Source organism: Pseudomonas sp. YNh (assembly GCF_037993085.1).
Lineage (GTDB): Bacteria > Pseudomonadota > Gammaproteobacteria > Pseudomonadales > Pseudomonadaceae > Aquipseudomonas > Aquipseudomonas putida.
The window spans coordinates 1-55839 of record NZ_JBBMRJ010000018.1 but is presented as its reverse complement, the minus strand read 5'-3'; the positions used below and the strand labels follow the sequence as shown (position 1 = coordinate 55839).

57 protein-coding genes (1 of these 57 only partly in view) are annotated in these 55839 nt (G+C 62.2%); 27 read left to right on the top strand and 30 right to left on the bottom strand.

Translation table 11 applies throughout. The features are described 5' to 3' along the window. The 3 genes in view from WF331_RS18720 to coxB are tightly spaced (at most 43 nt apart) and all read right to left on the bottom strand, a layout consistent with a single transcriptional unit that may run on beyond the window. On the bottom strand, window positions 1-48 hold the 5' end (the start) of the coding sequence (locus tag WF331_RS18720) for a cytochrome c oxidase assembly protein (RefSeq protein ID WP_016484257.1). 519 nt of this gene lie to the left of the window's left edge; only the first 48 of its 567 coding nucleotides appear in the window; it begins with the start codon at window positions 46-48; the stop codon falls past the left edge of the window. 10 nt (window positions 49-58) lie between these two features. Then, complete coding sequence (ctaD, locus tag WF331_RS18715; protein ID WP_016497403.1) at window positions 59-1648, bottom strand: cytochrome c oxidase subunit I; 1590 nt, start codon at window positions 1646-1648, stop codon at window positions 59-61. A 43-nt stretch (window positions 1649-1691) separates the two neighbouring features. Next, window positions 1692-2819 (bottom strand): cytochrome c oxidase subunit II, encoded by a 1128-nt coding sequence (gene coxB, locus WF331_RS18710; protein ID WP_284363591.1) that lies wholly within the window; start codon window positions 2817-2819, stop codon window positions 1692-1694. A 368-nt stretch (window positions 2820-3187) separates the two neighbouring features. On the opposite strand from coxB, the gene WF331_RS18705 reads away from it, so the two are divergent. Then, on the top strand, window positions 3188-3829 hold the full coding sequence (locus tag WF331_RS18705) for a hypothetical protein (RefSeq protein ID WP_174370303.1): 642 nt from the start codon (window positions 3188-3190) through the stop codon (window positions 3827-3829). A gap of 126 nt (window positions 3830-3955) precedes the next feature. Here WF331_RS18705 and WF331_RS18700 read toward each other — a convergent pair whose 3' ends face one another. The 5 genes from WF331_RS18700 to prlC all read right to left on the bottom strand — a co-directional run bounded on the left by WF331_RS18700 (window position 3956) and on the right by prlC (window position 10324). After that, window positions 3956-5488 carry a SulP family inorganic anion transporter gene (locus WF331_RS18700; protein WP_016497400.1) on the bottom strand — a complete coding sequence of 511 codons (1533 nt, stop codon included), beginning with the start codon at window positions 5486-5488 and terminating at the stop codon, window positions 3956-3958. Window positions 5489-5678: 190 nt separating this feature from the next. Further along, complete coding sequence (locus WF331_RS18695; protein ID WP_016497399.1) at window positions 5679-6398, bottom strand: carbonic anhydrase; 720 nt, start codon at window positions 6396-6398, stop codon at window positions 5679-5681. Between the two features lie 421 nt (window positions 6399-6819). Further along, a complete protein-coding gene (locus WF331_RS18690; RefSeq protein ID WP_284363598.1) occupies window positions 6820-7878 on the bottom strand; it encodes a PA0069 family radical SAM protein in 1059 nt (352 codons plus the stop codon). Window positions 7879-7958: 80 nt separating this feature from the next. Then, on the bottom strand, window positions 7959-8240 hold the full coding sequence (locus WF331_RS18685) for a YheV family putative zinc ribbon protein (protein WP_016497397.1): 282 nt from the start codon (window positions 8238-8240) through the stop codon (window positions 7959-7961). After that, on the bottom strand, window positions 8237-10324 hold the full coding sequence (gene prlC / locus WF331_RS18680) for an oligopeptidase A (protein ID WP_340623198.1): 2088 nt from the start codon (window positions 10322-10324) through the stop codon (window positions 8237-8239). Before prlC ends, WF331_RS18685 begins: the two co-directional genes overlap by 4 nt. A gap of 66 nt (window positions 10325-10390) precedes the next feature. On the opposite strand from prlC, the gene WF331_RS18675 reads away from it, so the two are divergent. After that, window positions 10391-10939, top strand: a complete 549-nt coding sequence (locus WF331_RS18675) for a gamma carbonic anhydrase family protein (RefSeq protein ID WP_016497395.1) — start codon at window positions 10391-10393, stop codon at window positions 10937-10939. 59 nt (window positions 10940-10998) lie between these two features. Further along, the gene (locus WF331_RS18670) at window positions 10999-11649 is read left to right on the top strand and encodes an HAD family hydrolase (RefSeq protein ID WP_016497394.1); all 651 of its coding nucleotides are present in this window, start codon (window positions 10999-11001) and stop codon (window positions 11647-11649) included. Window positions 11650-11781: 132 nt separating this feature from the next. Here the strand turns inward: WF331_RS18670 and WF331_RS18665 are convergent, their stop codons facing one another. Then, window positions 11782-12855: an aminopeptidase gene (locus WF331_RS18665; RefSeq protein WP_114941833.1), complete on the bottom strand. Its 1074-nt coding sequence runs from the start codon at window positions 12853-12855 to the stop codon at window positions 11782-11784. An 85-nt stretch (window positions 12856-12940) separates the two neighbouring features. Here WF331_RS18665 and WF331_RS18660 point away from each other — a divergent pair, with 85 nt between their 5' ends. Together WF331_RS18660 and WF331_RS18655 are read left to right on the top strand one after the other, a co-directional pair. Continuing rightward, window positions 12941-13354, top strand: coding sequence for a PA0061/PA0062 family lipoprotein (locus WF331_RS18660; protein ID WP_016497392.1), 414 nt, complete (start codon window positions 12941-12943; stop codon window positions 13352-13354). Window positions 13355-13409: 55 nt separating this feature from the next. After that, window positions 13410-13823 (top strand): PA0061/PA0062 family lipoprotein, encoded by a 414-nt coding sequence (locus WF331_RS18655; RefSeq protein WP_016484244.1) that lies wholly within the window; start codon window positions 13410-13412, stop codon window positions 13821-13823. A gap of 109 nt (window positions 13824-13932) precedes the next feature. On the opposite strand, the gene WF331_RS18650 is transcribed toward WF331_RS18655, so the two are convergent. Together WF331_RS18650 and WF331_RS18645 are read right to left on the bottom strand one after the other, a co-directional pair. Next, window positions 13933-14166, bottom strand: coding sequence for a DUF1161 domain-containing protein (locus WF331_RS18650; RefSeq protein ID WP_016497391.1), 234 nt, complete (start codon window positions 14164-14166; stop codon window positions 13933-13935). Between the two features lie 73 nt (window positions 14167-14239). Next, window positions 14240-14665, bottom strand: a complete 426-nt coding sequence (locus tag WF331_RS18645; RefSeq protein ID WP_019470354.1) for an OsmC family protein — start codon at window positions 14663-14665, stop codon at window positions 14240-14242. Window positions 14666-14819: 154 nt separating this feature from the next. Between WF331_RS18645 and WF331_RS18640 the strand changes: the two genes are divergently transcribed. After that, window positions 14820-15824: an LLM class flavin-dependent oxidoreductase gene (locus WF331_RS18640; RefSeq protein ID WP_340623197.1), complete on the top strand. Its 1005-nt coding sequence runs from the start codon at window positions 14820-14822 to the stop codon at window positions 15822-15824. A 98-nt stretch (window positions 15825-15922) separates the two neighbouring features. Here the strand turns inward: WF331_RS18640 and WF331_RS18635 are convergent, their stop codons facing one another. Continuing rightward, window positions 15923-16144, bottom strand: coding sequence for a DUF1161 domain-containing protein (locus WF331_RS18635; RefSeq protein WP_016497388.1), 222 nt, complete (start codon window positions 16142-16144; stop codon window positions 15923-15925). A gap of 101 nt (window positions 16145-16245) precedes the next feature. Next, window positions 16246-16461 carry a dodecin gene (locus tag WF331_RS18630; protein ID WP_016497387.1) on the bottom strand — a complete coding sequence of 72 codons (216 nt, stop codon included), beginning with the start codon at window positions 16459-16461 and terminating at the stop codon, window positions 16246-16248. 149 nt (window positions 16462-16610) lie between these two features. Here WF331_RS18630 and WF331_RS18625 point away from each other — a divergent pair, with 149 nt between their 5' ends. Further along, window positions 16611-16934 (top strand): DUF883 family protein, encoded by a 324-nt coding sequence (locus tag WF331_RS18625; protein WP_016497386.1) that lies wholly within the window; start codon window positions 16611-16613, stop codon window positions 16932-16934. Here WF331_RS18625 and WF331_RS18620 read toward each other — a convergent pair. Further along, window positions 16931-17827, bottom strand: coding sequence for a LysR family transcriptional regulator (locus tag WF331_RS18620; RefSeq protein WP_016497385.1), 897 nt, complete (start codon window positions 17825-17827; stop codon window positions 16931-16933). The genes WF331_RS18625 and WF331_RS18620 overlap by 4 nt on opposite strands. Window positions 17828-17937: 110 nt before the next feature. On the opposite strand from WF331_RS18620, the gene trpB reads away from it, so the two are divergent. Then, the gene (gene trpB, locus WF331_RS18615) at window positions 17938-19155 is read left to right on the top strand and encodes a tryptophan synthase subunit beta (RefSeq protein ID WP_016497384.1); all 1218 of its coding nucleotides are present in this window, start codon (window positions 17938-17940) and stop codon (window positions 19153-19155) included. After that, window positions 19152-19961 carry a tryptophan synthase subunit alpha gene (gene trpA, locus WF331_RS18610; protein WP_340623196.1) on the top strand — a complete coding sequence of 270 codons (810 nt, stop codon included), beginning with the start codon at window positions 19152-19154 and terminating at the stop codon, window positions 19959-19961. The genes trpB and trpA overlap by 4 nt, the downstream gene beginning before the upstream one ends. A 118-nt stretch (window positions 19962-20079) precedes the next feature. On the opposite strand, the gene WF331_RS18605 is transcribed toward trpA, so the two are convergent. Next, the gene (locus WF331_RS18605; protein ID WP_016497382.1) at window positions 20080-20412 is read right to left on the bottom strand and encodes a DOPA 4,5-dioxygenase family protein; all 333 of its coding nucleotides are present in this window, start codon (window positions 20410-20412) and stop codon (window positions 20080-20082) included. A gap of 52 nt (window positions 20413-20464) precedes the next feature. Here WF331_RS18605 and WF331_RS18600 point away from each other — a divergent pair, with 52 nt between their 5' ends. Beyond that, the gene (locus WF331_RS18600) at window positions 20465-21019 is read left to right on the top strand and encodes an NAD(P)-dependent oxidoreductase (RefSeq protein ID WP_016497381.1); all 555 of its coding nucleotides are present in this window, start codon (window positions 20465-20467) and stop codon (window positions 21017-21019) included. Between the two features lie 71 nt (window positions 21020-21090). Here WF331_RS18600 and WF331_RS18595 read toward each other — a convergent pair whose 3' ends face one another. Continuing rightward, a complete protein-coding gene (locus tag WF331_RS18595) occupies window positions 21091-21990 on the bottom strand; it encodes a choline sulfate utilization transcriptional regulator (RefSeq protein WP_340623195.1) in 900 nt (299 codons plus the stop codon). Between the two features lie 108 nt (window positions 21991-22098). On the opposite strand from WF331_RS18595, the gene betC reads away from it, so the two are divergent. From betC to WF331_RS18580, 3 genes are all read left to right on the top strand, one after another. Next, complete coding sequence (betC, locus tag WF331_RS18590; RefSeq protein ID WP_340623194.1) at window positions 22099-23616, top strand: choline-sulfatase; 1518 nt, start codon at window positions 22099-22101, stop codon at window positions 23614-23616. Between the two features lie 14 nt (window positions 23617-23630). Next, the gene (choX, locus tag WF331_RS18585) at window positions 23631-24554 is read left to right on the top strand and encodes a choline ABC transporter substrate-binding protein (protein WP_284363634.1); all 924 of its coding nucleotides are present in this window, start codon (window positions 23631-23633) and stop codon (window positions 24552-24554) included. Window positions 24555-24681: 127 nt separating this feature from the next. Next, entirely contained in the window at window positions 24682-26247 is a 1566-nt protein-coding gene (locus tag WF331_RS18580; RefSeq protein ID WP_016497377.1) for a SulP family inorganic anion transporter, read from the top strand. Between the two features lie 139 nt (window positions 26248-26386). Here WF331_RS18580 and aroE read toward each other — a convergent pair whose 3' ends face one another. Together aroE and hemF are read right to left on the bottom strand one after the other, a co-directional pair. Further along, a complete protein-coding gene (gene aroE, locus WF331_RS18575; RefSeq protein WP_016497376.1) occupies window positions 26387-27211 on the bottom strand; it encodes a shikimate dehydrogenase in 825 nt (274 codons plus the stop codon). Between the two features lie 25 nt (window positions 27212-27236). Then, window positions 27237-28148 carry an oxygen-dependent coproporphyrinogen oxidase gene (gene hemF / locus WF331_RS18570; protein ID WP_019473737.1) on the bottom strand — a complete coding sequence of 304 codons (912 nt, stop codon included), beginning with the start codon at window positions 28146-28148 and terminating at the stop codon, window positions 27237-27239. Between the two features lie 134 nt (window positions 28149-28282). Here hemF and WF331_RS18565 point away from each other — a divergent pair, with 134 nt between their 5' ends. Next, on the top strand, window positions 28283-29260 hold the full coding sequence (locus tag WF331_RS18565) for an NADPH:quinone reductase (RefSeq protein ID WP_197899518.1): 978 nt from the start codon (window positions 28283-28285) through the stop codon (window positions 29258-29260). A gap of 156 nt (window positions 29261-29416) precedes the next feature. Here WF331_RS18565 and WF331_RS18560 read toward each other — a convergent pair whose 3' ends face one another. The 5 genes from WF331_RS18560 to dprA all read right to left on the bottom strand — a co-directional run bounded on the left by WF331_RS18560 (window position 29417) and on the right by dprA (window position 32716). Further along, window positions 29417-29725 (bottom strand): Txe/YoeB family addiction module toxin, encoded by a 309-nt coding sequence (locus tag WF331_RS18560; RefSeq protein ID WP_197899519.1) that lies wholly within the window; start codon window positions 29723-29725, stop codon window positions 29417-29419. Then, window positions 29691-29975: a type II toxin-antitoxin system Phd/YefM family antitoxin gene (locus tag WF331_RS18555; RefSeq protein ID WP_019473739.1), complete on the bottom strand. Its 285-nt coding sequence runs from the start codon at window positions 29973-29975 to the stop codon at window positions 29691-29693. The genes WF331_RS18560 and WF331_RS18555 overlap by 35 nt, the downstream gene beginning before the upstream one ends. A 267-nt stretch (window positions 29976-30242) precedes the next feature. After that, complete coding sequence (locus WF331_RS18550) at window positions 30243-30572, bottom strand: hypothetical protein (RefSeq protein ID WP_284363646.1); 330 nt, start codon at window positions 30570-30572, stop codon at window positions 30243-30245. Between the two features lie 446 nt (window positions 30573-31018). After that, window positions 31019-31576, bottom strand: a complete 558-nt coding sequence (locus tag WF331_RS18545) for an L-threonylcarbamoyladenylate synthase (RefSeq protein ID WP_011953122.1) — start codon at window positions 31574-31576, stop codon at window positions 31019-31021. Window positions 31577-31618: 42 nt separating this feature from the next. Then, complete coding sequence (dprA, locus tag WF331_RS18540; protein WP_340623193.1) at window positions 31619-32716, bottom strand: DNA-processing protein DprA; 1098 nt, start codon at window positions 32714-32716, stop codon at window positions 31619-31621. Between the two features lie 206 nt (window positions 32717-32922). Here dprA and def point away from each other — a divergent pair, with 206 nt between their 5' ends. The 5 genes from def to WF331_RS18515 are packed head-to-tail and all read left to right on the top strand — an operon-like array spanning window position 32923 to window position 37446. Continuing rightward, on the top strand, window positions 32923-33429 hold the full coding sequence (gene def / locus WF331_RS18535; protein WP_016497369.1) for a peptide deformylase: 507 nt from the start codon (window positions 32923-32925) through the stop codon (window positions 33427-33429). A 60-nt stretch (window positions 33430-33489) separates the two neighbouring features. Further along, window positions 33490-34422, top strand: coding sequence for a methionyl-tRNA formyltransferase (gene fmt, locus WF331_RS18530; protein ID WP_132846301.1), 933 nt, complete (start codon window positions 33490-33492; stop codon window positions 34420-34422). Next, complete coding sequence (gene rsmB / locus WF331_RS18525; protein WP_016497367.1) at window positions 34419-35729, top strand: 16S rRNA (cytosine(967)-C(5))-methyltransferase RsmB; 1311 nt, start codon at window positions 34419-34421, stop codon at window positions 35727-35729. Before fmt ends, rsmB begins: the two co-directional genes overlap by 4 nt. 23 nt (window positions 35730-35752) lie before the next feature. After that, complete coding sequence (trkA, locus tag WF331_RS18520) at window positions 35753-37126, top strand: Trk system potassium transporter TrkA (RefSeq protein ID WP_340623192.1); 1374 nt, start codon at window positions 35753-35755, stop codon at window positions 37124-37126. Window positions 37127-37137: 11 nt separating this feature from the next. After that, entirely contained in the window at window positions 37138-37446 is a 309-nt protein-coding gene (locus tag WF331_RS18515) for a tetratricopeptide repeat protein (RefSeq protein WP_016497365.1), read from the top strand. A gap of 179 nt (window positions 37447-37625) precedes the next feature. On the opposite strand, the gene WF331_RS18510 is transcribed toward WF331_RS18515, so the two are convergent. Together WF331_RS18510 and WF331_RS18505 are read right to left on the bottom strand one after the other, a co-directional pair. Further along, a complete protein-coding gene (locus WF331_RS18510; RefSeq protein ID WP_016489937.1) occupies window positions 37626-38513 on the bottom strand; it encodes a lysophospholipid acyltransferase in 888 nt (295 codons plus the stop codon). A gap of 41 nt (window positions 38514-38554) precedes the next feature. After that, complete coding sequence (locus WF331_RS18505) at window positions 38555-39106, bottom strand: DNA-3-methyladenine glycosylase I (protein ID WP_049274562.1); 552 nt, start codon at window positions 39104-39106, stop codon at window positions 38555-38557. An 83-nt stretch (window positions 39107-39189) separates the two neighbouring features. Between WF331_RS18505 and glyQ the strand changes: the two genes are divergently transcribed. Genes glyQ through WF331_RS18485 form a run of 4 tightly spaced genes read left to right on the top strand, consistent with a single transcriptional unit; the run spans window position 39190 to window position 43548 of the window. Then, a complete protein-coding gene (gene glyQ, locus WF331_RS18500) occupies window positions 39190-40137 on the top strand; it encodes a glycine--tRNA ligase subunit alpha (protein ID WP_019471032.1) in 948 nt (315 codons plus the stop codon). Then, on the top strand, window positions 40134-42185 hold the full coding sequence (gene glyS / locus WF331_RS18495) for a glycine--tRNA ligase subunit beta (RefSeq protein WP_016497363.1): 2052 nt from the start codon (window positions 40134-40136) through the stop codon (window positions 42183-42185). Before glyQ ends, glyS begins: the two co-directional genes overlap by 4 nt. A 3-nt stretch (window positions 42186-42188) precedes the next feature. Continuing rightward, a complete protein-coding gene (gene gmhB, locus WF331_RS18490; protein WP_016497362.1) occupies window positions 42189-42716 on the top strand; it encodes a D-glycero-beta-D-manno-heptose 1,7-bisphosphate 7-phosphatase in 528 nt (175 codons plus the stop codon). A 46-nt stretch (window positions 42717-42762) separates the two neighbouring features. Next, the gene (locus WF331_RS18485) at window positions 42763-43548 is read left to right on the top strand and encodes a lysophospholipid acyltransferase family protein (RefSeq protein WP_019471029.1); all 786 of its coding nucleotides are present in this window, start codon (window positions 42763-42765) and stop codon (window positions 43546-43548) included. A gap of 177 nt (window positions 43549-43725) precedes the next feature. On the opposite strand, the gene WF331_RS18480 is transcribed toward WF331_RS18485, so the two are convergent. Beyond that, window positions 43726-45345, bottom strand: a complete 1620-nt coding sequence (locus WF331_RS18480) for an MFS transporter (protein ID WP_284363666.1) — start codon at window positions 45343-45345, stop codon at window positions 43726-43728. Window positions 45346-45442: 97 nt separating this feature from the next. Then, window positions 45443-47089, bottom strand: coding sequence for a GMC family oxidoreductase (locus WF331_RS18475; protein ID WP_197899352.1), 1647 nt, complete (start codon window positions 47087-47089; stop codon window positions 45443-45445). Between the two features lie 240 nt (window positions 47090-47329). Between WF331_RS18475 and WF331_RS18470 the strand changes: the two genes are divergently transcribed. Continuing rightward, window positions 47330-48217 (top strand): LysR family transcriptional regulator, encoded by an 888-nt coding sequence (locus tag WF331_RS18470; RefSeq protein WP_284359454.1) that lies wholly within the window; start codon window positions 47330-47332, stop codon window positions 48215-48217. Here WF331_RS18470 and WF331_RS18465 read toward each other — a convergent pair. The 3 genes from WF331_RS18465 to WF331_RS18455 are packed head-to-tail and all read right to left on the bottom strand — an operon-like array spanning window position 48206 to window position 51213. Next, window positions 48206-49024 (bottom strand): sulfite exporter TauE/SafE family protein, encoded by an 819-nt coding sequence (locus tag WF331_RS18465; protein ID WP_284359452.1) that lies wholly within the window; start codon window positions 49022-49024, stop codon window positions 48206-48208. The genes WF331_RS18470 and WF331_RS18465 overlap by 12 nt on opposite strands. Next, entirely contained in the window at window positions 49021-50289 is a 1269-nt protein-coding gene (locus tag WF331_RS18460; protein ID WP_284359448.1) for an NAD(P)/FAD-dependent oxidoreductase, read from the bottom strand. Before WF331_RS18460 ends, WF331_RS18465 begins: the two co-directional genes overlap by 4 nt. Before the next feature lie 39 nt (window positions 50290-50328). After that, window positions 50329-51213, bottom strand: a complete 885-nt coding sequence (locus WF331_RS18455; RefSeq protein WP_197899350.1) for an MBL fold metallo-hydrolase — start codon at window positions 51211-51213, stop codon at window positions 50329-50331. A 221-nt stretch (window positions 51214-51434) separates the two neighbouring features. Between WF331_RS18455 and WF331_RS18450 the strand changes: the two genes are divergently transcribed. The 3 genes from WF331_RS18450 to WF331_RS18440 all read left to right on the top strand — a co-directional run bounded on the left by WF331_RS18450 (window position 51435) and on the right by WF331_RS18440 (window position 54437). Next, the gene (locus WF331_RS18450; RefSeq protein ID WP_063422573.1) at window positions 51435-52727 is read left to right on the top strand and encodes a sigma-54 interaction domain-containing protein; all 1293 of its coding nucleotides are present in this window, start codon (window positions 51435-51437) and stop codon (window positions 52725-52727) included. A 163-nt stretch (window positions 52728-52890) separates the two neighbouring features. After that, on the top strand, window positions 52891-53298 hold the full coding sequence (locus WF331_RS18445; RefSeq protein ID WP_197899349.1) for an RcnB family protein: 408 nt from the start codon (window positions 52891-52893) through the stop codon (window positions 53296-53298). A 737-nt stretch (window positions 53299-54035) separates the two neighbouring features. Beyond that, window positions 54036-54437, top strand: a complete 402-nt coding sequence (locus WF331_RS18440) for a hypothetical protein (RefSeq protein WP_153428583.1) — start codon at window positions 54036-54038, stop codon at window positions 54435-54437. The last annotated feature ends 1402 nt before the right edge of the window (window positions 54438-55839 follow it).

The window sequence follows — 55839 nt, the reverse complement described above, 5'->3', positions numbered from 1 at the left end:
CAGCATCAGCAGGCGCGTTACCAGGCGTTTCAGCGACAGGCCGTTCATGGCGGGGTTCCTATTTCACTTCCGGGGGTGTCTGGAAGGTGTGGTAGGGCGCAGGTGAGGGGATCGACCACTCCAGGCCTTCGGCGCCATCCCAGGGCTTGGCCGGTGCCGGCGCCCCGCCGCGGATGCACTTGATGACGATGAACAGGAAGAAGATCTGCGTGGCGCCGAACATGAACGCGCCGATGGACGACACCATGTTGAAGTCGGCGAACTGCAGGTTGTAGTCCGGGATGCGCCGCGGCATGCCGGCCAGCCCTACGAAGTGCATGGGGAAGAAGGCCATGTTCATGCCGATGAACGACAGCCAGAAATGCAGCTTGCCAAGGGTTTCGTCGTACATGTGGCCGGTCCATTTCGGCAGCCAGTAGTACGCCGAGGCGAAGATGCCGAAGATTGCCCCGGGCACCAGCACGTAGTGGAAGTGCGCCACCACGAAGTAGGTGTCGTGGTACTGGAAGTCCGCCGGGGCGATGGCCAGCATCAGCCCGGAGAAGCCGCCGATGGTAAACAGGATGACGAAGGCGATGGCGAACAACATCGGCGTTTCGAAGGTGAGCGAGCCTTCCCACATGGTGCTGACCCAATTGAACACCTTCACGCCGGTGGGCACGGCAATCAGCATGGTGGCGTACATGAAGAACAGCTCACCGACTACCGGGATGCCGACCACGAACATGTGGTGGGCCCAGACGATGAACGACAGGAAGGCAATTGCGCCGGTGGCGTACACCATCGAGGTGTAGCCGAACAGCGGCTTGCGCGAGAACGCCGGAATGATCGAGCTGACCGCACCAAAGGCCGGCAGGATCATGATGTACACCTCGGGGTGGCCGAAGAACCAGAACACGTGCTGGAACAGCACCGGGTCACCGCCCCCGGCCGCGCTGAAGAAACTGGTGCCGAAGTGAATGTCCATCAGCATCATGGTCACCACACCGGCCAGCACCGGCATCACCGCAATCAGCAGAAATGCCGTGATCAGCCAGGTCCAGACAAACAGCGGCATCTTCATCAGGGTCATGCCAGGCGCACGCAGGTTGAGGATGGTGGCAATCACGTTGATCGCGCCCATGATCGAGCTGATACCCATCAGGTGGATGGCGAAGATGAAGAAGGTGACGCTGGCGGGGGCGTAGGTGGTGGACAGCGGGGCGTAGAAGGTCCAGCCGAAGTTCGGCCCGCCACCCGGGCTGAACAGGGTCGAGACCAACAGCAGGAAGGCTGCCGGCAGCAGCCAGAAGCTGAAGTTGTTCATGCGCGGCAGGGCCATGTCAGGCGCGCCGATCATCAACGGGATCATCCAGTTGGCCAGGCCGACGAAGGCCGGCATCACCGCGCCAAACACCATGATCAGGCCGTGCATGGTGGTCATCTGGTTGAAGAAGGCTGGCTCCACGATCTGCAGGCCAGGCTGGAACAGCTCGGCGCGGATCACCATGGCGAACGAGCCGCCAAGCAGGAACATGATGAAGCTGAACCACAGGTACATCGTGCCGATGTCTTTATGGTTGGTGGTCAGTACCCAGCGCATCAAGCCCTTGGCCGGGCCGTGGGCGTGCTCATGGCCGTGGGCGTGGTCGTCGATCACTGTGCTCATGTCCTGTCTCCTGCAACCCATTGATTGCCGCGAGTAACCCGTTTCACTTGGCTTCTGCCTGCTTCAGCGCCAGCACGTCCTTCGGCGTGACCATGTCGCCCTTGTTGTTGCCCCAGGCGTTGCGTTCGTAGGTGACAACGGCGGCAATGTCGACTTCCGAGAGCTGCTTGCCGAACGCCGCCATGGCGGTACCGGGCTTGCCGTGGAAGACAATGCTCAGGTGGCCTTCCTTCGGCCCGGTGGCGATCTTCGAGCCCTTGAGCGCCGGGAACATCGGCGGCAGGCCCTGGCCTTCGGCCTGGTGACAGGCCACGCAGGTGGTGTGGTAGACCTTGTCGCCACGTTCCACCAGCTCTTCCAGGGTCCACTCCTTGCTGGTCAGTTCCTTGAGCTTGGCGGCTTCAGCCTTGCGCTCGCCCAGCCAGGTGTCGTAGTCGGCCTTGGTCTTGACCTCCACCACTACCGGCATGAAGCCGTGGTCCTTGCCGCACAGCTCGGTGCATTGGCCGCGGTAGATGCCGGGCTTTTCGATACGGGTCCAGGCTTCGTTGACAAAGCCGGGGATGGCGTCGCGCTTGACCGCGAAGGCCGGCACCCACCAGGAGTGGATGACGTCGGCAGCAGTCACCAGGAAGCGCACCTTGGCGCCCACCGGCAGCACCAGCGGCTGGTCGACTTCGAGCAGGTAATGCTCGTCCTTGGGGGCCTTGTTGTGAATCTGATCGGTGGGGGTGGCCAGGTTGCTGAAGAACTCCACATCCTGGCCCAGGTATTTGTAGTGCCACTTCCACTGGTAGCCGGTGACCTGGATGTCGATGTCCGACTCGCTGGCGTCGTAGATGTCGATCAGGGTCTTGGTGGCCGGGATGGCCATCACCACCAGAATCAGGAAGGGCACTACGGTCCACATGATTTCCACCCAGGTATGCTCGTGGAAATGCGCGGCCTGCTGGCCAGTGGAGCGGCGGTGGACGACCATGGACCAGAACATCGCGCCGAATACAACTACGCCGATGATCACGCAGATCCAGAAGATGGTCATATGCAGGTCGAAGACGGCGTTGGAAACCTCCGTCGCCCCCGGGTGCATGTTCACGGTCCAGGCGGCGTTGGCCTGACCAAAAACCGACCACAACAGGAGGCCCATCCAGACATGTGGATGTCGCATCATTGCGGGTTCCCCTTCTAATTCTTGTTGTCCCGGAGGCGTGGCCTGCGGCAAGAGGGAACGGCGGTCAAGACTGCCTGGCTTCGACGACCGAGCCCCTGCAAAAGCAGTCGGGCCTCATCAACGAATCACGTTCAACGGGAGTATAGACAGCGACCAATGGCACGCAATGAAGCCTGTGAAATGAACTTCACGAAATGACTGAATGGTCTGAAAACCGCGCGCTTGATAGGGTGTGGCGCAATAATGGCACTCCCATATACCTGATAGCGCACACGTTTGCGCCGCTTATAACAAATGCGTCTTAGGTATTCTGTATACCGAGCTAATTTAGTGTCTTCCGTTTGAAACGTAATGTCCCTGGAGTTGTCATGAACATCGCTGCTGTACGCGAGCAGGTAAGCCAAGCCCATCAACATGAAGGCCAGACCGGCCAATTGAAACAGCGTCTCGAGCTGCAACTGCCCCATCTGCACCCCTCGATCCAACTGCCTGAGCAGGACGCCCAGGGTACTTTGGCGCGCTTCGTCAGCGCCTACATCGATCAGGTTCCGGAACTGCTGGAGGCCGCCCACGCGGTCGCCCGCGAAGCCGGGATCGAATCGCAGATCAAACCTGTACTGAAAATTGCCGAGGCCTACTTCCTGCAGCCGCCCAGCGTGATGCAAGGGCATGTAGGCCTGGACTGCCTACTGGATGAGGCCTACCTGGCGCACCGCCTGGTGGAAGAGGTGAATGACCTGTACATCCGCCACTTCCAGCAGCCGCTGATCCCGGTCGACACCACGGTCGCCAACCTGATTGCCCACCAGCTGATTGGCGAGAGCTTTGCCAACCAGCTAGATGAAGTGGTGCACCACTCGGTTGAGGAAATGCTCAATGACGAAAGCTTTGCGGTGGAATCGGTGGAGGCTTACCGCGAAAAGCTGAGCAGCCCGGCAACCGGCGAGGCGTGGAAGCGCTGGCCTTGCCTGTCGCGACAGCTGGGTGTGGAGCTGGGTCAGCCAGCCTGATATTCCTGTACCGGCCTCTTCGCGGGCTCCCCCGCTCCCACAGGTACTGCACAGCATTGAGTGTCTGTGCGGTCCCTGTGGGAGCGGGTTCACCCGCGAAGAGGCCAGTTCAGGCGATAGAAGTTTTCAGGCCCCAACCCCCGCCGTAGTCCGCAACCGCCCCTCGATCCGCCGCTTCAGGCGCCGCTGTTCGATCAACAACCGCGACCCATTGGCCGCATTACTGCGGTTCCAGTCCTCCAGCAGCTCAAGGCACGAGTGGTCGATGTAGCTCAGGTTGCCCAACGGCACATGCAACGTGGTGCCCGCGGGTACGGTATCCAGCACCTGGGTCAGCGCCGGCACCTTCAGGAACGTGGCCGCGCCACTGAGGCGCAGTTCCATGTGACCATCCTTGGCGAGGCTCACCAGGTTGATCTTCAGCCGCGCTGCCTTGAACGCCAGCTTCAGCAGGGTCAGGGCAAAGCCCAGCAGCACACCGGTCAGCAGGTCGGTGAAGATGATGGCCAGCGCCGTCGCCGCATAGGTGAACATCGGCATGCGACCATAACGGCCCAGGCCACGAAATGCCTTGAAGTCGACCAGCTTGACCCCGGTAAACACCAGCACACCCGCCAGGCTCGCCACCGGAATCTGCTGCAGCACGCTGCTCAACACCACCACGAAGGCCAACAGCCACAAGCCGTGGAAGATTGCCGATGCCCGCGTCTGCGCCCCCGCCTGCACATTGGCCGAGCTGCGCACAATCACACCCGTCATCGGCAGCGCGCCCAGCACGCCACAGAGCATGTTGCCGATACCTTGGGCCGACAGTTCACGGTCAAAGTCCGAACGCTGGCCGCTGTGCATGCGGTCTACCGCCGCGGCCGAGAGCAAGGTTTCGGCGCTGGCGATGAAGGCCAGGGCAAAGGCGGCGACCAGCAGGGTAGGGTCGGCCAGTTGCATCAGGTCAGCCGGGCGGAGCCAGTCGATGGCCTCGGACAGGTCTGCCGGCACCTGCACGCGGTTTACCGGCAAGGCCAGCCACATACTGATGGCAGTCATGGCGGCAACACCCAGCAGGGCGCCAGGGACGAAGCGCAGCCGCTGAGGCCGCAGGCGTTCCCAGCCCCACATGATGGCGATGGTGCCCAGGCCCAGCGCACCGGCCATCCAGCCGGAGCCTGCGTTTTCCTGTGGCAGGGCTGCGGCAACGGTGGACGGGAATTCCAGCAGGTTCTGCAACCCGGAAGGCTGCGGCGCCGTGTCGAACATCACATGCACCTGCGACAACACGATCAGCACGCCAATCCCCGCCAACATGCCGTACACCACCGCTGGCGCAGTGACACGAAACCAGCAACCCAGGCGCAGGCGCCCGGCCAGCAACTGCAGCAGCCCGGCCAGCAACAGGATCGGCCCAAGCATGGCCATGCCATGCTGGCGCACCAGCTCGAACACCAGTACCGCCAGGCCAGCGGCTGGGCCGCTGACCTGCAACGGCGAACCGGCGAGGAAACCCACCACAATGCCGCCGATAATGCCGGTAATCAGGCCCTTGGCCGGCGGCATGCCCGAGGCAATCGCGATACCCATGCACAACGGCAGGGCCACCAGAAAGACCACCACCGACGCCAGCAACTCACGCGGCAGGGCCGCTTTCAACTGTGTAATGTTCACCGTGTTTCTCCTTTCTCTGTCGCACGGCCATTCCTCTGGCCGTGGGCACGTTTGCCCCTGACGAGCGCGCAAGCGCGGGCCGCCAGCGGGCTTGCCGGCAAGGCAGTCAGGGAATTCAAGGCAGCCGAAGGCCGCGCCACACCCCATAGGGTGCAGCCGGCTATCAAGGTTCTAGCGGTGGATGGGTCGCTTAGTAGCGGCCTCTCGGAGTAGCGCAGGGGACCGGCTCGCCAGCAGCCAGGGGCAGGAAGCTGTCGCTGATGGCGTCATAAGCTTCGATCTTGCTGGTTTCGATGTCGTAAACCCAGCCATGAATGAACAGCTCACCGGCTGCAAGGCGCGAGGCAACCGAAGGGTGGGTGCGCAGGTGATGCAACTGGGCGATCACGTTTTCCTTGGTCAGCACCTGCATGGTTTCGTGTTCGGTACCGCACGAGCAGTTGTTCTCGACCACGGTACGCGCCACTTCGGCATGGCGCAGCCAGGCGGAAACAGTCGGCATCTTGGTCAGCGATTGCGGGTTGAGTACTGCACGCATGGCGCCACAGTCGGAATGCCCACAGACGATGATGTGGTGCACTTTCAGCGCAAGCACGGCGTATTCGATGGCGCTGGAAACGCCGCCGTTCATCTGACCGTAGGGCGGTACCACGTTACCCACGTTACGGGTTACGAACAGGTCGCCAGGCGAGCTCTGGGTGATCAGCTCGGGGACGATGCGCGAGTCGGCGCAGGTGATGAACATGGCACGCGGCGTTTGCGCAGTGGCGAGCTTCTTGAACAGCTCTTGCTGTTCGGGGAAGACGTCATGGTGAAAGCGCAGGAAGCCGTCGACGATGTGCTTCAGGGCGGCATCGGCGCCCTCAGCGGGTACCTCCGGAACGACCTTGGATGGGTCCTTGACGGGCATGATTCATCCTCTTGACGGTGTGTTGGTAAATCCATTTTACCGGTGAAAGATTCTGGCTATGCAGGGTTTTAGATGACACGCACGGGCCATAGATCACAGTCGGTGTGGACTGATTTCCTACGCTAGCGGGGAAAACTTAACTGAAACTTAATTCGAAGGCTCTAGAACGGGCGTTCCAGATATAAAAGGCGGGTTCTGGATAATAGCAAAAAAACATCAACTGCCAATATGTATTAGCGCAATTATTAACTCGGATTAGTTGTATTGAGGGCTGGCAATGGGCCCCATTTGGGGACCTGAGACCTGCAAGCTGCCTGTGGGAGCGGGCGTGCCCGCGAAAAGGGCAACTCGGTATATGGCACCGGCTGCGCCGGTGTTCGCGGGCACGCCCGCTCCCACAAAAACCGTGATCTTTTCAAAATCAAAACAAGGCCATCTGCCCATTGGGCGGGCAGAAGGCAGAGCAGTCCAGCGTCTGCGCCTCCCGCCCTTCAAAATCCAGCCGCTTCATGGCTTTGGCAAACCGTTGTGCCAACAGCTCGGCAAATACCCCTTCACCGCGCATGCGCGCACCAAACCGGCTGTCATACAGCTCGCCGCCCCGGCTCTGGCGGATCAGGCTCAACACATGGGCCGCCCGTTGCGGGTAATGGTCCTGCAGCCACTGCTCGAACAGCGGCGCCACCTCCAGTGGCAGGCGCAGCATCATGTAGGCCGCGCTCTGTGCGCCCGCTTCCCTGGCAGCCTCCAGCAAACGCTCCAGCTCACTGTCGTTGATCATCGGAATCATCGGCGAACACAACACACCCACCGGCACACCCGCCTCGCGCAACACGCGGATGGCCCTCAACCGGGCACTGGGTGACGCCGCCCGCGGTTCCAGAACCCGCTTGAGGTCGTCGTCCAGCGTGGTCAGGCTGATCATTACCCGCGCCAGGCGTTGCCGGGCCATTTCGGCCAGCAGTTCGAGGTCGCGCAACACCAGCGAACCTTTGGTCACGATGGTCACCGGGTGACGAAAACGCAGCAACACTTCCAGCAGCCGCCGGGTCAGCAACTGCTCCCGCTCGATCGGCTGGTACGGGTCGGTATTGGAGCCCAGGTTGATCGGCGCGCACACGTAACCCGGCTTGCTCAGCTGTTGCGCAAGCACTTCGGCGGCATTGGTCTTGGCGATCAGCTTGGTTTCAAAATCCAGGCCGGGGGAGAGGTCCCAATAGGCATGGGAAGGGCGGGCATAGCAGTAGATGCAGCCATGCTCGCAGCCACGATAGGGGTTGATGGAGCGGTCGAAGGGCAGGTCGGGCGAGGTATTGCGGGAGATGACCGACTTCGCCGCCTCGCTGCGCACTTCGGTGCCCTGGGTCTGCGGCACTTCCTGATACCAGCCGTCGTCCTCGACCACCGAATGGTTGGGGGCAAAACGGTTGTGCGGATTGTGCGCCGTGCCACGGCCCTTTAGTGGTGCTGGAGGATTCATGGCTAACCCCTATACTGTATTTACATACAGTATCGCAGCTACCATGAATCCACCAGCGCCTCTGATCCGACAGCCTGTGCTTACTCTGTCGGTTTCTTCAGCTTCGGATTAGGGAAGAACTGCACCGTCTGGACCTTGGCCGGCGCCGCCTTGGGCGCCAGGTGGTTGACCCGGGTGCCGAGCTCCTTGGGCACCGACAAGCCCTGCTCGTTGAGGGTGTCGGTGAACCCGCAGGCGACGCACTCGCGGTGCGGTACGTCGTCTTCGCTCCACATCATCAGCTTGTCGGGCTCGCTGCACGCGGGGCATACCGCCCCGGCAATGAAGCGTTTCTTGGTCTTGTTCACAACTACCTCGCTCACGCCGCAGCGCCTTCGGTAAGACCACTATGGCGCAGCAGCGCATCGATGGAAGGCTCACGGCCACGGAAGTCGACAAACAGCACCATCGGCTCGCGCGAACCGCCACGGGCCAGGATAGCCTCGCGGAAGGCACGCCCGGTCTCGGCATTCAGCACACCTTCTTCCTCGAAGCGCGAGAACGCGTCAGCCGACAGCACTTCAGCCCACTTGTAGCTGTAGTAGCCCGCCGCGTAACCGCCCGCAAAAATGTGCGCAAAGCTGTTGGGGAAGCGGTTGTACGCCGGTGGGCGCATGACCGACACCTCGTCACGCACGCCTTCGAGCACCTGCAGTACGCTGCGACCGTCGCCATGGCTGGCGTGCAGCTCGAAGTCGAACAGCGAGAACTCCAACTGGCGCACCATCATCATGCCCGACTGGAAGTTCTTCGCCGCCAGCATCTTGTCCAGCAGGTCCTGGGGCAGGGCCGCGCCGGTTTCGTAGTGGCCGGAGATCAGCGCCAGGCCTTCCGGCTCCCAGCACCAGTTTTCCATGAACTGGCTTGGCAACTCGACCGCGTCCCAGGCCACGCCGTTGATACCGGAAACACCGGCATGCTCGATGCGGGTCAGCAGGTGGTGCAGGCCGTGGCCGAATTCGTGGAACAGGGTGGTGACTTCATCGTGGGTCAGCAATGCAGGCTTGCCGGGTGCGGCCGGGGTGAAGTTGCACACCAGGTTGGCCACCGGGCTCTGCAGCTCGCCACCGGCAGTGCGACGACGGTCGCGGGCGCCGTCCATCCACGCACCGCCGCGCTTGTTGGCGCGGGCGTAAAGGTCGAAGAAGAAGCGGCCGACATGCTGGCCGTTTTCCTTGATCTCGAACAGGCGCACGTCCGGGTGCCAGCTGTCGAAGCCCTTGAGCTCGGCGATTTCGATGCCGTACAGGCGCTGCACGATGCTGAACAGACCGCCCAGCACCTTGTCGATCGGGAAGTAGGCGCGCAGGGCTTCCTGCGACACGCTGTAGCGCTGCTCGCGCAGCTTCTCGCCAAAGTAGCCGGCGTCCCAGCTGGCCAGTTCAGGGCAGCCCTGTTCGGCGGCATAGGCCTTCAGCTGCTCCAGGTCCCGGGCGGCAAACGGCTTGGAACGCTTGGCCAGGTCCCGCAGGAAGCTCAACACCTGGTCGCTGGACTCGGCCATCTTGGTGGCCAGGCTCAGCTCGGCGTAGTTCTTGTAACCCAGCAACGCAGCCAGTTCCTGGCGCAGGTCGAGAATTTCCTGCATGACCGGGCCGTTGTCGAACTGGCCGGCATTCGGGCCCTGGTCCGAGGCGCGGGTGCAGTAGGCGGCGTACACCTCTTCGCGCAGGGCGCGGTCGCTGGCGTAGGTCATCACGGCGTAGTAGCTGGGGAATTCCAGGGTGATCAGCCAGCCGTCGAGGCCCTTGGCCTGGGCAGCGGCAGCCATCTGCGCCTTGGCCGAATCGGTCAGGCCGGCCAGTGCGGCTTCGTCGGTAACGTGCTTGGTCCAGGCCTGGGTGGCGTCGAGCAGCTGGTTGGAGAAGCGGCTGCCCAGCTCGCTGAGCTTGCTTTGCACTTCGGCGTAGCGCTGCTGCTTGTCCGCCGGCAGGTCGATACCCGACAGGCGGAAGTCACGCAGGGCGTGTTCGAGAATAGTCTTTTGCGCCACATCGAAGCCCGCGGCTTCGGGGCTATCGATCAGCGCCTGGTAGGCTTCGAAAAGCGCGCGGTTCTGACCCAGTTCGGTCGAGTAGGCGCTCAATGCAGGCAGGCACGACTCGTAGGCTTCACGCAGCTCGGCGCTGTTGCACACCGCATTGAGGTGGCTGACCGGGCTCCAGGCAGCGCCCAGGCGGTCGTTCAGTTCGTCCATGGCCAGCACCAGGCCAGCCCAGGTAGGGGCCTTGCCCTGCTTTTCGAGGATCTCGGCAATGGCTTTACGGTTGTCGGCCAGGATAGCTTCGATCGCCGGCAACACGTGTTCGGCACGGATTTGCGAGAAGGGCGGCAGATCGTGGGATTGCAGAAGCGGGTTGTTCGCAGTCACGGTTTGGATACCTTGGCAGAAGAAACACTGCCCCATCTTAATTACAATCGACGCCGACCGCAGCAGGCAGCCTGCCTATCGGCACAGATGAGAGACGCTATCATGGCCATCCGAAGCTTCCAGCAACACACTCCGAAAGTTGGGCTACGTGCCTTCGTCGACCGCTCGGCAGTGGTGCTGGGCGACGTGGAGATCGGTGAAGACAGCTCGATCTGGCCGATGACCGTGGTACGCGGCGACATGCACCGCATCCGCATCGGCGCACGCACCAGCGTGCAGGACGCCAGTGTGCTGCACATCACCCACGCCGGCCCGTTCAACCCGGACGGTTTCCCGCTGATCATCGGTGACGAGGTGACCATCGGCCACAAGGTAATGCTGCATGGCTGCACCTTGGGCAACCGCATCCTGGTCGGCATGGGCAGCACCATCATGGATGGCGCCATCGTCGAGGACGAAGTGATCATCGGTGCCGGCAGCCTGGTACCGCCGGGCAAACGCCTGGTCAGTGGTTACCTGTACATGGGCAGCCCGGTGAAACAGGCCAGGCTGCTGAACGACAAAGAGCGCGCGTTCTTCTCCTACAGCGCCGGCAACTACGTAAAGCTCAAGGACCAGCACCTGGCCGAAGGCTACGACCAACCGGAATGACCGCATTCGCGGGCTTGCCCGCGAAGAAGGCAACGCAGCACTCAAGTGGAACCTTATACATGCAACAGCAAAACATCCTCTTCGACCTCGACGGCACCCTGACCGACCCCCGCCTGGGCATCACCCGCTCGATCCAGTATGCCTTGGCCAAACTGGGCATCGACGAGCCGGATCTGGCCCGCCTCGAACATTTCATCGGCCCGCCTTTGCTACAGGCCTTCATGCAGTTCTACAGCTTCGACGAAGCCAAGGCCTGGGAGGCGGTGAACTTCTACCGGGAGCGTTTCCGCGTCACCGGCCTGTACGAAAACCTGGTGTTCCAGGGCGTGCCGGAGTTGCTCGAAGCCCTGAACGGGCAGGGCCGCACGCTGTACATCGCCACTTCCAAACCGTGGGAATTCGCCCGCGAAATCGCCCGGCACTTCGCCTTCGACCAACACTTCAAGGTGATCTACGGCAGCGAACTGGACGGCACCCGCACCAACAAGGTCGAGCTGATTCGCCATCTGCTGGATGAAGAAGGGCTGGACCCGGCGCAAACCCTGATGATCGGGGACCGCAAGCATGACCTGATCGGCGCGCGCAGCAATGGCTTGCAGGCAGTGGCGGTGGGGTATGGGTTTGGTAGCCAGGAAGAACTGATGGCAGAAGAGCCGGCCTACCACTTTGCGACCTTGGCCGAGATGCATCAGGCATTCATCAAGGCTTGAGTGCCCTAGGGGCTGCTTTGCAGCCCATCGCCGGCAAGCCAGCGCCTACAGGTCCTGCATCAAATTCAAACCTTGCGCGGTCCCTGTGGGAGTTGGCTTGCCGACGATGGGTCGCGCAGCGGCCCCAAGATGTCACAGGCTAACCACCAGACGCTGCAGCGCCGCTTTCCTTTCTTCAATCGGCAACCGCCCCAGCTGCTCGACCCGCTGATAAAACCGAAGCCAATCCCCACCCACCTCACGAAACACCGCCGCAAACGCCGGCACCCACTGGTCATACAGCCCGAACGGCAACAACTTGGCATTACTCATCGGCCCATACATCCAGGCGTCATAACGCTTGTCACCGCCCCACTGGCCATCACGCACCTGCCGGTACTCACGCCTCAAACGCTCAAACTCGGCCTGCTTGGCCAGCCGCTTGTGCGCATCGTCCAGCGGCCCGCCATAAATCGCCTGCAACCGCTCACGGCTGGCCAGCACCAGCCTGATGAACTGGTCACGCTGCTGCCCCTGCTCCTCGCCAACAGCGGCAAGCCCACGCGCTGCACGCCATTGCCGGGTGCCTTCCTGCTCGACAAAGGAGGCAAACGATTCGTTGAACTCGGTATCGTCCTGCACATAGAAGCGCTGGTGAGCCAGTTCATGGAAGATGAGCGTGGCCAGGCGCTCGTCGCCCCAACCGACCATTGACGACAGGATCGGGTCGTCGAACCAGCCAAGGGTCGAATACGCCTCCACGCCCCCCAGATACACATCCAGGCCGTCCTGGCGCATCAATGCCGCCGCCCCGCGTGCCGCACCTTGCTGGTAGTAGCCGCGATAGGCCACGCACCCCGCAATCGGGAAACAGTGCGTCACCGGCTGCAACGACAGTTCGGGCGTGGCAAACACATTCCACACCACATAAGGCCGGCCAATGTCGGCATAAACCCGGTAGCTGCGGTTATCCGGCAGTTTCAACTGCTGGCTGGCGAACACCCGCGCCTGTTCAGCGTGCGCCAGGCGCGAGCGTAACTGCGGTGACGTGGTGGGGTCGGCAAGCACCTGCGCGACTGGCTGTCGCGCACGCAGCAGCTGCAATTGGCCCTCGGCCAGCTGCCCATAGTAGGCCACGCTGCTGCAACCGTTCAGCAGGAGCGCCCCCAGCAGGGGAACCAAACGGGTGAAAACGCGGTCGAGTGCCCCAGGGCCTGAGCGCTGCATAAAAAAAAGTCGAAGCATCCGGGCTGTATGACTCGCTCAAGGCCAAATTCGCTCCAAGACTATCTCGCCAAGGGGGAGTTTCGCCATGCGTGCATTGTTGGTCGCCGGTTCACTGTTGCTGATATCCGCCTGTTCCACGTTGCCAGCCCCGGACCCGAATCAGGCCTGGATCGACCTTACCCCCTACGACAACACCTCGCTGGACGCCGTGCAGGTCGATGAACGTGACTGGGCCGACAGCCGCTATTTCGAAGTACAGCCCGGCAGCCACGAGCTGACCGTGCGCTACCAGTTCCCGGTCACACCCAGCAATATCGGCCCGGTCGACGAGCCCTTGTGGCGCGACTGCCAGGTCAAACTGAGCTTCAAGGACTTTGCCGCCGGGCAGCGCTATCAGCTGCACGCTGGCAGTATCGGCTTCCGCCCCTGGATCAAGCTCTACGACGACCAGCAGAAAATGGTCGGCCAAGGCTTGCCTGCAGGCTGCCAACGCACCTGAAGCGCACAAACGGCGCTATGCTTGTTACTTGTAAATCGCGAGTGGGAGTTTTGCCATGCGCCAGCCCATGATGCTGATCGCCCTCAGTGCACTGGGGGCTTGCGCCAGCCCCTTGCCCCCCGTCGACCCCAAGCAGGCCTGGGTTGATCTGTACACCATGACCCCCGGCCGCGTGATCATGGCCGACCGCCTCGATGGCAAGCGCCTGGAGGACGGCCGTTACTTTCAGGTAACGCCCGGCAAGCACGAACTGGTGGTGCGCTTCGATTATGAAATCTACTCGGGCGGCATCATGTCCGAACCCAGGGACCGAACCTGCTACCTGACCGTGCGCTTTGACGACTTCAAGGCCGGCGAGCGTTATCGCCTGGAAGCGCGCGCGCCGGTGATGGAGCCGCAGGTGCTGCTGTACGACGCCAGCCGCAAGGTGCTGGTGAACGAGCCTAGTAACGTGTTCTGCATTCCGTGAGCTGGGGCTGCTTTGCAGCCCATTCGCAGCACAAGGCTGCTCCTACAGGGATCGCGTACGTTTGTAGGAGCAGCCTTGTGCTGCGATGGGCCGCAAAGCGGCCCCGAATCTACCGATCATTCTTCTGGTAAATGATCTTCTTCGTCCCGCCATCGCAAGTGCCGACGACCATATTCTGGTCCTTGACCTCACTGTTGGGCACGATCTCCAGGGTGTAGGACGGCACACCCTGAGCCTGGATCTTGGCCTCGATCTCGGCTTTCAGTTCCTCGCACGGCTTGACCGCCGCCAACGTGGATGTGGCGACCAGGGAAGCCAACACGGCGATTGCTACGCGAATCATGGAACGGCTCCTGAAAAGGCAGCGTGCTGCCGACGCTGTTTAGACTACAGCAAACCGCCTCCGTTGCGCCGCTTCAGCCCACCAGCGCTGCATCCAGGCTGATTTTTGCGTTCAGCACCTTGGACACCGGGCACCCTTCCTTGGCCTTGTTGGCAATCTCCAGGAACTGCGCCTCGCTCGCGCCCGGTACCTTGGCCCGGAGCACAAGATGCACGGCCGTAATGGCAAAACCATCCGGCAGCTTGTCGAGCGTCACCTCGGCAGCGGTGTCGATCCGGTCCGCAGTCAGCCCTGCTTCACCGAGCATCATCGACAACGCCATCGAGAAACAGCCGGCATGCGCGGCGCCAATCAGCTCCTCCGGGTTGGTTCCAGGCGTGCCCTCGAAACGGGTGTTGAAGCCATACGGGTTCTGCTTGAGCGCGCCGCTTTCGGTAGAAAGCAGGCCCTTGCCATCCTTCAAGCCACCTTGCCAGATCGCCGATGCTGTCTTTTTCATACTGCCTCCTGGTCATTCGGTTACGTGGTTATGGATTCAGAGGCCCGCCACTTACGGCAAGTTCAGACCAATCGCACAGCAAACATTGAATCCCCCGAATATGCCCATACAGAGTTACAAAGGCCTCTGGCCAACCACCTTTGCGGAGGCTCCCATGACGCAGCTGCGTGACCTGAAAATATCCACCCTCGACCTGGTGCCCGTGCGCGCCGATGCAGGCCCGGCGCAATCGCTGCGCAACTCGCTGGACCTGGCGCAACACGTCGAGCGTTTTGGCTACAACCGCTTCTGGGTGGCGGAGCACCACAACATGGACGGCATCGCCAGTTCGGCGACGTCGGTGCTGATCGGCTACCTGGCCGGTGGCACCTCGACCATTCGCGTAGGCTCTGGCGGGGTGATGCTGCCCAACCACGCGCCGCTGGTGATCGCCGAGCAGTTCGGCACCCTGGCCAGCCTCTACCCGGGGCGTATCGACCTGGGCCTGGGCCGTGCGCCGGGCTCGGACCAGATGACCGCCTACGCCCTGCGCCGTGACCGTGCCGGCGGCCCGGACGACTTCCCGGACGATGTCGAGGAACTGTCGCGCTACCTCGGCCCGCGTACCGATGATCAAAAAGTGATCGCCGTGCCGGGGCACGACACTGACGTGCCGATGTGGCTGCTCGGTTCCAGCCTGTTCAGCGCCCAGCTGGCGGGCATGCGCGGCATGCCCTATGCCTTTGCCTCACACTTTGCGCCGCGCTTCATGCACGAGGCAATCCGCGTTTACCGCAATCATTTCAAGCCCTCGACCACGCTGGACAAGCCGTATGTGATGCTGGGCATCCCCATGGTGGTGGCAGAAACCGACGAAAAGGCCGAATACCTGGCAACCTCGGTGTACCAGCGCATCCTGGCGCTGATTCGCGGCCAGAGCCTGATGCAGAAGCCGCCGGTAGAAAGCATGGATGGGCTGTGGTTGCCCCATGAGCGGGATACGGTAGGCAGTTTCCTCGGCCTGGCGATGATCGGCAGCCCGCAGAAGGTAAAGGCCAAGGTGGAGGTGCTGCTGGAGCAGACCGGGGCGGACGAGCTGATCTTTACCTGTGACCTGTATGAGCATGCGGACCGGATCCGGTCCTATGAGCTGTTGGCGCAGGCCCTCAAGACCGCCTGACCTTTTTCGCGGGCTCGCCCGCTCCCACAGGACTGCACGGGTGCCTGACCCTGTGTATTACCTGTGGGGGCGGGCGAGCCCGCGAAAAAGCAAACGCATCAACCGCGGCGGTACACAATCTCTTTGGTACCCGCCTCGCAGCTACCAATCACCTTGCCGGCCGGCTCGCCCTTGTTGACGACCTCCAGCTTGTAGCCAGTAACCCCTTTGGCATCCAGCTTGGCGGCAATTTCTGCCTTCAGCTCTTCGCACGGCTTGCCCGCCGCCAGCGCACCACCGGCCAGTGTCATCAGGCCCAGCGCCAGAATCAGTTTTTTCATCGATCGCTTTCCTTGTGCAGATGAAATCAGAAAGGGCGCCCGCCAAGGCGCCCCTCTCCTGAATACCCCATTAGGCCGGGATCATCCAGCCCGGCAGTGTTTCAGCTATTGGCGATACGAAAGCCCACCTTCAGCGTGACCTGAAAATGCGCGGCCTTGTTGCCTTCAATATGCCCACGGGTATCGACCACTTCAAACCATTCCAGGTGCTTGATGCTCTTGCCGGCTTCTGCCAAGGCATTGTTGATCGCGTCTTCGATGCTGGTTGGCGAGGATCCCACCAGTTCGATCTTCTTGTAGGTGTGATGGTCAGTCATGTTCACGCTCCTTGGATAACGGTGAAATTCAGCCTAGCAGGGTAGGCCTGGTTTACCTGCGAGCCGTCCGCCAAGGTGAAAGTTCGATCGCACTTTCGCGCGGGCCAAGGGTCGCAACCTTACAGCCCATACTGCAAAGGAGAGTCAACATGCACCGCAACTCGCTGCGTAAAACATCCCTGGAAAGCATGGAAGCGGAGATCGAAAGCCTTCTGAAAAGCCTGGAAAACCTCAAGCATGACGCCTCGGAAGAGTCCCAGAAGTCGGTGAAGGCAATCCGCAGCAACGCCGAAAGCGCGCTGAAACACTCGCGCAGCCTGCTCAGCGATGCTTATGAGGAAGTGAAGACCCGCACCCGCCAGACCGGTATTGCTACCCGTGATTACGCACAGGAGCACCCGGTTACGACAGCGGGCGTGGCGCTTGGCGCCCTCGGCCTGCTGGCGGCCTATCTGCTGACTCGTCGCAACTAACCCGCCTGGCGTTCCAATTCGCGGCGCAGCCACTGCGCCAACTGCTCGGCGCGCCCATCTGCGGCGCGCCGCGGCACCCACAAGGCCAGCGCTGCCCGGGTAGGTGAAAAGCCCCACGGCGCGCTGAGGCGCCCGGCCCTCAAGTCATCTGCCACCAGCGGCTGTGGCGCGATGGCCACACCAAGGCCTGCAACCGCAGCCTCCAGCAAATAGTACAAATGCTCGAACGCCTGGCCGTACTGCAACCCGGCCGGGTCCAATCCCTGTTGCCCAGCCCATGTCGGCCATGCTTGTGGCCGCGAGGTGGTATGCAACAGGGCCTCCTCCAGCAGGGCTTTGGCGGGCGCATCTCGCAAGCGATCGAAGCCGGCAAAATGCGGGCTAAGCACCGGCCCGATACGCTCCTCAGCCAGCACATGCACCTGCATGTCCGCCGGCCATGGGGGTTCAGCGTATACCAGCAATGCATCGAGCCCTGGACGACGGGGGTCGAGGTCACCTTCACCTGCGGACAAGTGCAGGCGCAACTCAGGCAAATCCGCCTTCAGGCGACCAAGCCTGGGGATAAACCAACGCGCTAGCAGGCTCCCCGAGCAGCCCAGCACAAACGGCGCCTCGCTGACATCGCGGCTGAGTTCTGTACACACGCTGCGCAACCGGTCGAAGGCCTCACCGCTGGCATCGCGCAGACGCACACCGGCATCTGTGAGTTTGATGCCACGCCCGTCCTTGACGAAAAGCGCCACCCCCAGGTGCTCCTCAAGGACCTTGATCTGCCGGCTGACAGCGCCATGGGTAACATGCAGCGCTTCAGCCGCCTGGCTAACGCTGTTGAGCCTGGCGGTAGCCTCGAAGGCGCGCAGGGCATTCAGGGGAGGGAGATCGTGGGCCATTTTACCTGTGAGTTTTTCTGACAAGTTTGCGCAATCTTATCGGTTTTCAGCCGGGCTTGCCGTGGTTAGAGTAAAGCCCATCACTCATTCATTACGCCCTGGAGCGCCCCATGACCCAGTCCCAATACCGCCCCGGCCCCGACGCCAATGGCCTGTTCGGCTCGTTCGGCGGCCGCTACGTGGCCGAAACCCTGATGCCACTGGTGCTGGACCTGGCCCGCGAATACGAAGCGGCCAAGGCAGACCCAAAGTTCCTCGAAGAGCTGGCCTACTTCCAGCGCGACTACATCGGCCGCCCCAACCCGCTGTACTTCGCCGAGCGCCTGACCGAGCACTGTGGCGGTGCGAAGATCTTCTTCAAGCGTGAAGAGCTCAACCACACCGGCGCGCACAAGGTGAACAACTGCATCGGCCAGGTGCTGCTGGCCAAGCGCATGGGCAAAAAGCGCCTGATCGCCGAAACCGGCGCCGGCATGCACGGCGTCGCCACCGCCACCGTCGCTGCCCGCTTCGGCCTGCCGTGCGTGATCTACATGGGCGCCACCGACATCGAGCGCCAGCAGGCGAACGTGTTCCGCATGAAGCTGCTGGGCGCCGAAATCGTCCCGGTTACCGCCGGTACCGGCACTCTGAAAGACGCCATGAACGAAGCCCTGCGCGACTGGGTCACCAACGTCGAAGACACCTTCTACCTGATCGGCACTGTCGCTGGCCCACACCCGTACCCGGCCATGGTCCGCGACTTCCAGTCGATCATCGGCAAGGAAACCCGCGCTCAGCTGCAAGAGAAGGAAGGCCGCCTGCCAGACAGCCTGGTTGCCTGCGTCGGTGGTGGTTCCAACGCCATGGGCCTGTTCCATGAGTTTCTCGAAGAGCCAAGCGTACAGATCATCGGCGTCGAAGCCGGTGGCCACGGCGTGCACACCGACAAGCACGCTGCCAGCCTGAACGGCGGGGTACCGGGCGTACTGCACGGCAACCGCACCTACCTGCTGCAAGATGCAGACGGCCAGATCACCGACGCCCACTCGATTTCCGCAGGCCTGGACTACCCGGGCATCGGCCCGGAGCACGCCTACCTGCACGAAGTGAAGCGCGTCGAGTACGTCAGCATTACCGATGACGAAGCGCTGGATGCGTTCCACGCCAGCTGCCGTCTGGAAGGCATCATCCCGGCGCTGGAAAGCTCCCACGCCCTGGCCGAAGCGATCAAGCGCGCACCGAAGCTGCCCAAGGACCACCTGATGGTCGTGTGCCTGTCGGGCCGCGGCGACAAAGACATGCAAACCGTCATGAACCACATGGCCGCCCAGGAGAAACAGGCATGAGCCGTCTTGAACAACGCTTCGCCGAACTGAAGGCCGAAGGCCGTTCGGCACTGGTCACCTTCGTCACCGCAGGCGACCCGGGCTACGACGCCTCGCTGCAGATCCTCAAGGGGCTGCCGGCAGCCGGTGCCGACGTGATCGAACTGGGCATGCCGTTCACCGACCCGATGGCCGATGGCGTGGCCATTCAGTTGGCCACCCTGCGCGCCCTGGAAGCTGGCCAGACCTTGGCCAAGACCCTGCAGATGGTTCGCGAATTCCGTGTGGATAACCACACTACGCCAATCGTGCTGATGGGCTACTACAACCCGATCCACCGCTTTGGCGTGGACGCGTTCGTGGCTGAAGCCAAGGAAGCAGGTGTCGATGGCCTGATCATCGTCGACCTGCCGCCAGAGCATGACGCCGAACTGGCCAGCCCGGCGCAGGCTGCAGGCATCGACTTCATCCGCCTGACCACCCCGACCACCGACGATGCGCGCCTGCCGCGCGTGCTGGAGCGCAGCTCCGGGTTTGTGTACTACGTGTCGGTGGCCGGTGTGACCGGTGCCGGCTCGGCGACCACCGAGCACGTGACCGAAGCCATTGCCCGCCTGCGCCGGCATACCGACCTGCCTATCAGCGTCGGTTTTGGCATTCGTACCCCGGAGCAGGCTGCGAACATTGCCCGCCTGGCGGATGGTGTGGTGGTGGGCTCGGCGCTGGTCGACAAGATCGCCCAGGCTAAAAGTGCCGACCAGGCGGTGAGTGATGTATTGAGCCTGTGCTCGGCACTGGCTGAAGGCGTGCGCGGCGCCCGCCGCTAAACCGCGTCGCCTGCTTCGCGGGCTTGCCCGCTCCCACAGGGATTACACAGATGCTGAAAACTGTGGAGAACCTGTGGGAGCGGGCAAGCCCGCGAAGAGGCCATCACAGGCAATAGAATTACCCACCAAAAATCGACAGTTTCAATGGCCGCACGGCCCCCATCCAGATCGCATGATCCCGGTGGTCCGCCAGTTCATCCCCGGTTTCCGGGTGCATGAATACCACCAGGCCCTTGCGGTACAGCGCCAACCAAGGCAAAACCACCCCTACCACTTCAGGCCCGAACGCCAGCTGGCAACTCCAGTCCGGGTGTGGCCCAACCGGCTTCTGATGCATGCGCCCCATCGTCACGGGAAACAGCCGCGCCGCCTCCTCGCACAGTTCACGGGCCTGCTCCATGGTCGCTGCGTCGTAATAAACGTGGGCGTGGTAACCCTTGATCCTCTGCACGATAACTCCTGATTGCGGTCCAACCATCACCACCTGCAAAGGGAGTGATGCAGTGAAAAACGCCGAAACTCCAGTGTTCAAACTGGTCTTGTTCGGGCCTGAAAGCAGCCTGGGCAATGCCCTGATGGCCGAGCTGCTGTCGCGCCAGCACGAAGTCACCGCCGTGGTCGATGACCTGAACCGCCACACCGCCCGCCCGGGCCTGCACTTCAAGATAGGCGGGCTGGACGATGCCGACCAGGCAGAGCAGGGCGCGGCAGGCGGCTCGGCGGTAATCGCCCTGTTGTCGGCGCTGGCGCCAGGTGACTTGCCGGGGCAAGCACGGCTGAGCGAGGCGCTGGTGGCGGGGCTTGAGCGTACGACTATACGCCGGCTGTTGCTGGTGGGCGATTTCGCTGTGCTGGATGAGCCGGCCAAGTACAGCGAGGTGGAGCGGGAATGTGTGGACCATGTGGTTGATGGGTTGCAGCGCAGTGCTTTGCACTGGACCTTGATCAATACGCCGCAGGCTTTGCCCGATGAGGGGTGGGCACGTGTGGCGGCGGGGATGGCGGATATGCTGGAACTGGACCTGCACCGGGGCGAGCATCTGAACTTCGTGGTCTAGGTCGCCGGCTGATGCGGTCCCCTGTAGGAGCGGCCTTGTGCCGCGATGGGCCGCAAAGCGGCCCCAAAATCTCAAAGGCTGCGCTCATCCTCAAGCCACCCCACAAACCGCTCGATCAGCGCCCCACGCCGCTTGCGCGGCGGCAGCACCGCGTAATACCCGCGCTGCGAGCGCAAACTCCCCGCCAGCGGCCGGCTCAGCAACCCTTGCTCCACCAACCCATCCACCAGGTGCCGCCAACCAATTGCCACCCCTTGCCCTGCAATCGCTGCCTGAATCAGCAACGTATAGTTGTCGAACCGCAATTGCCCCGCAGGCGGTGGGCTGGCCACGCCAAACCCGCGGAAAACCCCCGCCCAGTCAAACCAGCGGCTGGCCTGCTCGCCCTTCAAATGCAGCAAAGGCAAACGTTGCAAAGCCACGGCTGACAAGGGTTTCCCATCCGTCAGGCGGGGGCTGCACACCGGGAAAACTTCTTCATCGAACAGCCAGCGGCTTTCACCCTGGTGAAAGCGCCCATCGCCAAACAGCACCGCCACATCGATGTCCGGGCGCAACATCCCCTGGCTGCGTTCACCGGTCACCAGGCTCACATCCACCTGTGGATAAGCCTCGTGAAAGCGTTGCAGCCTTGGCATCAGCCAGAAGGCCGCAAAGGCAAAGTCGGTGGCCACCTGGAGCACTTCTCGCTGGCCACGCCCGCTGGCCTGGGAAATGCCGTCATCCATGGCTTGCAGGCCCTGATGTACCTGTTCAAACAACAGCTGGCCGGCCTCGGTGAGCTCGATGCCGCGATAAATACGGTCAAACAGGCGCGTGCCCAGCTGGGCTTCCAGGCGTTTCACCTGTTGGCTCACTGCCGGCTGTGTCGTGCCCAGCTCCAGCGCCGCCGCAGTAAACCCCCGCAGGCGTGCCGCAGCTTCGAAAACGCGCAAGGTATCCAGCGACAGCTCGGCAAGGTGCTCAAACATAAGCTCAGCTAATCCCAGTCATTGCCCGCCATGGGCTTTACCCATGTTATCCGCAGTCGCATCTTGAAAGGCAAGTGAATCGCATAACCCTCAACGATGGAAGCCACCATGACGCGCCCGAATATCCTGTTCATCATGGCCGACCAGATGGCCGCACCCTTGCTGCCGATCTACGCCCCTTCGCCCATCCAGATGCCGCACCTGAGCCGCCTGGCCGAGCAGGCGGTGGTGTTCGACTCGGCCTACTGCAACAGCCCGCTGTGCGCGCCGTCACGCTTCACCCTGGTCAGCGGCCAGTTGCCCAGCCGCATCGGCGCTTACGACAATGCCGCCGATTTCCCCGCTGATGTGCCGACCTATGCCCACTACCTGCGCCGCCTGGGCTACCGCACCGCGCTGTCCGGCAAGATGCACTTCTGCGGCCCGGACCAGCTGCACGGCTACGAAGAGCGCCTGACCAGCGACATCTACCCGGCCGACTACGGCTGGGCGGTGAACTGGGACGAACCGGACGTGCGCCCGAGCTGGTATCACAACATGTCTTCGGTACTGCAGGCCGGCCCATGCATACGTACCAACCAGCTGGATTTCGACGAGGAAGTGGTGTTCAAGGCGCGCCAGTACCTGTACGACCATGTGCGCGAGAACGATGGCCGGCCATTCTGCCTGACCGTTTCGATGACTCACCCGCACGACCCGTACACCATCCCCAAGCGCTATTGGGACCGCTACGAAGGTGTGGATATCCCCATGCCCCGCGCCGAGTTCAACCAGGCAGAACTCGACCCCCACTCGCAACGCCTGCTCAAGGTCTACGACCTGTGGAACAAACCGCTGCCTGTGGACAAGATCCACGACGCCCGCCGCGCTTACTTCGGCGCCTGCAGCTACATCGACGACAACATCGGCCAGCTGCTGCAAACCCTGGAAGAGTGCAACCTGGCCGACGACACCCTGATCGTGTTCTCCGGTGACCACGGCGACATGCTTGGCGAGCGTGGCCTCTGGTACAAGATGCACTGGTTCGAGATGTCGGCGCGGGTACCGCTGCTGATCCATGCGCCCAAGCACTATGCAGCGGCTCGGGTCAGTGCCTCGGTATCGACCTGCGACCTGCTGCCAACCTTGGTAGAACTGGCTGGCGGCACTGTGGATAACAACCTGCACCTGGACGGCCGCTCGCTGCTTGGCCACCTGCAAGGGCAGGGCGGCCACGATGAAGTGATCGGCGAATACATGGCCGAAGGCACCGTCGGCCCGCTGATGATGATCCGCCGTGGGCCTTACAAGTTCGTGTACAGCGAAGACGACCCATGGCTACTCTATGACCTGAGCCGCGACCCGCACGAGCGGGAGAACCTCGCCGGCAGCCCGGACCACCAGGCGCTGCTGCAGGCATTTGCCGATGAAGCACGACAGCGTTGGGATATCCCCAGCCTGCGCCAGCAGGTACTCGCCAGCCAGCGGCGCCGCCGCCTGGTGGCGGAGGCGCTGGCCATCGGCACGCTGAAAAGCTGGGACCACCAACCGCTGGTGGACGCCAGCCAACAGTACATGCGCAACCACATCGATCTCGACGACCTCGAGCGCAAGGCACGTTATCCACAGCCCGCACCCCTGGATTGAAAAGAGAGGCCGCCATGCACAAGTTCTCCGCCGCCGTGTTCGCCCTGGCCCTGGGCACCGCCACGGCCCACGCCGCCGACAGCGACGCGCAATGCAGTACCGTAAAAATGGCCGACCCCGGCTGGAGCGATATCGCCTCGACCAATGCCGTGGCCCGTCTGTTACTGGAAAGCCTGGGCTACAAGGTGAAGATCGACAGCCTGGCCGTGCCGATCATCTACGGCGGCTTGAAGGACGGCCGCGTCGATGTCTTCCTGGGCAACTGGATGCCGGCGCAGCAAGGCTTCCATGACAAGTTCATCGCCAACGGCGATGTGCAGCAACTGTCACGTAACCTGGAAGGAACCGAGTTCACCCTGGCGGTGCCCGACTACGTGTGGAATGCCGGGGTGAAGGACTTTGCCGACCTGCAGGAGCATGCCGACCAGTTCGACAAGAAGCTGTACGGTATCGGCTCCGGTGCACCGGCCAACCTGTCGCTGAAGGCAATCATCGACAAGAATGAATTCAACCTCGGCCAGTGGAAACTGGTGGAGTCCAGCGAGCAGGCGATGCTGGCCCAGGTCGACCGGGCGGTGAAGAAACAGCAGTTCATCACCTTCCTTGGCTGGACCCCGCACCCGATGAACGTGAAGCTGAAAATGCATTACCTGACTGGCGGGGAAAAGTGGTTCGGCAGCAAGGGCGAGGTGTACACGCTGACCCGAAAGGGTTATCCACAAGCCTGCCCGAATGCGGCGAAGCTGTTGGGTAACCTGAAATTTACCCTGGACATGGAAAACGCCATCATGGCCGAGGTTGTGGATAAGAAGATCAGCTTCGATGACGCTGCCAGGGCTTGGGTGAAAACGTATCCAGAGGTGCTGGAAGGGTGGTTGGCTGGGGTGACTACCAAGGCGGATGGCAATGCCCTGGAGGCCGTCAAAGCCAAACTGTAGTTTCAGACACGACGCGCCCCCTGTGGGAGCGGGTTCACCCGCGAATGCTGCATTGCATGTACCGACGCATTCGCGGGTAAACCCGCTCCCACAGGGGACAGTGGACCTTTGGAAATGTGAATATCTCATGCATCGCATCATTCACCTGCTGCCCTTCCTCACCTGGCTCCCGCGCCAATCGGGCCGCAGCCTGCGCCAGGACCTGCTGGTGGGCCTGAGCGGTGCCATCCTCGCCCTGCCACAATCCATCGCCTACGCCCTGATCGCCGGCTTGCCTGCCGAATATGGCCTGTACGCCGCCATCGTCCCGGTGCTGATCGCCTGCCTGTGGGGTTCGTCCTGGCACCTGATCTGCGGCCCCACCGCTGCCATCTCCATCGTGCTCTACGCCAGCATCAGCCCGCTGGCCGTGGCCGGCAGTGCCGATTACATCACCCTGGTGCTGCTGCTGACCTTCCTCGGCGGCATCTTCCAGCTGCTGCTCGGGCTTTTGCGCTTTGGCGCGCTGGTCAACTTCGTCTCCCACTCGGTAGTACTCGGTTTCACCCTGGGCGCCGCTATCGTCATTGCCCTGGGCCAATTGCCCAACCTGCTGGGCATGGACCTGCCCAGCCAGGCTACGGCACTGAAAACCGTACAGGACCTGGCCAGCCATGCAGGGGAGGTCGACCTGCCTTCCTTGCTGTTGGGCCTGGCCACCGTAGTGATCGGCGTGGCCTTCAAGCTCTGGCGCCCGCGCTGGCCGAGCCTGTTGATAAGCCTGATGCTGGTCAGCTTGCTGGCCTGGCTGTTGCCGGGCTTATTTGGCCATGTGCCGCGGGTGGCAGCGTTCACCGGGCAACTCCCGCCTTTCAGCCCGCTGCCTTTGCTAGACGTGGAGCTCATGTTGCGTCTGCTGCCCAGCGCCGTTGCGGTAGGCATGCTGGGGTTGGTCACCAGCCTGTCGATTGCCCGCTCGTTATCGGCACGTTCAGAACAACTGATCGACCCGGACCAGGAAATACGCGCACAGGGCCTGTCGAACATTGCCGGTGCATTTTTCTCCGGCTACCTGTCCGCCGGTTCCTTCACCCGCTCGGGCCTGAGCTACGAGGCGGGCGCCCGTTCACCGATGGCCGGGGTGTTCTCGGCTCTGTGGGTGGCGCTGTTTGCCGTTACCGGCGCCGGCCTGATCGCGCACCTGCCGATCCCGGCCATGGCCGGCAGCATTTTGCTGATCTGCTGGGGGTTGGTGGACCATCGGGGGATTCGCGCGCTGTTCAGGGTCAGCCGCTCGGAGTTTCTGGTCATGACACTGACGGCGGCGGCGACGTTGTTGCTGGAGCTGCAGACGGCCATCTATGCCGGGGTGCTGGCGTCACTGTTTTTCTACTTGAAGCGCACTTCCCGGCCACGGGTGCAGCAAAGCCGTGAAGGAGACGCGGATGTGTTACGGGTGGGCGGGTCAATATTCTTTGGGGCTGCGCATTACCTGCAGGTGCGCTTGCAGCGCTGCCAGGGGCCACATGTGGTGATCGACGCGCGGCAGGTGAATTTTATCGATTACTCGGGTGTGGATATGTTGCACCGTGAGGCGCGGCGCTTGCGGCGCTTGGGCGGGAGCTTGACACTGCACCGGGCCAGGCCCCAAGTGATCGAAGAGTTGCAGAAGCTGGAAGGGGTGGAGTTGTGCCCGATCCGGTTTGAGGAGTGAGGCTGAGATTCTGGGGCTGCTGCGCAGCCCACTCGCGGCACAAGGCCGCTCCTACAGGGGATCGCGTTAGCCCGGATAGCGCGGGCGTTGTAGGAGCGGCCTTGTGCCGCGAATGGGCCGCAAAGCGGCCCCGACAATTTCAGCCCCGAGCCAGCTGCCGGCGCAGCTCAGCCAACACTGGCGCGGTATCAGGCCGCACCCCACGCCAGATAAAGAAGGCCTCAGCCGCCTGTTCAGCCAGCATCCCCAGCCCATCCAGTACCTTGGCAGCCCCCAGCTTGGTAGCCCACTGGCAAAACGGCGTCGGCTCCTTGCCATACATCATGTCGTAGCAAACCGTGCGCCCCGCCTCGACCAGGCTGTCGGCAATCGGCGGCATCTCCCCGGCCAGGCTCGCCGAAGTGGCGTTGATGATCACATCCACCGGCTCCTGCAACCAGGCAAACCCGCTGGCCACCACCGGCCCCAGCTCATCGAACTCTCGCGCCAGCTGCTCGGCTTTTTCCACAGTGCGGTTGGCAACCACAAGCGACTGCGGTTTGTGCGCCAGAATAGGCTCCAGCACGCCACGCACGGCGCCACCGGCACCGAGGATGAGAATGCGTTTGCCAGCCAGTTCGACCCCGGCATTCACTGTCAGGTCGCGCACCAGCCCCGCGCCATCGGTGTTGTCGCCCTGCAGGGTGCCATCAGCCAGCTTGCTCAGCGTGTTCACTGCGCCAGCGCGCTGGGCACGCGGGGTCAGGCTGTCGCACAGGCGGTAGGCCTCTTCCTTGAACGGCACGGTGACGTTGCCGCCGCTGCCTTGCTTGAAGAAGCCGCGCGCGCAATCGCTGAACTCGTCCAGCGGCGCCAGCAGGGTGGCGTATTCCAGGTCCTGGCCGGTCTGCTCGGCGAACAGGCGGTGGATCAGCGGCGACTTGCTGTGGCCGATGGGGTTACCAAAAACGACGTACTGGTCCATGACGGCTCCTTGTTTATCCACAAGCTTACTGGCCAAGCCAGTCGCGGTCCTGCAAGAAGTACTCGGTCAGGCGCGCTTCTTCGCTGCCGGGTGCGGCCTTCCAGTCGTAACCCCAACGCACCTGAGGTGGCAGCGACATGAGGATGGACTCGGTGCGGCCACCGGACTGCAGGCCGAACAGGGTGCCACGGTCGTAGACCAGGTTGAACTCCACGTAGCGGCCGCGGCGGTATTCCTGGAACTCGCGCTGCTGCGGGGTGTAGGGCGTGTCCTTGCGGCGCTGGACGATCGGCAGGTAGGCGTTGACGAAGGCATCGCCGATGGCGCGGATAAAAGCGAAGCAGGTGTCGAAGTCCCACTCGTTCAGGTCGTCGAAGAACAGGCCGCCGATGCCGCGTGGCTCGCCACGGTGCTTGAGGTGGAAGTAGCGGTCGCACCAGGCCTTGTAACGCGGATACACGTCGGCGCCGAACGGTGCGCAGGCCTGTTCGGCCACGCGGTGCCAGTGGATGCAGTCTTCTTCGTTGCCATAGTACGGCGTCAGGTCGAAACCGCCGCCGAACCACCATACGGCCTCTTCACCTTCCTTTTCGGCGATGAAGAACCGGACATTGGCGTGGGAAGTGGGCACATGCGGGTTGTGCGGGTGGATCACCAGCGACACCCCCAGGGCCTCGAAGCCACGGCCCGCCAGTTCAGGGCGGTGGGCGCTGGCCGAGGGAGGCAGGCCGGCACCAAACACATGGGAGAAGTTGACCCCGCCTTTCTCGATCACCTTGCCGTCGCCGATCACCCGTGTGCGGCCCCCGCCACCGGCTTCGCGCACCCAGGCATCCTCGACGAAACGGGCGCCGCCGTCTTCGGTTTCGAGGGCAGAGCAGATGCGGTCTTGCAGGTCGAGCAGGTAGGCTTTCACGGCCTCGGTGCGGCTAGTCATCGGGTCACCAGGAACGGGCAGGGAAGAATTCGCGCGTAGCATACCACCGCCAGCGCGCGCGCCGCAGTTGACGGCGATCAAGCAAAGGCGTCCGATAGAAGGCCTTTTCCCGATCCCGACTACAGGAGTGCGAGATGGCCAAGCGTATCCAGTTCAGCCAGCATGGCGGCCCGGAAGTGCTGCAGTTTGTGGAATTCGAACCCACCCCGCCCGGGCCGCAGCAGGTGCGCGTGCGTAACCACGCCATCGGCCTGAACTTCATCGACACGTACTTTCGCAGCGGGCTGTATGCCCCGCCGTCCCTGCCTTCTGGCCTGGGTACCGAGGCGGCCGGCGTGGTCGAGGCTGTGGGCGAGGGTGTGACCCGCCTGAAGGTGGGTGACCGCGTGGCCCATGCCGGTGGCCCGCTGGGTGCGTACAGCGAGGTGCATACGCTGCCGGAGGCCAACCTGGTCAAGCTGCCCGACAACATCAGCTTCGAGCAGGCGGCAGCGGTGATGCTCAAGGGTTTGACCGTTCAGTACCTGTTGAAGCAGACCTATGAAGTGAAGGCGGGCGATGTGATCCTGTTCCACGCCGCAGCGGGTGGCGTCGGTTCGCTGGCCTGCCAGTGGGCCAAGGCCCTGGGCGCCAAGCTGATCGGCACCGTGAGTTCTGCCGAGAAGGCCGAGCGGGCCAAGGCGCTGGGGGCATGGGAAACCATCGACTACAGCCACGAAGATGTGGCCAAGCGGGTACTGGAACTGACCGACGGCAAGAAATGCCCGGTGGTGTATGACGGCGTGGGCGCCGATACCTGGCTCACCTCGCTGGACTGCCTGCAGCCACGCGGGTTGATGGTGAGCTTTGGCAATGCCTCGGGCGCAGTGAGCGGGGTGAACCTGGGGATCCTGGCGCAGAAGGGCTCGTTGTACGTCACCCGGCCGACGTTGGCGACTTATGCCAATAATGCCGAGAACACCCAGGCCATGGCCGATGACCTGTTTGCGATGATTGCGAGTGGCAAGCTGGTTGTGGATATCCAGCAGCGGTATCCATTGAGCGAGGCGGCCAAGGCACAGGCGGAGCTGTCGGCGCGGCGGACTGTGGGGTCGACTGTACTAATCCCCTGAGCCACACACGTTCCCTGTGGGAGCGGGCATGCCCGCGAAGCAGCCACCGCGGTGGATGGCACCGGCTCTGCCGGTGTTCGCGGGTAAACCCGCTCCCACAGTGTATTGAGTCGACCTGGATTACGGCGCAATCCCATATGGATTGCTTCGCCTTGATTAATCGTCGTAGTGGTATCGGCACTGCAAGATCGTCATCTGACCACCTTCGAAAAGGTATACCAACCGATGCTCGCGAGTAATACGGCGAGACCAGAATCCTGACAGGTCGCCCTTGAGCGGCTCGGGCTTGCCACTACCTTTGAACGGAGTACGTAGGCACTCCCTGATCAGTGTGTTGATCGTCGCGAATACATCAGAGTCAGCATCCTTCCAATGGCAGTAGTCTTCCCAACCCTCTGAAGTGAACGCAACGCTTACAGAATTGCGAGCCTCAGTCTTGTTGCGTTGTTTTGACTTCATGTTCATCTATGGGCAGCTCATGGGTAGCCGCTTCACCCGACCGCAGCTGATCAATGGATGCGCGCAAGCGCTTGGCATTGGCTGAAGAACCCAACAGGTACATGGTCTCTTGCATGCCGTTGTAGTCTTCAAGCGAGATCATGACCACCGGCTCACCACGCTGGCGTGTAATGATCGCAGGTTCGTGATCCCGACATACATCATCCATCGTCTGCTTCAGGTCGGCGCGAGCCTGGCTAAAAGTCAGTACATGCATTTCTTCAAATCCTTCCCAGGCAGGGCCCGGATCAGGTTTTTCTCGACCCACTCAGCACTGCTGAATGGGCGCTAGGCTTGGTGGCTTCCTACCAACTCAAACATTGTACAAGCCTAGGTACAAACTTCAACATCCCATGGTCGGGAACCTTGAGGATGCAAAGCATAAATTGGATGTCTTCTGGTGGGCAGGTGTTTGCCTTCGCCAGAGCTTGTAGGAAATCGCTGCGAGAGCAGGCCTGCCTACTCCCACAGTAATCGCATCGAATTAAGGTACGACGCTGTTTTGGGGTGAACCGCTTGTGGATGGAGGGGTCGACTCGATGCCATCGAGTATCGCCTCAATCACACCCTCTGCCATCTCAATCGCATGCAGGTTCGACCAGAACATGCCACGGCCCTCTTCGCGCATGTAGTCCAGGGCTTTGTAGCCGGTTTCGTAGGCGCTGCGCAGGTACAGGGCTATGTGGACCAGAGCGTCCTCGGCGGAAATGTTCGGGTTGACGGTGAAGAGCGGGTCATGGCCGGCGTCGCAGCGGCCGAAGGGGCGGGTGGAGGTGCATGGAAGGGGTGGATCGGGGACTATTTTCTTGCTCATGGGAATTCACCTGATCAGGGCGGCCGCTCAATCCGTTACCACACGAAATGGGTGGCAGCTGCACGCGGGGTGGTAAACCGGACGAATCCCAAACCCGGCAGGCTCGAAAGCCTCCCGCGCACAGCCGCCATGGCTGCCATTCAGAATTCGCACATCCGGGTTACCACACCCGATCGCCAAGTTATTCGGCGACGGTTTAAGCCTAAGGGCAGAGGTTCCCACTGAGAAGGTGATGGCAGAGGACGCGGCTCGTAGGATATTTCCCAAGCCGCAAGCTGGACAGCCATTTTGGCAAAATCAGAAAAATCTGCGGGGTTCTGGGGCCGCTTTGCGGCCCAATCGCCGGCAAGCCAGCTCCCACACCGACCGCACCGGCTTCAAGCCATGTGCAGTACCTGTGGGAGCTGGCTTGCCGGCGATCGAGGGCGAAGCCCTCGCCAGCGGTATCAGCCCGGGCGCACAACCTCGCCGGTTGCCAGGTTGCGAATCACACTCGGGTTCTTCCGCCCCCCCAGCGCCCCCCCAAGCACTAGGTCCAGCTGGCCGTGGAAGTACTGCTCCACCCGCAACCGGGTCTTCGCCGCCGGGCGACCGCCGGGGTTGCACGAGGTGGAAATCAGCGGCCCCACCAGCGCGCACAGTTCACGCACCACCGGGTGGTCACTGACCCGCAGCGCCACGGTGTCATGCTGCCCCGTTACCCACTCGGGCAGCAGGTCCTGGTGTGGCACCAGCCAGGTATTCGGCCCCGGCCAGGTGCTGCCCATGCGGTCGATCCAGTCTTCGGGGAAGTCCTCGAACAGGAAGTCGAACTGGCGGATGTTGTCAGCGATCAGGATCAGCCCTTTATCCACAGGCCGCGATTTCAGCGCCAGCAGACGATACACCGCGTCCTCGTTCCATGGGTCGCAGCCCAGGCCCCAGACCGCTTCCGTCGGGTAGGCGATTACTGCGCCCGCCCGGATCTCACGTGCGGCTTGTTGCACACGAAAACTGCTCACCATTGCTGTTTCTCCGCCTGAATACCTTGCTTGTGCGCAGTGTACTTAGCCCGCGCGGGCAAACCAACGCCCGGCTTCATTGCTTACCCGGCCTTCCAGCTCCAGCTCGGTCAGCTGCGCCAACACTTCGGCCAGCGGCAGCTCGCTGCAGTGTGCGAGGCTTTCGCTGGTTTGAGGCGCTGCATGCAGCAGGGCAAGCAGGGGATGGTCGAACCTGTCCACAACTGCAGGCGGCAGGTTCTGCCAACCCTTCAGGCTTTCCAGGATCTGCTCCACACTTTCCACCAGCAGCGCCCCATCACGGATCAGCTGGTGGCAGCCCTTGGCCCCCGGGTGGTGAATGGAACCCGGAATGGCATACACCTCGCGGCCTTGCTCGGCCGCCAGGCGCGCAGTGATAAGCGAGCCACTGGCCAAGCTGGCCTCGACCCCCAGCACGCCCAGCGACAAGCCGCTGATGATGCGGTTGCGCCGCGGGAAGTTGCCGGGCAGTGGCCCGGCGTCCAGCGGATACTCGGAAACCAGCGCACTGCCGTTGTCGATCATCGCCTGCGCAAGCTCTTGATGGCGCTGTGGATAAAGTTTTTGCAGCCCCGTACCGAGCACGGCAATCGTGCACCCACCGGCCTGCAACGCGGCCCGATGAGCGGCACCGTCGACACCCACCGCAAGCCCGCTGGTAACGGTGAAACCAGCCTGCGCAAGGTAGCGGGAAAATGCCCGGGCGGTGTCGAGCGCCGGGGGTGTGGCACGTCTGCTGCCCACAATCGCCAACTGAGGGCGGTCGAGCAAGGCCCGGTCGCCGGCAACGAAAAGCAGCGGCGGGGCATCGTCGATTTCTGCCAGCAACGCTGGGTAGCCAGGGCCGTCCCACATCAGCAAATGCTGGCCGGGGCGCTCTAACCAGGCCATTGCGGCGAGCGCGCCCTCGCGTACCTCGGCACTGCGCCGGGCATCGATGGTGGCTTGGGGGATGCCCAACGCTCGCCAGGCCGAACCGGGAGCGCTAAGCGCACTAGAGGCGCTGCCGAACGCATCCAGCAAGGTGCGAAAACGTCGCAATCCTGTCTCGGGCAAGCGATGCAGGCGTAATCGCGCCTCCAGTTCGGCAGGCGGGCAGAGCGACGAATGGTAACTGGGCATGGGGATCGTCCTTGATCGAAACAGGGCCATCTACGTGGCACAACCTGTGGATAACTCTGTGAGTAACACTTTGAAAACCTGTCCATTGGCTGGGGGCTATCAAGCCCATAGACACCCTAGACGAGCTTGCCAGGTGCCGAAATCCCCGTTTCCCTTTATTATGTGTGCTCAGTTTTCAACCGAACGCACAGTGACTGCCTGACCTTATGGCCATCTTGAACATTCTCGAATTCCCGGACCCGCGCCTGCGCACTATCGCCAAACCGGTGACGGAGTTCGACGACGCCCTGCGTCAGCTGATCGACGACATGTTTGAAACCATGTACGAAGCCCCTGGTATCGGCCTGGCCGCCACCCAGGTCAACGTGCACCTGCAGGTCGTGGTCATGGACCTCAGCGAAGACCGCAGCGAGCCGCGCGTCTTCATCAACCCCACGGTCGAAGAACTGACCCACGACATGGGCCAGTACCAGGAAGGCTGCCTGTCGGTGCCCGGCTTCTACGAGAACGTAGACCGCCCGCTGCGTGTACGGGTCAAGGCCCAGGACCGCGACGGCAAGCCTTACGAGCTGGAATGCGAAGGCCTGCTGGCGGTGTGCGTGCAGCACGAATTCGATCACCTCAACGGCAAACTGTTCGTTGACTACCTGTCGCAGCTCAAGCGCGACCGGATCAAGAAGAAGCTGGAAAAGCAGCACCGCCAGCAAGCCTGATCCCTACCTTCCAGAAGGCTTGCTCCGGCAAGCCTTTTTCTATTTTGAAGCGAGAACTCCATGCGCATCGTCTTTGCAGGCACTCCAGAGTTTGCCGCCGAACACCTCAAGGCCCTGCTCGACAGCCCTTACGAGATCGTGGCCGTCTACACCCAGCCCGACCGCCCGGCCGGCCGTGGCCAGAAGCTGATGCCAAGTGCGGTCAAGGCACTGGCCGTCGCCCATGACATCCCGGTGTTCCAGCCGCAGACCCTGCGCAACGCCGATGCACAGGCCGAACTGGCCGCGCTGAAGCCGGACCTGATGGTGGTGGTCGCCTACGGCCTGATCCTGCCGCAGGCAGTGCTGGATATCCCGCGCCTGGGCTGCATCAACAGCCACGCCTCCCTGCTACCACGCTGGCGCGGTGCGGCGCCGATCCAGCGCGCCGTGGAAGCCGGCGACGCCGAGAGCGGCGTAACCGTGATGCGCATGGAAGCTGGCCTGGATACCGGCCCGATGCTGCTCAAGGTAGTCACCCCCATCAGCGCCGATGACACCGGCGGCACCTTGCACGACCGCCTGGCCGAAATGGGCCCGCCCGCCGTGGTACAGGCCATCGCCGGCCTGGCCGACGGGTCGCTGCACGGTGAAGTGCAGGACGATGCCCTGGCCACCTACGCACACAAGCTGAACAAGGACGAGGCGCGCATCGACTGGAGCCGCCCGGCGGTTGAGCTGGAGCGCCTGATCCGCGCCTTCAACCCGTGGCCGGTGTGCCACAGCACCCTCGATGGTGAAAGCGTGAAGGTGCTGGCCGCCAACTTGTCCACAGGCCAGGGCGCCCCAGGCGAAATCCTGTCCGCCAGCAAGGACGGCCTGGTCGTTGCCTGCGGTGATCAGGCGCTGAGCCTGACCCGCCTGCAATTGCCCGGCGGCAAGGCGCTTAACTTCAGCGACCTGTTCAACAGCCGCCGCGAGAAGTTCGCCGTCGGCAAGGTGCTGGGCCAATGAACCCACGTCTCGCCGCCGCCCGTGCCCTTGCCGCTGTGCTCAGTGGCAAGGCCTCGCTGAACAGCTCGCTGCCGGCACAACTGGACAAGGTTGATGAGCGCGACCGTGGCCTGACCCAGGACCTGGCGTTCGGCACCGCACGCTGGCAGCCGCGCCTCGACCTGCTGGCCGCGCAACTGCTGCAAAAGCCTTTCAAGGCGGCCGACGCCGATGTGCAGGCGCTGCTGCTGGTCGGCCTGTACCAGTTGTTCTACACCCGCATTCCGGCCCACGCCGCCATCGGCGAAACCGTGGGCTGTGCCGACAAGCTGAAAAAGCCGTGGGCCAAGGGCCTGCTCAATGCCGTGCTGCGCCGCGCCCAGCGCGAAGGCGAAGAACTGCTCGCCGGCATGGAGCGGGACCCAGTGGTACGCACTGCCCACCCGCGCTGGCTGCAGAAGGCGCTGAAAGCCTTCTGGCCGGAGCAGTGGGAAGCCATTTGCGCCGCCAACAACGCCCACCCGCCGATGATTCTGCGGGTCAACCGCCGTCACCACAGCCGCGATGCCTACCTGGCACTGCTGGCCGAAGCGGGCATTGGCGCCAGCGCCTGCCAGTACAGCCGTGACGGCATCGTGCTGGCCGAGGCCTGCGACGTGCGCGGCCTGCCAGGCTTTGCCGAGGGCTGGGTGAGCGTGCAGGACGAAGCCGCGCAGCTGTCCGCCGACCTGCTCGAACTGGCCCCTGGCCAGCGCGTGCTGGACGCCTGTTGCGCCCCGGGTGGCAAAACCTGCCACCTGCTGGAGGCCGAAGCCGGCCTGGCGCAGATGGTGGCCATCGACCTCGAAGCCAAGCGCCTGACCCGCGTGCGCGAGAACCTCGACCGCCTGCAACTGGACGCCGAGCTGATCGCCTGCGATGCCCGCGACACCGCCAGCTGGTGGGACGGCAAGCCGTTCCAGCGCATCCTGCTCGACGCGCCGTGTTCGGCCACCGGCGTGATCCGCCGCCACCCGGACATCAAGCTGACCCGCCAGGCCGACGACATCCCGGCACTGGCAGCGCTGCAAGGCGAGCTGCTTGACGCCCTGTGGCCGACCCTGGAAGTAGGCGGCATGCTGCTGTACGCCACCTGCTCCAGCCTGCCGACCGAGAACACCGAAGTGGTAGGCGCCTTCCTTGCCCGCACCCCAGGCGCCCGTGAGCTGGACCTGGCCACCGAGGCTGGCCTGCGCCAGCCCCACGGCCGCCAGTTGCTGGCCCAGGAAGGCGGCCACGACGGCTTCTACTATGCCAAGCTGATCAAGATCGCCGCCTCTCGCGGATAAGTACAAACGGTAGGGAGTAGCGGATGAAGATCATCATCCTCGGCGCAGGCCAGGTAGGCGGTACGCTGGCAGAGCATCTGGCCAGCGAAGCGAACGACATCACCGTGGTCGACACCGATGGCGAGCGCTTGCGCGACCTCGGTGACCGCCTGGACATCCGCACCGTGCAGGGCCGTGGCTCGCTGCCGACGGTGCTGCGTCAGGCCGGTGCCGATGACGCCGACATGCTGGTGGCAGTGACCAACAGCGACGAAACCAACATGGTCGCCTGCCAGGTGGCCTATTCGCTGTTCCACACCCCGACCAAGATCGCCCGGGTGCGCGAGTCGGCTTACCTCACCCGCGAAGAGCTGTTTCACAACGACCATATCCCGGTGGATGTGCTGATCAGCCCGGAGCAGGTCGTAACCAACTACATCAAGCGTCTGATCGAGCACCCAGGCTCGCTGCAGGTGATCGACTTCGCCGAAGGCAAGGCCCAGCTGGTAGCGGTGAAGGCCTACTACGGCGGCCCGCTGGTCGGCCAGCAACTGCGCCAGATCCGTGCGCACATGCCCAACGTCGACACCCGCGTGGCGGCCATCTTCCGCCGCGACCGGCCGATCACCCCGCGTGGCGACACCGTGATCGAGGCTGACGACGAAGTGTTCTTCATCGCCGCCAAGAAGGACATCCGCGCCGTGATGGGCGAGCTGCGCCGCATCGACGAGACCAACAAGCGCATCGTCATCGCCGGCGGTGGGCAGATCGGCGAGCGCCTGGCCGAAGCCATCGAGAGCCGCTACCAGGTGAAGATCATCGAGATGAACCCGGCCCGCTGCCGGCACCTCTCCGATACCCTGGAAAGCACTGTGGTGCTGCAGGGCAGCGCCTCGGACAAGGCCCTGATGCTCGAAGAGAACATCGCCGACGCCGACATCTTCCTGGCCCTGACCAACGATGACGAAGCCAACATCATGTCGTCGCTGCTGGCCAAGCGCCTGGGCGCAGGCAAGGTAATGACCATCATCAACAACCCGGCCTATGTCGACCTGGTGCAGGGCGGTGATATCGACATCGCCATCAGCCCGCAGCTGGCTACCATCGGCACCCTGCTTGCGCACGTGCGCCGGGGCGACATTGTCAGCGTGCACTCGCTGCGCCGTGGTGCGGCCGAGGCCATCGAGGCGGTGGCGCACGGGGATTCGAAGTCGAGCAAGGTTGTGGGCAAGGCCATCGAAGACATCGCCCTGCCACCGGGTACCACCATCGGCGCCATCATCCGCGACGAAGAGGTGATGATCGCCCACGACGCCACCGTGATCGAATCGGGGGACCATGTGATCCTGTTCGTTGTGGATAAAAAACAAATCCGGGATGTGGAGAAGCTGTTCCACGTCGGCTTGAGTTTCTTCTAGGAGAAGAAGGCATGCGCGAATCGCTGGAGAAGATGCTGGCCAAGGGTGTGGATAACCCGCTGCTGAGGTTTGGCTTGGGCAAGGCCTGGCTGGATGAAGGCAACGGCGCTGAAGCGGCGGTGCACCTGGCACGGTGTGTGGAGCAGGATCCCAAGTATTCCGCGGCGTGGAAGCTGCTGGGCAAGGCGCATCAATTGCAGGGTGACCTGGCAGCGGCGCGCAAGGCCTGGGAAGACGGGATCGTGGCGGCACAGGCCCATGGGGACAAACAGGCCGAGAAAGAGATGACTGTGTTCCTGAAGAAACTCAACAAGGCCTGAGATTGCCGGGGCTGCTTTGCAGCCCATCGCCGGCAAGCCAGCTCCCACGGGGCCGAGCAAGCCCATGGGCCTTGTACAAGCCAGAGCTTGTCTAAGCCGAAAGCATGAGCTCGGGCCGGCAAGGTCAAGGTGGGAGCTGGCTTGCCGGCGAAAGGGGCGCAAAGCGCCCCCCTGAAATCTCAGTACCAGCGCGGCTCGCCAGCCGGGCGCTTCTTGAAGCGCTTCATGCTCCACATGTACTGGCTCGGGTACTCGCGCACATAGCGCTCGACCACCTTGCTCATCGCCGCCGCCGACTCGGTCACATCGGTGCTGTACATCGCTTCGGGCGCTGCTTCCAGAATCACCCGAAAGCCCGAACCATCCGGCAGCCGCAGCGCATGCAGGAATACCCCCACCGCCTTGCCACCCGCCAACATGTTCGGCACGAACTTGCTGGTCAGCGCCTGGGTGCCCAGGAACGGCACAAACACCCCTGCCGATTCGGCCGGCTCCGGGTCGGCTGGAATACCCACCTGGCCACCGCGACGCACTTCCTTTATCACGCTGAGAATGCCTTCCTTGGTCGAAGGCGCCACGCGGTTGCCCATCTGCACGCGCTGCTCGCGCAACAGGTCATCCACCGCTTTGAGTTTAGGCGGGCGGTAGAAGATGATCGGTTTGCACTGGTTGCAGTAGAAGTGGTTCAGCACTTCCCAGTTACCCAGGTGGCTGGTGATACCCACCACGCCCTTGCCCGAGGCCAGGGCCTGCTCCAGCACTTCCAGGCCGTGCACTTCCTTGACCAGCTCCAGCGAACGCTGCGGCGGCCAGATCCAGGCACAGGCACTTTCGACAAAGGATTTGCCGATATCCCGCAGCGCCTGGCCAACCAGCTGCTCACGGGCAACCGGGTCCATCTCCGGGAAACACTTGGCCAGGTTGATTCGCACCACATTGCGCGAACCGTTGGGGACCTTCCACATCAGCCAGCCAATACCCGCGCCGACGCGCTGCACAGCGCCCCAGGGCAGCTTGGCAAACAGGCGCAGCACCCCGACCATCAGGGCGCCCTTGAACTTTTCCACAGGCGAATTCCTTATTTCAGCAAGGCGCGCATTGTAACCCCTCAGCGCAACAAGGCGGCGTAGCGATCGCAATCGGTGGTGTGGTCCATGACCATGCCGGTGGCCTGCATGAAGGCGTAGCAGATGGTCGGGCCGACAAAGGTGAACCCGGCTTTCTGCAGGGCCTTGCTCATGGCCTTGGCTTCATCGGTAACCGCCGGCACATCGCTGCGGCCTGTGAAATGGTTGACCTTCGGCGCACCGCCGACGAACGACCACAACCATTCGGCCGGGTTATCCACAGCCAGCCACGCCTGGGCATTGCGCCGGGCAGCCTTGAGCTTGAGGCGGTTGCGGATGATGCCGGCATCCTGCATCAGTTCTTCGATGCGTTCGTCGCTCATGGCCGCCAGTTTCACCGGGTCGAAGCCGTACATCACCTGGCGATAACGCTCGCGTTTGCGCAAAACGGTTATCCACGACAGCCCGGCCTGGAACCCTTCGAGCAAAAGCATCTCGAAGAGCAACGCCGGGTCACGCTGTGGCGTTCCCCATTCCTGGTCGTGGTAGGCCTGGTACAACGGATCGTCGGTACACCAAAAGCAGCGTGGCATAAGGCTCCAATGAGTAGAGGGCGAGGCGAATCAGGTTATACTCCCGCTCTTTACATCCGCATCCCCAGATACAGGTGAATTTCGTGAGCCAGCCTACGCCAGCCGTGCGTACCTTCCAAGACCTGATCCTCGCCCTGCAGAACTACTGGGCAGCTCAAGGTTGTGTGGTGCTTCAGCCCTACGATATGGAAGTAGGCGCCGGCACTTTCCATACCGCCACGTTCCTGCGCGCCGTCGGACCAGAAACCTGGAACGCCGCCTACGTGCAGCCTAGCCGTCGCCCTGCCGACGGGCGGTATGGCGAAAACCCAAACCGCCTGCAGCACTACTACCAGTTCCAGGTAGTGCTCAAGCCCAACCCGGCCAACTTCCAGGAGCTGTACCTCGGCTCGCTGAAAGCCATCGGCCTGGACCCGCTGGTGCACGACATCCGCTTCGTCGAAGACAACTGGGAATCGCCGACCCTCGGCGCCTGGGGCCTGGGCTGGGAAATCTGGCTGAACGGCATGGAAGTTACCCAGTTCACCTACTTCCAGCAGGTAGGCGGTATCGAGTGCTACCCGGTCACCGGTGAAATCACCTACGGCCTGGAGCGCCTGGCCATGTACATCCAGGGCGTCGATTCGGTGTACGACCTGGTGTGGGCCGACGGCCCGTTCGGCAAGGTCACCTACGGTGACGTGTTCCACCAGAACGAAGTGGAGCAGTCGACCTACAACTTCGAACACGCCAACGTCGACAAGCTGTTCGAACTGTTCGACTTCTACGAAAGCGAAGCCAACCGCCTGATCAAGCTGGATCTGCCGTTGCCGACCTACGAAATGGTCCTGAAGGCCTCGCACACCTTCAACCTGCTGGACGCGCGCCGCGCCATCTCGGTAACCGAGCGCCAGCGTTACATCCTGCGTGTACGTACCCTGGCCCGGGACGTGGCGCAAAGCTATCTGCAAGCCCGCGCACGCATGGGCTTCCCGATGGCCACCCCTGAATTGCGTGACGAAGTGTTGGCTAAGCTGGAGGCTGCACAATGAGTGCTCAAGATTTCCTGGTAGAACTGGGCACCGAAGAGCTGCCACCCAAGGCCTTGGCCACCCTCGGCGACGCCTTCCTGGCCGGCATCGAGAAAGGCCTGCAGGCCGCTGGCCTGAACTACACCGGCAAGCAGGTGTACGCTGCGCCGCGCCGCCTGGCCGTGCTGATCCGCCAGCTGGACGTGCAGCAGCCTGACCGCAGCATCAATATCGACGGCCCGCCCCTGCAGGCTGCTTTCAAAGACGGCGAGCCGACCCAGGCTGCTCTTGGCTTTGCCAAGAAATGCGGTGTAGATCTGTCGGAGATCGATCAGAGCGGCGCCAAGCTGCGCTTCTCCCAGCATATCCCGGGCAAGTCCACCGTCGGCCTGCTGCCAACCATCGTCGAAGATTCGCTCAACGACCTGCCGATTCCCAAGCGCATGCGCTGGGCGGCCAGCCGTGAAGAGTTCGTGCGCCCGACGCAATGGCTGGTGATGCTGCTGGGCGACCAGGTGGTCGACTGCACCATCCTGTCGCAGAAGGCCGGCCGTGAATCCCGTGGCCACCGCTTCCACCACCCGGAAAACGTCGTCATCACCACCCCGGCCAACTACGTCGAAGACCTGCGCAAAGCCTACGTGCTGGCCGACTTCGCCGAGCGCCGCGAGCTGATCAGCAAGCGTACTGCCGAGCTGGCCATGCAGCAGGAAGGCACCGCCATCGTGCCGCCTGCGCTGCTGGACGAAGTGACTGCCCTGGTCGAGTGGCCAGTGCCGCTGGTGTGCTCGTTCGAGGAGCGTTTCCTTGAAGTGCCACAGGAAGCCCTGATCACCACCATGCAGGACAACCAGAAGTACTTCTGCCTGCTGGACAGCGAAGGCAAGCTGCTGCCGCGCTTCATCACCGTGGCCAACGTCGAGAGCCGCGACCCGAAGCAGATCGTGCAAGGCAACGAGAAGGTCGTGCGCCCGCGCCTGACCGACGCCGAGTTCTTCTTCAAGCAGGACAAGAAGCAACCGCTGGAAACCTTCAACGAGCGCCTGAAAAACGTGGTGTTCCAGGCTCAGCTGGGCACTGTGTACGACAAGGCCGAGCGTGTTTCCAGACTGGCTGCGTTCATTGCCCCGCTGATCGGCGGCGACGCCCAGCGCGCCGGCCGTGCCGGCCTGCTGTCCAAGTGCGACCTGGCCACCGAGATGGTCGGCGAGTTCCCTGAAATGCAGGGTGTTGCCGGTTACTACTACGCGCTCAACGACGGTGAGCCGCAGGACGTCGCCCTGGCCCTGAACGAGCAGTACATGCCGCGCGGTGCTGGCGCCGAGCTGCCGCAGACCCTCACCGGTGCTGCTGTGGCCATCGCCGACAAACTCGACACCCTGGTTGGCATCTTCGGCATCGGCATGCTGCCCACAGGTAGCAAGGACCCGTACGCCCTGCGCCGTGCTGCCTTGGGCGTGCTGCGCATTCTGATCGAGAAGCAGCTGGACCTGAACCTGACCGGTGCGGTCGAGTTCGCAGTCAAGCAGTTCGGCGCCAAGGTCAAGGCCGCCGGCCTGGCCGAGCAAGTGCTGGAGTTCATCTTCGACCGCCTGCGTGCGCGTTACGAAGACGAAGGCATCGACGTGGCCACCTACCTGTCGGTGCGCGCCCTGCAGCCGGGCTCGGCCCTGGACTTCGACCAGCGTGTGCAAGCTGTGCAGGCGTTCCGCAAGCTGCCGGAAGCCGAAGCTTTGGCCGCGGTGAACAAGCGTGTATCGAACCTGCTGAGCAAGGCCGAAGGCGCCATCGCCGAACAGGTCGAGCCAAAGTACTTCGACAACGCCAACGAGTTCTCGCTGTACTCGGCCATCCAGCAGGCCGACCAGGCCGTGCAACCGATGGCTGCTGCACGCCAGTACAGTGAATCGCTGGCCCGCCTGGCGGCCCTGCGTGACCCGGTCGACGCCTTCTTCGAGGCGGTGATGGTCAACGCTGAAGACGCCAAGGTACGCGCCAACCGTTATGCCCTGCTCAGCCGCCTGCGCGGCCTGTTCCTGGGCGTGGCCGACATTTCGCTGCTGGGGTAAGCCTTGAAACTGCTGATTCTCGACCGTGACGGGGTCATCAACCATGACTCCGACGCCTACATCAAGACGCTGGAAGAATGGGTGCCGATCCCTGGCTCGGTCGAGGCCATCGCGCAGTTGAGCAAAGCGGGCTGGACGGTGGCCGTGGCCACCAACCAGTCCGGCATTGCCCGTGGCTATTACACACTGGCAACCCTGGAAGCCATGCACGCACGCCTGCGCGAGCTGGTGGCGGAGCAGGGGGGCGAGGTGGGCCATATCGTCTATTGCCCGCACGGGCCGGACGAAGGCTGCGATTGCCGCAAGCCAAAGCCTGGCATGCTGGTGGCGATTGCCGAGCATTACCGGGTCGCCCTGCAAGGCGTCTGGTTCGTCGGCGACAGCAAAGGTGACCTGGAGGCCGCCCTGGCCGTCGGTGCACAACCCGTGTTGGTAAAAACCGGCAAGGGCGAGCGGACCCTGGAAAAAGGTGTCCCTGAAACTACACTGATTTTCGACGATCTGGCAGCTATCGCCAGAGAACTAATTTAAACGGTGCGCCCTCGGGCGCATTTTTCTCAGGCGGGCATGCCCCGCAATGGTACAAGCCACTATGTCGATCCTGCAGGCGATCAGAATCTTTCTTTTTTACCTGCTGCTGGGCACCAGTTCGCTGCTGTGGTGCTCGCTGAGCTTCTTCATCGCGCCGTTCCTGTCGTTCCCCAAGCGCTACAGGTTCATCAACGTGTACTGGTGTCGCTGCGCGCTGTTCCTGGTGCGCACCATTCTCGGCATCGACTACAAGGTCACCGGCGCCGAGAACGTGCCGAATGAGCCCTGCGTGATCCTGTCCAACCACCAGAGCACCTGGGAAACGTTCTTCCTTTCCCAGTACTTTTCGCCGCTGAGCCAGGTGCTCAAGCGTGAACTGCTGTACGTGCCGTTCTTCGGTTGGGCCATGGCCATGCTGCGGCCGATCGCGATCAACCGCGACAACCCAAAGGAAGCGTTGCGCCAGGTGGCAAGCAAAGGCGACGAGCTGCTCAAGCAGAAGACTTGGGTGCTGATCTTTCCGGAAGGCACCCGCGTGCCGTACGGCACCGTCGGCAAGTTCTCCCGCGGCGGTACTGCGCTGGCCGTGAATGCCGGGCTGCCGGTGCTGCCGATTGCCCACAATGCCGGCAAGTTCTGGCCGAAGACCGGTTGGGGCAAGCGTGCCGGTACCATCGAAGTGGTGATTGGCGAGCCGATGTACGCCAATGGCACCGGGCCACGTGCCATCGCCGAGCTCAACGACCGCGCAGCGGCGTGGAACGAAGCCACCCAACGGGCCTTGGGTTCGCTGCCCCCGGCCGATGAAAAAACCCAACAGCAGACCGCTTGATGATCTGTGGATAACTTGTGAGCAGTTTTTCGATCAAATGCTTGAAGTGAACGCTAAGTCGTTGAATTAGCTGTTTATTTCTACGTGTGACATTTTTCTTAAAATCGTGCATAAGTTTTTTTGAGGCATAAAAAAACCGGCTTTTACAGCCGGTTTTTTTGTGCCGTGTGAACAGCCTCAAACCTTGTCGAGATCCACGTCTTTGGTCTCTTTAAGGCAGAAAATCCCCACGACCAAACTGATCCCGGTCACCAGCACCGGGTACCACAGCCCGTAGAAGATATCCCCGGTATACACCACCAGCGCGAACGACACGGTTGGCAGGAAGCCGCCGAACCAGCCATTGCCAATATGGTAGGGCAGGGACATCGAGGTGTAGCGGATGCGTGTCGGGAAAAGTTCGACCATCACGGCTGCCAGCGGGCCATAGGTCATGGTAGCGATCAGGATCATCGCCACGATCAACACCACCACCATGACCTGGTTGACCTGCCCTGGGTCAGCCTTGGCCGGGTAGCCAGCCTGCTCCACTGCGCTGCGCATGGCCGCTTCGTCGTAGCCATTGATGGTCTTTTCACCAATATTGACCACTACATCGCTGCCGGCCACGCTTACCGAGTTGTACGGCAGGCCCTGCTTGACCAGGAACGTCTTGACCTTGTCGCACGGGCTGTCGAAACGCGCTTTGCCCACCGGGTCGAACTGGAAGGTACAGCTTTGCGGGTCGGCGGTGACCACGATCGGCGCCTGCCGGCTGGCGGCGTCGATCTGAGGGTTTGCGTAGTGGCTCAGCGCCTTGAATAGCGGGAAGTACAGTACCGTGGCAAGCAGCAGGCCGAGCATCAGGATTGGCTTGCGGCCAATGCGGTCCGATAACCAGCCGAAGAACACGAAGAACGGCGCACCAATCACCACGCTGATGATCAGCAGGGTGTTGGCCTGGGCCGGGTCCATTTTCAGCATCTGGGTCATGAAGAACAGCACGTAGAACTGCGCCGTGTAGAACGTCACGGCTTGCCCGGCGTTGATGCTGAACAGCGCGGTAAGCACCACTTTCAGGTTTGGCCAGGAGGTGAACGACTCACGGATCGGCGACTTGCTGACCTTTCCCTGGGCCTTCATTTTCACGAAGGCCGGCGACTCGTGCATGCTCATCCGGATCCAGGTGGAGATGGCCAGCAGCACTATCGACAGCAGGAACGGCAAGCGCCAGCCCCAGGTTTCGAACTGGTCGCCACTGATGTAGCGGCTGCCCAGCACCACCAGCAGCGACAGCAACAGGCCAAGGGTGGCGGTGGACTGGATGAAACCGGTGTAGAAGCCCCGTTTGCCCTGGGGCGCATGCTCGGCCACATAGGTGGCAGCACCGCCGTACTCACCACCCAGCGCCAGACCCTGCAGCATGCGCAGGATCACCAGGATGATCGGTGCGGCTATGCCGATGCTGGCATAGGTGGGCAACAGCCCCACAGCGAATGTGGACAGGCCCATCAGCACGATGGTGACCAGGAAGGTGTACTTGCGCCCGATCATGTCGCCCAGGCGGCCGAACACCAATGCACCGAACGGCCGCACCAGGAAGCCGGCGGCAAAGGCCATGAGGGCAAAGATGAAGGCGGTGGTGTCGTTCACGCCAGCAAAGAACTGCTTGCTGATGACAGCAGCCAGCGCTCCATAGAGAAAAAAGTCATACCACTCGAAAACCGTCCCGAGGGATGACGCGAAAATGATCTTGCGTTCTTCACGGCGGCTGGGGCTGCTGGCCACCGCATCCTGTTCCTGGATGTAATCCGACATCGTTGCTGTCCTCGGCCCGCAGGCCACAGTGATTATTCTTTTTGTTCCACTGTCGGCGGCTTCTGACCGCGAGCCGCCGGTGTTGCACGCACCCGGGTCAGGGGGTCGGTATCGCGTCTTCGTTCAAGTAGGTCTGGGTAGCAGCTCCTTTGAGGATCAATTGCGCCGCCTTCTCGGCGATCATCAGGGTCGGTGAACAGGTATTACCGGAGGTGATCTGCGGCATGATCGAGGCATCGGCCACGCGCAAGCCGGGGATGCCGTGTACGCGCAGCTGGTTATCCACAACGTCCAGGCCGCCGCTGCCCATGCGGCAGGTACCCACCGGGTGGAAGATGGTGGTGCCAATCTGGCCGGCTGCCTCAAACAGCTCTTGCTCGGTTTGCAGGGCTGGGCCTGGCAGGTATTCCTTGGGGTCGAACGCTGCAAGGGCAGGGGCCTGCACGATGCGCCGGGTGAGGCGGATGGCATCGGCGGCCACGCGCAGGTCCTGGGGGTCGCTGAGGTAGTTGGGGTCGATCAGCGGCGTGCTGTTCATGTCGGTGCTGCTGATATCGATACGCCCGCGGCTTACCGGGCGCAGGTTGCACACCGATGCGGTAAAGGCCGGGAACGGGTGCAGCGGCTCACCGAAGCGCTCCAGTGAGAGCGGCTGGACGTGATACTGCAGGTTGGCGGTGGCCTGTTCCGGGCCCGAGCGCACGAACGCGCCCAGCTGGCTCGGCGCCATGGCCAGCGGGCCGCTGCGGTCATAGAGGTAGCGCAGGCCCATGCCCATCTTGCCCCAGAGGCTATTGGCCATCTGGTTCAAGGTGCGGGTATTGCGGATCTGGTAGATCAGGCGCAGTTGCAGGTGGTCCTGAAGGTTGCCACCAACGCCCGGCATATCGTGGCGTACACCAATGCCCAGGCTTTCCAGCAGCTGGCGCGGGCCGATGCCGGAGCGTTGCAGAATACCGGGTGAACCAACAGCGCCGGCGCAGAGGATGATTTCGCGACGCGACGCAAACTCGTGCCAGGCGCCTTGCCAAAATGCTTTCACGGCCCGCGCCCGGGTGTTGTTGAGCAGTACCTGGTCAACCTGAACGCCGGTCAGCACAGTGAGGTTGGCGCGGTCCTTTATCGGCCTCAGGAAAGCTTTGGAGGCGTTCCAGCGTACGCCGCTGCGCTGGTTGACCTGAAAGTATCCACAGCCCTGGTTGTCGCCGGTGTTGAAGTCGTCGACCTTGCCGATGCCGCTTTGCTCGGCGGCATCACGGAAAGCATCGAGGATCGGCCAGCTGTAGCGCTGGCGCTCGACCCGCCATTCGCCATCGCCGCCGTGGTGCTCACTGGCGCCGGCGAAGTGGTTTTCGCTGGCCTTGAACAGCGGCAGCACGTCCTTCCAGGCCCAGCCGTCATTGCCTTGCTCGGCCCAGCGTTCATAGTCCGCCGCCTGGCCACGCATGTAGATCATGCCGTTGATTGAAGAACAGCCACCGAGCACCTTGCCGCGTGGGTAGCCCAGTGCGCGCCCCCCCAGGCCTGGCTGCGCCTCGGTCTTGAAGCACCAGTCAGTGCGCGGGTTGCCGATGCAATAGAGATAGCCGACGGGGATGTGAATCCAGGGATAGTTGTCGCGGCCACCTGCTTCCAGCAGCAAAACTCGGCAGGATGGGTCGGCGGACAAACGATTGGCCAGCAGGCAACCGGCGGGACCGGCCCCTACGACCACGTAGTCGAAAACAGAATCGGCTGATGGCATGTGCAACCTCGCGCCTGTTTTTTATTCTTGTCCCGATCCATCTTAGTGCGTAATTTCGTGAGTGAAACACGAGATTTCGCGCAGCCGTTGTGCGTTTTAGCACAGGGGTAAGCCTGGACCGACCTCTTCGCGGGCTCGCCCGCTCCCACAGGGATCTCGTTGCCTTCAGGATGTTCTCTGTACCTGTGGGAGCGGGCATGCCCGCGAAGAGGCCGGAACGAACTGCCAAAAAGGATCAGCATGTTCGACTGGAACGATCTGCGGTTTTTCCTCGAGTTGCAGCGCAGCGGCAGGCTGCTTACCGCCGCCAAGCGCCTCAACACAACCCACAGCACCGTGTCCCGGCACATCGAGAGCATCGAGCAAAGCCTGGGCACTGCGCTGTTCGTGCAGCATGCCCAGGGCTACGAGCTGACGCCCTCAGGCCAGGCCCTGCTAAAGCATGCAGAAGCCATGGAAAACGTCGCGCTGTTGGCGCAGGAAGAAATCACCCAGGCCATCACCCCGTTGGGCAAAATTCGCCTGGGGGTGACCGAAGGCATCGGCATCATGTTCTTCACCCCACGCATGAACGCGTTGTTCGAGCGCTACCCGGGCCTGGAGGTGGAACTGGTGGCGGTGCCGCGCTTTGTCAGCATCCTCAACCGCGAAGCGGAGATCAGCATTCACCTGGAACGCCCCAACGCCGACCTGTTGATAACCCGCAAGCTCACCGACTACCGCCTGGCGCTCTACGCCAGCCAGGGCTACCTGGACCAAGCACCGCCGTTGCGCAACCGCGAAGACCTGGCCCGGCACAACTGGATCGGCTACGTCGACGACCTGCTGTTCAGCCAGGAGCTGCTGTTTCTCAACAGTTTCTGCCGGGCACCGACCGTGGTGTTTCGCAGTACCAGCGTCATTGCCCAACAGGCTGCCGCCCGCGCCGGGCTGGGCATCGCCGTACTGCCCAACTACATGGCTCACGACGACCCGACGCTGGTGCGCGTACTGCCTGGCGAGACCATCCAGCGCAGCTACTGGATCTGCACCCGCCGCGAGCTGCACAAGTCAGTGCGCCTGCGGGTGGTGTGGGACTACCTGCTGGCGCTGTGCGCGGCAGAACAGGACGCGCTGCTAGCCCAATAGCGCCTTGCCAGCCAGCAGCAATGCCGCGGTCCAACCGGCCACCGCAAACATCTGCTGCAAACGCGGCCCGGCCAGCTTGGCCGCCAATGGCCGCGCTAGCAGCAGGCCGAGCACCGCGCCTGATGCGAACGGGGCTCCGACCTGCCAATGCATGACACCCGCCAGGCTGGCGCTGACCACACTGCCGGTGGACACCAGTGCGATCACCGCCAGCGAGGTGGACACGATGCTGGCCATGCGCAGGTTGGTATAGCGGTTCAGGGCCGGGATGATGACAAAACCACCGCCAACCCCGAGCAAACCCGACAGCAGCCCGGACAAGGCACCGGTGAATGCCAAGGCGCGTGCGCAGGGCAGGGTCCAGCGCAAGCGGCCTTGCAACGGGTTCAGCACACAGGGTTCGATATAGCGATGGGCGTCATTGGGCTCACCGCGCAGTTCCCTGGCCGCCTTACGCCAGATACGCAGGCAGGCATACACCAGCACCCCGGCAAACACCAACTGCAAAGGTGTATTCGGCAAGCGGTGCGCCAGCATCAGCCCGAAGGGCGCCGCTGCTACGCCGATCAGCGCGATAAAAAGCGCCGCCCGATAACGCACCAACCCCTGACGCAGCCCCAGCACTGCGCCAACCGCCGCCGCCATGCCTACGGCCAACAGGCCGACCGGTGCAGCCTCGACCATCGACAGCCCCAGGCCGAACACCAGCAAGGGCACAGCAAGAATGCCACCGCCGGCGCCGGTCAACGCCAGCACCGCACCGATGATCGCGCCCAGGCCCGCCCCCAACAATTGATGTTCGATCACTGCCCACCCTCAGCTACCAGCTGCGGGCGCGCCAGCCACTCGCGGCCCTTGAGCATGCCTTGCCAGTACAGCGGCGGCAGCGCCTGCGCCTTGAGCAACCAGGCCAGGCGCGTCGGCTTGCGGCCATCCAGCAACCAACTGGGAAAGCTCGGTGCCAGTTTGCCGCCATAGGTGAACTCGGCCAGGACGATCTTGCCGCGCTCTACCGTCAGCGGGCACGAACCATAGCCATCGTACTGGGCGAGGGTGGGCAGCCGGCCCAGTGCCACCAGCACATTGTTGGCCACTACCGGCGCCTGCTTGCGGGCCGCTGCGGCGGTCTTGGCATTGCTGGTACTGGCCACGTCACCCAGGGCATGGATGTTGGTGTACTTGCGATGGCGCAGGGTATGCGGGTCGACATCGACCCAGCCGCCATTATCGGCCAACGGGCTTTCGCGAATAAACGCCGGCGCCACTTGTGGCGGTACCACGTGCAGCATGTCAAAAGCCTCGATGCGCGTTTCGCTGCTGCCATCGGGGAGGGTGCGCACGAAGGTGGCGCGCTTGTTCGGGCCATCCACGGCGACCAGTCGGTGGGAGAAATTGAGGTCTACCGCGTATTTTTCGATGTACTTCATCAGCGCGGGCACATAGTCCGCCACACCGAACAAGACTGCACCGGCATTGAAGAAGCTGGCTTTCACCGCACCAAGATGGCCGTTGCGCAACCAGTGGTCGCAAGACAGGTACAGCGCCTTTTGCGGCGCGCCCGCACATTTGATCGGCATGGGCGGCTGGCTGAACACGGCGCGGCCTTGCTTGAGTTTCTGTACCAGCTCCCAGGTATAGGGCGCGAGGTCGTAGCGGTAGTTGGAGGTGACACCGTTGCGGCCCAGGGTTTCGCTGAGCCCATCGATGGCCGCCCAGTCCAGCGTGAGCCCGGGGCAGACCACCAGCTGTTCGTAGCTGATGGCGCGGCCGTCCTCAAGGATGACCAGCTGGCCCAGAGGGTCGAAACCCTGCACCCGCGCCTTGACCCAGCGCACACCGCGCGGGATGGTCGAGGCCATGGTGCGGGCGGTACTCGGTGCCGTGAACACACCGGCACCGACCATGGTCCAGCCGGGTTGGTAGTAATGCACGTCGGCAGGGTCGATCAAGGCAACGTCCAGCGACGGGTCACGGCTGACCAGGCTGGAAGCGGTGGCGATACCAGCGGCACCGGCACCGACGATGACGACTTTGTGATGGTCGGTATTGGCAGGGGACAACAAGGCAGGCATGGCGGTAAATCCTGGAAATCTGATTATGGGGCAGGGCGGTTACAGCTTGTTCAGCGGGATTTTCAGATAGCTCACGCCGTTCTCTTCCGGGGCGGGGAGCTGGCCGCTGCGCATGTTCACCTGCACCGAAGGCAGGATCAGCACCGGCATGTCGAGGGTCTTGTCACGGGCTTCGCGCATGGCGACGAAACTGTCTTCATCGATGCCTTGGTGAATATGAATATTGCTGGTGCGCTGCTCGGCCACGGTGGTGACGTACTGCATGTCGCGGCCACCTGGCAGGTAGTCGTGGCACATGAACAGCCGGGTCTGGTCGGGGAAAGCCAGCAGACGACGGATAGAGCGATACAGGGTACGGGCATCGGCCCCGGGGAAGTCGCACCGGGCAGTGCCATAGTCGGGCATGAACAGGGTGTCACCCACAAACACCGCGATCTCGCCGGCGTCTTCGATCATGAAGCTCATGCACGCGGGCGTATGCCCGGGCGTGTGCAGTGCCCGGGCGTGCAGGTTGCCGATACGGAACCCTTCCTCGTCTTCGAGCAGCACATCGAACTGGCTGCCATCACGGGCGAAGCCAGGCTCTGCATTGAACAAAGCCCCGAATACTTTCTGCACCTGGGTGATGTGCGCGCCGATAGCAGTATGGCCACCCAGTTTTTCCTTCAGGTAGGCCGCTGCGGAAAGATGGTCGGCGTGCACATGGGTTTCCAGCACCCAGCGCACGCTGGCGTTCAGTTCGGTCACGCGTTCGATCAGGCGGTCGGCCGAAGCGCTGCAGGTGCGCCCGGACTTGGGGTCGTAATCCAGCACGCTGTCGATCAACGCGCATTGCCGGGTTTCACGGTCCATGACCAGGTAGCTGATGGTCGAGGTCGCCTCGTCGTAAAAGGCGTCCACGTGCAGGTTGTTGCCGATGATCATCACGTTCTCCAATTTATCCGCCCCACCTTGCAAGGCGTAGGCAGTGACAGGAGGTTTATCAAGATGCATGCCAGGCTTTGCAGCGCGCTTGCGCCAGTGAAACCGGTCCGTCACAGGCAACTGGCAGCAATGGTGGCAGAACATGTGGCAGTCGACTGTCAGCCAATGGCAGTGTTTGGCAGTCCTTGTTACGCTGCCCCGGTCATCCAAACGGTGCCGTCATGTCTGAAGCCCATCCCCTCATCCTAGCTCTGGTTTCCTACCTTGAGCACGATGCCCTGCCAGCAATCGTGCTGGACACCGACTACAACATCCTGGCCGCCAACGCCGCCTATCGCCGTCAGTTCGGCCGTGATGACCAGGCACCCCTGGGTGAGAAGTGTCACAAGGTCTCGCACCACTATGCCGTACCGTGCGACCAGGCCGGTGAGCATTGCCCCCTGCGCAAGGCGTGGGACAGCAAGGTGCCCGAGCGAGTGCTGCATGTTCATCACACACCACGCGGCCCCGAGCATGTCGATGTCGAGCTGCGCCCGATTCTGGATGAACAGGGCAGGGTGGTGGCCTTTGTCGAACGCCTGACCACCATCACCCTCGCGTCAGCGCAACCTCAGGAGCAAGGCCTGGTCGGCCGGGCTCCAGCTTTCAAGGCTGCCTTGGCCAGCCTGCAACGTGCGGCGCCAGCGCAGATCCCGGTGCTGCTGCAAGGCGAGTCGGGTAGCGGTAAAGAACTGTTCGCCCGCGCGGTGCACATCGGCAGCCCCAGAGCAAACGGCCCGCTGGTGGTGGTCGACTGCACTGGCCTGACGGAGTCGTTGTTCGAAAGCGAGTTGTTCGGCTATGAGAAAGGCGCGTTCACCGGTGCCAACCAACGCAAGATCGGCTTGGCTGAGGCGGCCCATGGCGGCACGCTGTTCCTCGACGAAATTGGCGAAGTACCGCTGGCGATGCAGGTGAAGCTGCTGCGTCTGATCGAGTCTGGCAGCTTCCGCCCGGTGGGCAGCCTGCGCACGGTGCATTCGGATTTTCGCCTGGTATCGGCCACCCACAAGCCGCTCAAACAGATGGTGGCGGACGGCACCTTCCGTGAAGACCTGTATTACCGTATCAGCGGGTTCCCGATCCGCTTGCCGGCATTGCGAGAGCGGGTGGAAGATTTGCCGCTGCTTGCGCAGAGCCTGCTGCAGCGCATGTCTGGCAAGCCGACGCCCAGGCTGAGTGACGATGCCTTGCAGCAACTTGGGTTGCATGCGTTTCCGGGCAATATCCGCGAGCTGCGCAACATCCTGGAAAGGGCGCGTCTGTTTGCCGATGACGGGCTGATTCGACCTGAGCACTTACCGGAAGATATCGGGCCGGTGGGGGCGCTGAAAGGAAGCGGCCGTCGTAATGACTTGGGTGAGCTGGCGCAGGCGCTGGAGCAGTTCAAGGGCTCGCGTAGCGAACTTGCCAGCCATCTTGGCATGAGTGAACGCACGCTCTATCGCCGCTTGAAGGCCCTGGGCCTGAATTAACGCGTATCGGCAACGCTCCCACGGTGTTCGCCCCACCTGCACCTTTACCCGACCTTTACCTCTGCCCTTACATTAAACGGCTAGAACCGTGGTCTGATTGGTTAACCACACCCGGTACCCAGACAGTGACAACCGGGCGTTAACAGGCAGAGGACCGCAACAAATGAAGAAAACCCTAACCGTGATCTGCGCCGCGCTCATGTTCAGCGCACCGTTGGCCAGCTTCGCGCAGCCGGGCCCACCAGACCGACATGATGGCGGCCCATCGCACCAAGGCAACTCGCCTTATGGTCAGCCCCAGCAACAGGGCCGACATGACAATGGGCGCGGTCCTGCTTACCGTGATCCGAACTTCCGTCCACAACAAGGCATGCCGGTACCTCATCAGCAATGGCAGCGTGGTCATGCCGTTGACCCGCATTACCGTGGTGACCGTTACTGGGTAACCGACTGGAAAGCGCGCCACCTGTATGCACCACCACGCGACCACCGTTGGTTGTATGTGAACGGTGACTACGTGCTGGTGGCTATTGCCAGTGGTGTGATCGTGAACATTCTTACCGGCTACTGATTTTTTGCAGACACTAAAAAGCCCGCATCAGCGGGCTTTTTAGTGTCTGTCGATTTAGACCTGATGTAGGTTCACAAAATAGGTGATAGGCCAGACCCCGTGAAATTGGAATCTTCGCCATTTTTTTTGTGAAATGAAGGGGTGCTTTTCACAGAAAAGCCGAGAAATCCCTACTCACCAATCACAAAAGTTGATTGGCCTGGAAAGGGCCGTTTACGACCGACGCGTGACTTTTCGGTAAGGGATGAGGAGTAGTCGCAGCGATCCTTTAGCTCCTAGTCTGGCGACCTTGGGTTCAGAATCCGACTGGCAATGCCCGCCGTCACTACTTCAGAGGAACCAGCTTCCTCTGCTGCCAAAATTGCGGGGGCTCATGCTGGTACCCAGGCCCGACAAATGCGCAGTTGCAGCCCTCAATTGCAAGGCTATCCAAAGCGGCACGCGTGTCAATCAAGATCTGATGCATGACGATGGCCGGCCTCACGGAGGTGAAACCGGAGATTCAGAATGACTAAACCGACCCCGTAGACACCAACCTCCACGAAGGCCGCTATCGACCCAAAGCTGTCCTTCAAGAAAGGCAGCTAACGGCGAGAAGCGGTCATTTTGTATCTACAGGTTTCGGGGCGATTCACTCGTCTGATGCTCAGGAGCACCAGGATGGGCGTCAAGGAGGTGGTCATCTTGAGGTGGACTATGCTGACCAGTTGCTCTCAAATCTAATCGTGAGGTCCTCCATGGCAAACCCCAATCTGCTGGCTCTATTCAGAGATGAAGTCCTTCTGACCGGGCCTGAAAGCTCCCTACCTAGCAACCTATCTCAGTTCTGGCTTGAGGAGCTCCAGAATCATCTGGAGAGGTATTTCGACGGTTTGAACTCGGAGTCAGATGCAGAAGAGAAGGATCTCGACATCTCCCTCCCACTCGCAGCGATCATCCACATCTTGTTCGCAAAAAATGGTGGGGAGGAGATATCCGAGAGCTCTGAAAAGCTGTACGAGTATTTCCAAGACTACCGGCTCGAACTGGCCCTTGAAGAGATCACGCGAAAGACTCATGTGGCTGCCGAGGCTGCAACCATTGAGACCATCTTCACCAACCGAGACGTCCTGGTGGAGCAAAGCCCCCTTCTTCAATAGGTACCTCCACCGATGCCATCGCCGGCGGGCACGCTCCGAGGCATTGATGGAATGCATTTTGACGACTGCCGAGATCAGCGAATGAAAGAAATTGCTGCGCCGATGTTCGATCTAATCGCTTTGTCGCTTCCACGAGGGTTGGGGTTTGGGGACAGCCCGCCAGTAGGGGCATGGCTTAGTGAGGACGGAATTTCTTGTGCCGCTCTAACCCGAAATATCAATTCCGGCAGCTTCGGAATTGTCACCTTGCGGCGTCGTGTCGATAGCGTGTGGGTGCTCCTCAGCCATGGTGAGTGCACCACTGGCGAGTCCGAAGCCCGCGCCTCAATCAGCCATTTTCTCTATACCCAAGCCCATCCGCTTCCACTCCCTTCAGGTGAACGACGACGTGCTCCTCTAAGCAGAATGGGTAAGCGCACACCAAGCGTGGTGTTCAAATCACTATTTGATCCAGCCGCCGTATTGGGGCGTGGGCGCTGAATCAACTGTATCTCGCACTGCCATCCCCAGACAGAAATTGGGTTCCCGATTGCCAGACTGAGAATTTTCACACCCGCCTCTGGGAAGCCCACCTATTAGCGATTTTTCGTGAACAGGGACTCTTGGTCACCCAGCCTAAAGAATCACCCGATTTTCACATCGAGAATAGGCTGGGAGATGAGGCCTGGGTTGAAGCAGTGACAGCCAACCCGGAAGAGCGGTATGAGCATTTTGGCGCCTCGCCGGTCCCCCCACCCGCTGACCGACATGAGCGTTTCTTAGGAGCGGCTGCAGAAAGGTTTGCGAGGACCATCCAAAACAAATTGGACAAGCGTTACGAATCCCTACCGCACGTGGAGGGTAAGCCGCTCATTCTGGCCTTAGCCGATTTCCATGCGCCCAGTTCAATGCTGTGGAGCAGGGAGTCGCTCATCAGCTATCTCTATGGCTTTGCAGTTCACTCATCTGCGCATCGTGGTACGCACCTGATAACTGTGGAGGAAGAGACATCTCTGCTATCAGGGCGCCCCAACGGCCTATTTACGCTAATGGAAAATGCCCATCTTTCAGCGGTCATTTTCACCAATGCCTGCACAGTGCCAAAGCTCAGCCGAGTGCCGATCTCAGGTGGAGCTCATCTAGACGGGTACCGATACTTGCGGTTTGGTGAGTTTTTCGACCGTTCTCCGGGAGCATCACGAGGTATCCCATTTCTGTTGGATGTAGCGTCCAGCGACTACGGTCAGCTCTGGCCGCAATATGGCTACGAGCCGTGGTCTGCTGAAGTGGAGGTATTCCATAACCCTATGGCACTATACCCGGTGCCTAATGAGTTGATACCAGAAGTCACCCACTGGAGTGAATCGCCCCTGGTTTTCTAGACACTCTCCAAGCTCAGGAAATAGCGTTTCTCATACTCTAC

Bases quoted from the DNA above. Each gene is read 5' to 3' on its own strand.
- ctaD (WP_016497403.1), bottom strand. From the start codon at position 1,648: ATGAGCACAGTGATCGACGACCACGCCCACGGCCATGAGCACGCCCAC.
- coxB (WP_284363591.1), bottom strand. From the start codon at position 2,819: ATGATGCGACATCCACATGTCTGGATGGGCCTCCTGTTGTGGTCGGTT.
- WF331_RS18705 (WP_174370303.1), top strand. From the start codon at position 3,188: ATGAACATCGCTGCTGTACGCGAGCAGGTAAGCCAAGCCCATCAACAT.
- WF331_RS18695 (WP_016497399.1), bottom strand. From the start codon at position 6,398: ATGCCCGTCAAGGACCCATCCAAGGTCGTTCCGGAGGTACCCGCTGAG.
- WF331_RS18690 (WP_284363598.1), bottom strand. From the start codon at position 7,878: ATGAATCCTCCAGCACCACTAAAGGGCCGTGGCACGGCGCACAATCCG.
- prlC (WP_340623198.1), bottom strand. From the start codon at position 10,324: ATGGGGCAGTGTTTCTTCTGCCAAGGTATCCAAACCGTGACTGCGAAC.
- WF331_RS18675 (WP_016497395.1), top strand. From the start codon at position 10,391: ATGGCCATCCGAAGCTTCCAGCAACACACTCCGAAAGTTGGGCTACGT.
- WF331_RS18670 (WP_016497394.1), top strand. From the start codon at position 10,999: ATGCAACAGCAAAACATCCTCTTCGACCTCGACGGCACCCTGACCGAC.
- WF331_RS18665 (WP_114941833.1), bottom strand. From the start codon at position 12,855: ATGCAGCGCTCAGGCCCTGGGGCACTCGACCGCGTTTTCACCCGTTTG.
- WF331_RS18660 (WP_016497392.1), top strand. From the start codon at position 12,941: ATGCGTGCATTGTTGGTCGCCGGTTCACTGTTGCTGATATCCGCCTGT.
- WF331_RS18655 (WP_016484244.1), top strand. From the start codon at position 13,410: ATGCGCCAGCCCATGATGCTGATCGCCCTCAGTGCACTGGGGGCTTGC.
- WF331_RS18650 (WP_016497391.1), bottom strand. From the start codon at position 14,166: ATGATTCGCGTAGCAATCGCCGTGTTGGCTTCCCTGGTCGCCACATCC.
- WF331_RS18645 (WP_019470354.1), bottom strand. From the start codon at position 14,665: ATGAAAAAGACAGCATCGGCGATCTGGCAAGGTGGCTTGAAGGATGGC.
- WF331_RS18640 (WP_340623197.1), top strand. From the start codon at position 14,820: ATGACGCAGCTGCGTGACCTGAAAATATCCACCCTCGACCTGGTGCCC.
- WF331_RS18635 (WP_016497388.1), bottom strand. From the start codon at position 16,144: ATGAAAAAACTGATTCTGGCGCTGGGCCTGATGACACTGGCCGGTGGT.
- WF331_RS18630 (WP_016497387.1), bottom strand. From the start codon at position 16,461: ATGACTGACCATCACACCTACAAGAAGATCGAACTGGTGGGATCCTCG.
- WF331_RS18625 (WP_016497386.1), top strand. From the start codon at position 16,611: ATGCACCGCAACTCGCTGCGTAAAACATCCCTGGAAAGCATGGAAGCG.
- WF331_RS18620 (WP_016497385.1), bottom strand. From the start codon at position 17,827: ATGGCCCACGATCTCCCTCCCCTGAATGCCCTGCGCGCCTTCGAGGCT.
- trpB (WP_016497384.1), top strand. From the start codon at position 17,938: ATGACCCAGTCCCAATACCGCCCCGGCCCCGACGCCAATGGCCTGTTC.
- trpA (WP_340623196.1), top strand. From the start codon at position 19,152: ATGAGCCGTCTTGAACAACGCTTCGCCGAACTGAAGGCCGAAGGCCGT.
- WF331_RS18595 (WP_340623195.1), bottom strand. From the start codon at position 21,990: ATGTTTGAGCACCTTGCCGAGCTGTCGCTGGATACCTTGCGCGTTTTC.
- betC (WP_340623194.1), top strand. From the start codon at position 22,099: ATGACGCGCCCGAATATCCTGTTCATCATGGCCGACCAGATGGCCGCA.
- choX (WP_284363634.1), top strand. From the start codon at position 23,631: ATGCACAAGTTCTCCGCCGCCGTGTTCGCCCTGGCCCTGGGCACCGCC.
- WF331_RS18580 (WP_016497377.1), top strand. From the start codon at position 24,682: ATGCATCGCATCATTCACCTGCTGCCCTTCCTCACCTGGCTCCCGCGC.
- aroE (WP_016497376.1), bottom strand. From the start codon at position 27,211: ATGGACCAGTACGTCGTTTTTGGTAACCCCATCGGCCACAGCAAGTCG.
- hemF (WP_019473737.1), bottom strand. From the start codon at position 28,148: ATGACTAGCCGCACCGAGGCCGTGAAAGCCTACCTGCTCGACCTGCAA.
- WF331_RS18565 (WP_197899518.1), top strand. From the start codon at position 28,283: ATGGCCAAGCGTATCCAGTTCAGCCAGCATGGCGGCCCGGAAGTGCTG.
- WF331_RS18560 (WP_197899519.1), bottom strand. From the start codon at position 29,725: ATGAACATGAAGTCAAAACAACGCAACAAGACTGAGGCTCGCAATTCT.
- WF331_RS18555 (WP_019473739.1), bottom strand. From the start codon at position 29,975: ATGCATGTACTGACTTTTAGCCAGGCTCGCGCCGACCTGAAGCAGACG.
- WF331_RS18550 (WP_284363646.1), bottom strand. From the start codon at position 30,572: ATGAGCAAGAAAATAGTCCCCGATCCACCCCTTCCATGCACCTCCACC.
- WF331_RS18545 (WP_011953122.1), bottom strand. From the start codon at position 31,576: ATGGTGAGCAGTTTTCGTGTGCAACAAGCCGCACGTGAGATCCGGGCG.
- dprA (WP_340623193.1), bottom strand. From the start codon at position 32,716: ATGCCCAGTTACCATTCGTCGCTCTGCCCGCCTGCCGAACTGGAGGCG.
- def (WP_016497369.1), top strand. From the start codon at position 32,923: ATGGCCATCTTGAACATTCTCGAATTCCCGGACCCGCGCCTGCGCACT.
- fmt (WP_132846301.1), top strand. From the start codon at position 33,490: ATGCGCATCGTCTTTGCAGGCACTCCAGAGTTTGCCGCCGAACACCTC.
- rsmB (WP_016497367.1), top strand. From the start codon at position 34,419: ATGAACCCACGTCTCGCCGCCGCCCGTGCCCTTGCCGCTGTGCTCAGT.
- trkA (WP_340623192.1), top strand. From the start codon at position 35,753: ATGAAGATCATCATCCTCGGCGCAGGCCAGGTAGGCGGTACGCTGGCA.
- WF331_RS18515 (WP_016497365.1), top strand. From the start codon at position 37,138: ATGCGCGAATCGCTGGAGAAGATGCTGGCCAAGGGTGTGGATAACCCG.
- WF331_RS18505 (WP_049274562.1), bottom strand. From the start codon at position 39,106: ATGCCACGCTGCTTTTGGTGTACCGACGATCCGTTGTACCAGGCCTAC.
- glyS (WP_016497363.1), top strand. From the start codon at position 40,134: ATGAGTGCTCAAGATTTCCTGGTAGAACTGGGCACCGAAGAGCTGCCA.
- WF331_RS18485 (WP_019471029.1), top strand. From the start codon at position 42,763: ATGGTACAAGCCACTATGTCGATCCTGCAGGCGATCAGAATCTTTCTT.
- WF331_RS18480 (WP_284363666.1), bottom strand. From the start codon at position 45,345: ATGTCGGATTACATCCAGGAACAGGATGCGGTGGCCAGCAGCCCCAGC.
- WF331_RS18475 (WP_197899352.1), bottom strand. From the start codon at position 47,089: ATGCCATCAGCCGATTCTGTTTTCGACTACGTGGTCGTAGGGGCCGGT.
- WF331_RS18470 (WP_284359454.1), top strand. From the start codon at position 47,330: ATGTTCGACTGGAACGATCTGCGGTTTTTCCTCGAGTTGCAGCGCAGC.
- WF331_RS18460 (WP_284359448.1), bottom strand. From the start codon at position 50,289: ATGCCTGCCTTGTTGTCCCCTGCCAATACCGACCATCACAAAGTCGTC.
- WF331_RS18455 (WP_197899350.1), bottom strand. From the start codon at position 51,213: ATGATCATCGGCAACAACCTGCACGTGGACGCCTTTTACGACGAGGCG.
- WF331_RS18450 (WP_063422573.1), top strand. From the start codon at position 51,435: ATGTCTGAAGCCCATCCCCTCATCCTAGCTCTGGTTTCCTACCTTGAG.
- WF331_RS18445 (WP_197899349.1), top strand. From the start codon at position 52,891: ATGAAGAAAACCCTAACCGTGATCTGCGCCGCGCTCATGTTCAGCGCA.
- WF331_RS18440 (WP_153428583.1), top strand. From the start codon at position 54,036: ATGGCAAACCCCAATCTGCTGGCTCTATTCAGAGATGAAGTCCTTCTG.